47 protein-coding genes and 3 pseudogenes (2 of these 50 cut by a window edge) are annotated in these 57,671 nt (G+C 48.3%); 28 read left to right on the forward strand and 22 right to left on the reverse strand.

All coding sequences use genetic code 11. The annotated features are described in order from the left end of the window. On the reverse strand, nt 1-272 hold the 5' portion of the coding sequence (locus NX722_RS14730) for a hypothetical protein (protein WP_262563598.1). It extends 70 nt beyond the left edge of the window; only the first 272 of its 342 coding nucleotides appear in the window; the start codon lies at nt 270-272; its stop codon lies beyond the left edge, outside the window. Between the two features lie 753 nt (nt 273-1,025). Between NX722_RS14730 and NX722_RS14735 the strand changes: the two genes are divergently transcribed. Further along, nucleotides 1,026-2,351 (forward strand): IS701 family transposase, encoded by a 1,326-nt coding sequence (locus tag NX722_RS14735; protein WP_262563599.1) that lies wholly within the window; start codon nt 1,026-1,028, stop codon nt 2,349-2,351. Between the two features lie 218 nt (nt 2,352-2,569). On the opposite strand, the pseudogene NX722_RS14740 reads toward NX722_RS14735, so the two are convergent. Beyond that, nucleotides 2,570-2,980: pseudogene (locus NX722_RS14740) on the reverse strand (IS110 family transposase); the annotation flags it as partial. A 137-nt stretch (nt 2,981-3,117) separates the two neighbouring features. Here NX722_RS14740 and NX722_RS14745 point away from each other — a divergent pair. From NX722_RS14745 to NX722_RS14765, 5 genes and pseudogenes are all read left to right on the forward strand, one after another. Continuing rightward, nucleotides 3,118-3,729, forward strand: coding sequence for an SLATT domain-containing protein (locus NX722_RS14745; RefSeq protein ID WP_262563600.1), 612 nt, complete (start codon nt 3,118-3,120; stop codon nt 3,727-3,729). A gap of 3 nt (nt 3,730-3,732) precedes the next feature. Then, nucleotides 3,733-5,037: an SMODS domain-containing nucleotidyltransferase gene (locus NX722_RS14750; protein WP_262563601.1), complete on the forward strand. Its 1,305-nt coding sequence runs from the start codon at nt 3,733-3,735 to the stop codon at nt 5,035-5,037. Nucleotides 5,038-5,326: 289 nt separating this feature from the next. Continuing rightward, nucleotides 5,327-6,907 (forward strand): class I SAM-dependent DNA methyltransferase, encoded by a 1,581-nt coding sequence (locus NX722_RS14755; protein WP_262563602.1) that lies wholly within the window; start codon nt 5,327-5,329, stop codon nt 6,905-6,907. Continuing rightward, on the forward strand, nt 6,897-8,315 hold the full coding sequence (locus tag NX722_RS14760; protein ID WP_262563603.1) for a restriction endonuclease subunit S: 1,419 nt from the start codon (nt 6,897-6,899) through the stop codon (nt 8,313-8,315). The genes NX722_RS14755 and NX722_RS14760 overlap by 11 nt, the downstream gene beginning before the upstream one ends. Before the next feature lie 31 nt (nt 8,316-8,346). Continuing rightward, nucleotides 8,347-8,940: pseudogene (locus NX722_RS14765) on the forward strand (type I restriction endonuclease); the annotation flags it as partial. Between the two features lie 40 nt (nt 8,941-8,980). Here NX722_RS14765 and NX722_RS14770 read toward each other — a convergent pair. Further along, a complete protein-coding gene (locus tag NX722_RS14770; RefSeq protein ID WP_262563604.1) occupies nt 8,981-10,216 on the reverse strand; it encodes an ISL3 family transposase in 1,236 nt (411 codons plus the stop codon). A gap of 68 nt (nt 10,217-10,284) precedes the next feature. On the opposite strand from NX722_RS14770, the gene NX722_RS14775 reads away from it, so the two are divergent. The 6 genes and pseudogenes from NX722_RS14775 to NX722_RS14800 all read left to right on the forward strand — a co-directional run bounded on the left by NX722_RS14775 (nt 10,285) and on the right by NX722_RS14800 (nt 17,770). Next, nucleotides 10,285-11,589, forward strand: coding sequence for a DEAD/DEAH box helicase family protein (locus NX722_RS14775; protein ID WP_262563605.1), 1,305 nt, complete (start codon nt 10,285-10,287; stop codon nt 11,587-11,589). A 57-nt stretch (nt 11,590-11,646) separates the two neighbouring features. Then, nucleotides 11,647-12,993: pseudogene (locus NX722_RS14780) on the forward strand (IS1182 family transposase); the annotation flags it as partial. A 269-nt stretch (nt 12,994-13,262) separates the two neighbouring features. Beyond that, nucleotides 13,263-14,780 carry an IS1182 family transposase gene (locus NX722_RS14785; RefSeq protein WP_262563606.1) on the forward strand — a complete coding sequence of 506 codons (1,518 nt, stop codon included), beginning with the start codon at nt 13,263-13,265 and terminating at the stop codon, nt 14,778-14,780. Nucleotides 14,781-14,908: 128 nt separating this feature from the next. After that, on the forward strand, nt 14,909-16,192 hold the full coding sequence (locus tag NX722_RS14790; RefSeq protein ID WP_262563607.1) for a type I restriction enzyme endonuclease domain-containing protein: 1,284 nt from the start codon (nt 14,909-14,911) through the stop codon (nt 16,190-16,192). 116 nt (nt 16,193-16,308) lie between these two features. Then, entirely contained in the window at nt 16,309-17,301 is a 993-nt protein-coding gene (locus tag NX722_RS14795; protein WP_262563592.1) for an IS30 family transposase, read from the forward strand. A gap of 313 nt (nt 17,302-17,614) precedes the next feature. Then, on the forward strand, nt 17,615-17,770 hold the full coding sequence (locus NX722_RS14800; protein ID WP_262563608.1) for a hypothetical protein: 156 nt from the start codon (nt 17,615-17,617) through the stop codon (nt 17,768-17,770). 21 nt (nt 17,771-17,791) lie between these two features. Here NX722_RS14800 and NX722_RS14805 read toward each other — a convergent pair whose 3' ends face one another. Beyond that, a complete protein-coding gene (locus tag NX722_RS14805) occupies nt 17,792-18,352 on the reverse strand; it encodes a tetratricopeptide repeat protein (RefSeq protein WP_262563609.1) in 561 nt (186 codons plus the stop codon). Between the two features lie 35 nt (nt 18,353-18,387). On the opposite strand from NX722_RS14805, the gene NX722_RS14810 reads away from it, so the two are divergent. The 3 genes from NX722_RS14810 to NX722_RS14820 all read left to right on the forward strand — a co-directional run bounded on the left by NX722_RS14810 (nt 18,388) and on the right by NX722_RS14820 (nt 20,717). Continuing rightward, on the forward strand, nt 18,388-19,788 hold the full coding sequence (locus NX722_RS14810) for an IS1380 family transposase (RefSeq protein WP_262563610.1): 1,401 nt from the start codon (nt 18,388-18,390) through the stop codon (nt 19,786-19,788). Nucleotides 19,789-20,217: 429 nt separating this feature from the next. Further along, entirely contained in the window at nt 20,218-20,505 is a 288-nt protein-coding gene (gene tnpA, locus NX722_RS14815; protein WP_262563611.1) for an IS66 family insertion sequence element accessory protein TnpA, read from the forward strand. Further along, nucleotides 20,496-20,717 (forward strand): hypothetical protein, encoded by a 222-nt coding sequence (locus NX722_RS14820; RefSeq protein WP_262563612.1) that lies wholly within the window; start codon nt 20,496-20,498, stop codon nt 20,715-20,717. Before tnpA ends, NX722_RS14820 begins: the two co-directional genes overlap by 10 nt. Before the next feature lie 136 nt (nt 20,718-20,853). Here NX722_RS14820 and NX722_RS14825 read toward each other — a convergent pair whose 3' ends face one another. After that, nucleotides 20,854-21,057 (reverse strand): helix-turn-helix domain-containing protein, encoded by a 204-nt coding sequence (locus NX722_RS14825; protein WP_262563613.1) that lies wholly within the window; start codon nt 21,055-21,057, stop codon nt 20,854-20,856. Nucleotides 21,058-21,234: 177 nt separating this feature from the next. Here NX722_RS14825 and NX722_RS14830 point away from each other — a divergent pair, with 177 nt between their 5' ends. Further along, entirely contained in the window at nt 21,235-21,717 is a 483-nt protein-coding gene (locus tag NX722_RS14830; RefSeq protein ID WP_262563614.1) for a transposase, read from the forward strand. 334 nt (nt 21,718-22,051) lie between these two features. Here NX722_RS14830 and NX722_RS14835 read toward each other — a convergent pair whose 3' ends face one another. The 5 genes from NX722_RS14835 to ltrA form a co-directional block, all read right to left on the reverse strand. Continuing rightward, nucleotides 22,052-22,450 (reverse strand): hypothetical protein, encoded by a 399-nt coding sequence (locus NX722_RS14835; RefSeq protein WP_262563615.1) that lies wholly within the window; start codon nt 22,448-22,450, stop codon nt 22,052-22,054. Next, on the reverse strand, nt 22,450-24,354 hold the full coding sequence (locus tag NX722_RS14840) for a site-specific integrase (RefSeq protein WP_262563616.1): 1,905 nt from the start codon (nt 24,352-24,354) through the stop codon (nt 22,450-22,452). The genes NX722_RS14835 and NX722_RS14840 overlap by 1 nt, the downstream gene beginning before the upstream one ends. Before the next feature lie 2 nt (nt 24,355-24,356). Further along, complete coding sequence (locus tag NX722_RS14845) at nt 24,357-26,102, reverse strand: hypothetical protein (protein ID WP_262563617.1); 1,746 nt, start codon at nt 26,100-26,102, stop codon at nt 24,357-24,359. After that, nucleotides 26,099-27,304, reverse strand: a complete 1,206-nt coding sequence (locus tag NX722_RS14850) for a tyrosine-type recombinase/integrase (protein ID WP_262563618.1) — start codon at nt 27,302-27,304, stop codon at nt 26,099-26,101. Before NX722_RS14850 ends, NX722_RS14845 begins: the two co-directional genes overlap by 4 nt. Nucleotides 27,305-27,516: 212 nt before the next feature. Next, complete coding sequence (ltrA, locus tag NX722_RS14855; RefSeq protein WP_262563619.1) at nt 27,517-28,782, reverse strand: group II intron reverse transcriptase/maturase; 1,266 nt, start codon at nt 28,780-28,782, stop codon at nt 27,517-27,519. Between the two features lie 581 nt (nt 28,783-29,363). Between ltrA and NX722_RS14860 the strand changes: the two genes are divergently transcribed. Further along, on the forward strand, nt 29,364-29,585 hold the full coding sequence (locus NX722_RS14860; protein WP_262563620.1) for a hypothetical protein: 222 nt from the start codon (nt 29,364-29,366) through the stop codon (nt 29,583-29,585). On the opposite strand, the gene ileS is transcribed toward NX722_RS14860, so the two are convergent. Together ileS and ribF are read right to left on the reverse strand one after the other, a co-directional pair. Next, on the reverse strand, nt 29,576-32,422 hold the full coding sequence (ileS, locus tag NX722_RS14865) for an isoleucine--tRNA ligase (RefSeq protein ID WP_262563621.1): 2,847 nt from the start codon (nt 32,420-32,422) through the stop codon (nt 29,576-29,578). The genes NX722_RS14860 and ileS overlap by 10 nt on opposite strands. A gap of 171 nt (nt 32,423-32,593) precedes the next feature. Further along, nucleotides 32,594-33,529, reverse strand: a complete 936-nt coding sequence (ribF, locus tag NX722_RS14870; protein WP_262563622.1) for a bifunctional riboflavin kinase/FAD synthetase — start codon at nt 33,527-33,529, stop codon at nt 32,594-32,596. A 113-nt stretch (nt 33,530-33,642) separates the two neighbouring features. Between ribF and NX722_RS14875 the strand changes: the two genes are divergently transcribed. The 6 genes from NX722_RS14875 to NX722_RS14900 all read left to right on the forward strand — a co-directional run bounded on the left by NX722_RS14875 (nt 33,643) and on the right by NX722_RS14900 (nt 41,182). After that, nucleotides 33,643-34,308 carry a hypothetical protein gene (locus NX722_RS14875; RefSeq protein WP_262563623.1) on the forward strand — a complete coding sequence of 222 codons (666 nt, stop codon included), beginning with the start codon at nt 33,643-33,645 and terminating at the stop codon, nt 34,306-34,308. A 353-nt stretch (nt 34,309-34,661) separates the two neighbouring features. Then, on the forward strand, nt 34,662-35,726 hold the full coding sequence (locus NX722_RS14880) for a hypothetical protein (protein WP_262563624.1): 1,065 nt from the start codon (nt 34,662-34,664) through the stop codon (nt 35,724-35,726). Nucleotides 35,727-35,878: 152 nt separating this feature from the next. Then, nucleotides 35,879-37,240 (forward strand): YjiH family protein, encoded by a 1,362-nt coding sequence (locus NX722_RS14885; protein ID WP_262563625.1) that lies wholly within the window; start codon nt 35,879-35,881, stop codon nt 37,238-37,240. Between the two features lie 268 nt (nt 37,241-37,508). After that, on the forward strand, nt 37,509-38,036 hold the full coding sequence (locus tag NX722_RS14890) for a DUF2878 domain-containing protein (RefSeq protein WP_262563626.1): 528 nt from the start codon (nt 37,509-37,511) through the stop codon (nt 38,034-38,036). After that, nucleotides 38,033-38,530 carry a chalcone isomerase family protein gene (locus NX722_RS14895; protein WP_262563627.1) on the forward strand — a complete coding sequence of 166 codons (498 nt, stop codon included), beginning with the start codon at nt 38,033-38,035 and terminating at the stop codon, nt 38,528-38,530. Before NX722_RS14890 ends, NX722_RS14895 begins: the two co-directional genes overlap by 4 nt. A 177-nt stretch (nt 38,531-38,707) precedes the next feature. Continuing rightward, entirely contained in the window at nt 38,708-41,182 is a 2,475-nt protein-coding gene (locus NX722_RS14900; protein WP_262563628.1) for a chitinase, read from the forward strand. Between the two features lie 103 nt (nt 41,183-41,285). Here NX722_RS14900 and NX722_RS14905 read toward each other — a convergent pair whose 3' ends face one another. The 4 genes from NX722_RS14905 to murJ form a co-directional block, all read right to left on the reverse strand. Then, nucleotides 41,286-42,080 carry an SDR family oxidoreductase gene (locus NX722_RS14905; RefSeq protein ID WP_262563629.1) on the reverse strand — a complete coding sequence of 265 codons (795 nt, stop codon included), beginning with the start codon at nt 42,078-42,080 and terminating at the stop codon, nt 41,286-41,288. 190 nt (nt 42,081-42,270) lie between these two features. After that, nucleotides 42,271-43,821, reverse strand: coding sequence for a transposase (locus NX722_RS14910; protein WP_262563630.1), 1,551 nt, complete (start codon nt 43,819-43,821; stop codon nt 42,271-42,273). A gap of 400 nt (nt 43,822-44,221) precedes the next feature. Next, nucleotides 44,222-44,701, reverse strand: coding sequence for an HAD family acid phosphatase (locus tag NX722_RS14915; protein ID WP_262563631.1), 480 nt, complete (start codon nt 44,699-44,701; stop codon nt 44,222-44,224). Between the two features lie 322 nt (nt 44,702-45,023). Beyond that, on the reverse strand, nt 45,024-46,631 hold the full coding sequence (gene murJ, locus NX722_RS14920; protein ID WP_262563632.1) for a murein biosynthesis integral membrane protein MurJ: 1,608 nt from the start codon (nt 46,629-46,631) through the stop codon (nt 45,024-45,026). A 297-nt stretch (nt 46,632-46,928) separates the two neighbouring features. Between murJ and rpsT the strand changes: the two genes are divergently transcribed. Then, nucleotides 46,929-47,195, forward strand: a complete 267-nt coding sequence (rpsT, locus tag NX722_RS14925) for a 30S ribosomal protein S20 (RefSeq protein ID WP_262563633.1) — start codon at nt 46,929-46,931, stop codon at nt 47,193-47,195. 89 nt (nt 47,196-47,284) lie between these two features. Here rpsT and NX722_RS14930 read toward each other — a convergent pair whose 3' ends face one another. From NX722_RS14930 to rplU, 5 genes are all read right to left on the reverse strand, one after another. Further along, the gene (locus NX722_RS14930; RefSeq protein WP_262563634.1) at nt 47,285-48,520 is read right to left on the reverse strand and encodes a hypothetical protein; all 1,236 of its coding nucleotides are present in this window, start codon (nt 48,518-48,520) and stop codon (nt 47,285-47,287) included. 161 nt (nt 48,521-48,681) lie between these two features. After that, on the reverse strand, nt 48,682-49,809 hold the full coding sequence (proB, locus tag NX722_RS14935; protein WP_262563635.1) for a glutamate 5-kinase: 1,128 nt from the start codon (nt 49,807-49,809) through the stop codon (nt 48,682-48,684). Between the two features lie 55 nt (nt 49,810-49,864). Further along, nucleotides 49,865-51,079: an Obg family GTPase CgtA gene (gene cgtA, locus NX722_RS14940; protein WP_262563636.1), complete on the reverse strand. Its 1,215-nt coding sequence runs from the start codon at nt 51,077-51,079 to the stop codon at nt 49,865-49,867. Nucleotides 51,080-51,273: 194 nt separating this feature from the next. After that, nucleotides 51,274-51,531 carry a 50S ribosomal protein L27 gene (gene rpmA, locus NX722_RS14945; RefSeq protein WP_262563637.1) on the reverse strand — a complete coding sequence of 86 codons (258 nt, stop codon included), beginning with the start codon at nt 51,529-51,531 and terminating at the stop codon, nt 51,274-51,276. Between the two features lie 107 nt (nt 51,532-51,638). Beyond that, nucleotides 51,639-51,950 (reverse strand): 50S ribosomal protein L21, encoded by a 312-nt coding sequence (gene rplU / locus NX722_RS14950; protein ID WP_262563638.1) that lies wholly within the window; start codon nt 51,948-51,950, stop codon nt 51,639-51,641. 308 nt (nt 51,951-52,258) lie between these two features. On the opposite strand from rplU, the gene NX722_RS14955 reads away from it, so the two are divergent. The 4 genes from NX722_RS14955 to NX722_RS14970 all read left to right on the forward strand — a co-directional run bounded on the left by NX722_RS14955 (nt 52,259) and on the right by NX722_RS14970 (nt 55,740). After that, nucleotides 52,259-53,158, forward strand: coding sequence for a polysaccharide deacetylase family protein (locus NX722_RS14955; protein ID WP_262563639.1), 900 nt, complete (start codon nt 52,259-52,261; stop codon nt 53,156-53,158). A 68-nt stretch (nt 53,159-53,226) separates the two neighbouring features. Then, nucleotides 53,227-54,078 carry a GNAT family N-acetyltransferase gene (locus tag NX722_RS14960; protein ID WP_262563640.1) on the forward strand — a complete coding sequence of 284 codons (852 nt, stop codon included), beginning with the start codon at nt 53,227-53,229 and terminating at the stop codon, nt 54,076-54,078. An 81-nt stretch (nt 54,079-54,159) separates the two neighbouring features. After that, nucleotides 54,160-55,155 (forward strand): octaprenyl diphosphate synthase, encoded by a 996-nt coding sequence (gene ispB / locus NX722_RS14965; RefSeq protein ID WP_262563641.1) that lies wholly within the window; start codon nt 54,160-54,162, stop codon nt 55,153-55,155. 93 nt (nt 55,156-55,248) lie between these two features. Beyond that, nucleotides 55,249-55,740: a potassium channel family protein gene (locus tag NX722_RS14970; RefSeq protein ID WP_262563642.1), complete on the forward strand. Its 492-nt coding sequence runs from the start codon at nt 55,249-55,251 to the stop codon at nt 55,738-55,740. On the opposite strand, the gene NX722_RS14975 is transcribed toward NX722_RS14970, so the two are convergent. Continuing rightward, on the reverse strand, nt 55,737-57,671 hold the 3' portion of the coding sequence (locus NX722_RS14975; protein WP_262563643.1) for an inositol phosphate phosphatase SopB. It continues 573 nt past the right edge of the window; only the last 1,935 of its 2,508 coding nucleotides appear in the window; its start codon lies off the right edge, out of view; it ends in the stop codon at nt 55,737-55,739. The genes NX722_RS14970 and NX722_RS14975 overlap by 4 nt on opposite strands.

Below are 57,671 nucleotides of genomic sequence, written 5' to 3' on the forward strand. Positions count from 1 at the left end.
TGTTCGTCACTACGTTTAAAGCCCGCAAGCGTAGCGTCTGCCAAAACATTAATAGAGGATTCTAATTTATCAATAGAGGATTCCAATTTATCCATGCGACGTTCCTGCTGGTCAAACCTATTATCTATCTGTTGGAATCTCAGGCGATTTTCACGCTGGTTTTCCAGAACAACCTGATGCGTTTCACCAGTAATAGTAATAAGACTACGAATGGCACTATCCAGTGAATCGAAGTGTGATTCAAGGCGCTCAACTCTCGCTTCTAACCCCATAACGACTACCTGTTTTTATTGGTTGGGGTATGAATATAGCAGAGAGTGGCACAAAGACACCTGACACTGATCTTGCCGACAGTAAGCGTTTCTGGCTCCAGAGTATTTGTCCAACCGACTGTTGGACAATTGCCTCTGCGGTGAAATCCGGTCAGGCATCTGCGAAGGCTCGCATGACCTTCAGGTTGCTGCGGGAAAAGCCTTTAAGGTCGGCAGCCAGCACAGGAAAGATATTCAGATACGCTACCGCCCGAGACGTAAATAATCTGAACCAGTTATTTTTGCGTATGTCTTACAGCAAGAAGAGACAATATGTGCGGCACTTCTAAATTGTACGATTGTACCACTTCTGCTGTCGGTGGGTCGCCGTAAGTGAAATAAGGAGTCATGACAAGGTCATCGGGGAATTAACCTCAAGAATGCAGTATTAACCTGTTTGAATAATGACAAAGAAGTACATCTAACTTAAATTTAGATAGAAAGCTTAGAAAAACCTTGTATGACGAAGCCTGCAAGCATTCTATCTAATTTTTGGTCAATTTATCTAATTTTTCTAACTTTTTTGGGTGGTAGCGGACAACCACTATCATAAAAAATTAGGCAACAACCCAGCATGAACCATCTAATTTTTCTGTTACCATGACAATGTAACTAATTCTCGAGTTTAGAGAATTATAAGTACTAACGTTTTGTATTTTTTGATGCCGAAATAGGTTAAGCAACCGCTTCATCTACCAGGAAAAAGCGGTTGCCATGCTCACTTCAGATCAGAAAGTAATCCTTCGAGAGCTTTCTTTATATACGACATTTCTTGCAAAAGCGCTATCACCACTTGCGGCACCAACGTTCTGTGAGTTACTTCTGGGTGGCATGCTTTCTGGCGAAGGCTTTGTTACACAGGCTCTCCTGACGATCCACTACGAGAATTTCTGGAACAGCTACCATCATTGGGTCTCTCAAGGTAAGTGGCGTTGGCGAAACCTGGCGCATCGTCTGATATTGCTGGTCAGTTCTAAAGTGCCTGACGGTCAGACCATTCCCCTGATTCTTGACGACCTGACACTCGAACGTTGCTCTGACAAAGCACCGGCATGCCGAATACATCACCAACACAGCAAGAAAAAGAACCGGTGTACTTATCTTCTTGGTCAATGCTGGGTCTTTCTGGCTATTCCTTTCCAGAGACCATCAGACAAGGTGCATACTGCGGTTCCAGTGATGGCATTTCCATCACCTAAATCAGGCAATATCAGTAAACTTAAAATTGCAAAGGCCATGCTGAAATCTGTACGGCAGACTCTTCAGGGGCGAGCTTTTCGGCTACTCACTGACTGCTGGTTTATGAATCACACCATGATGCAGCCCGCGCTTGAGCTTGGGTATGAGGTCATTGGTCATATACCCAAAAACCGGGCACTTTATGCGCTTCCAGTCGATGCACTTCCTCCCTCTCCTTTCAAAAGGAAAGGCCGCAAGCGTAAGTATGGTGTCAAAATGACACCTGAGGAAGTAGAGAAATTACCAGAGACCAAGATGACTCTCTGGCTTTACAGAAAGAACCGGACTGTCTCTTTTCGTTCCTGTATTTGCCGGGCTCGTTTTTTGAAAGGCCGTATTGTCCGAGTCGTCTGGAGTCGTTTTGAAAACGACAAGGGAGAAACAGAAACCAAACTATTTCTGTCCACAAATCCTGACCTGAAAGCCGATGAAGTGCTATTAGCCTACTCGCTCAGGTGGCCTATAGAGCCTATGTTCCAGCAACTTAAACACGAGTTTGGATGCAAGCATTTATGGCAGCAGAAACTCAGAACGCTGTTACGATGGATGCACATTAAAATGGCAGGGTATGCGCTGGTGCAATTGCTGACCATTTGTCAAAATCCTGCGGCCATTGCGTTGGCCAAAACTGCCTGGAGGAACCCCCATACAGTCACGGCCGGAATGCTTAGGCGCGCGCTGTTTTGGATTATTCCGCAGTTTCGAATTCGTGGCTGCTGGAACCGATATGAGCAAAAATTAGAGCTGAAATTGCCGGATAAAAACGAACGTTCGGATAGTTTTTTTGGAAAAACGACATAAATGAACTCAGAACCAATGATTTAAACGGTTCAGGCAGGTTTAAATTGTGTGCCTGACGGGGTTGGCTGCGCCGACGCTAAATATTTTACCGAACGTTCATGTTTTAAGAACTCTAAACCTGAGTAACTAATTTACAGCGTTAAAAATGAGCAATAGCACTAGAAATCCTTTACAAAAAGACTGAGCAATAAAAAGTACAAAGAGTACTAAAACTTCGAATTGATGATACCGGTTCGCATATGCACGTAGCTCTGGCGAATGCGATGAGTCATTAATGATGCCTGTTGGTGTACGGTTTTTACCGGTACAAAGCGCACCTTCGGGCGACCAACGGCTTCGCAGATGGCCTCTGCATCATTACTGTCGTTTTTTTCGCCCTGTCGATACGGGGCCACGCACTTCGGAGCCATGATCCGGGCATCATGACCCAGTTTGATAAATTCACGGGCCCAGTAATGAGCACCGGAGCAAGCCTCCATACCAATCAGGGCTGGAGGTAATTTGGCGACTTCAGGTATCAGTTGCTGTCGTTTTACCGTTTTACGAATGACGGATTTTCCCTTCTGGTTAACACCATGCAGGCTGAACACATTTTTGGCCAGGTCGATACCGAGGGTTAATATATCCATGAGCTTCTCCTGATGGAATATATCGCTGGCTATACCAGTCTGCCATTATCTGCCAAAAGTGGGAGGAGTCCATTTCATTCGTTAGCTGCTATACACAAAATCATGTTAAAATGCCTCATCAGCATGAGAGCTTGATTATGGATCGAAACGAAGCACTTAAACTAATTGCAACACATGGTTACAATGTCGGATATGGTGGAAAAAAACACTTTGCCACCTATGATATTATTGAAAAAATTCCTGGTGCGATTAGCTTTGCCTCAATAGCCTTTGGTATTTTATCATTAAAATATTTTAGTGAAGCTCTTGCAGGACATGTGTCTGTTGCACTAACTATATTTGGTGTTGTCTCTCTATATATCTCTTTTTATGCAAATCAAAAGGAAAAATATCAGGAAGTTGGTAGCCAAATAACAAGAATTTATTCAGATCTACAAAGTGTATATTTAACACTCAAAAGTAATTCTTCTGACATAGATAAAGAGTTAGAAAAAGCTAAGGGTTTAATGAGTGAATTTTATTCAATTTCTATCACTAAACAGATATTGTTAAGCGACTGGTATGCTCATTATAAATTCTTTATACAAACTCAGATTGATTGGGTTGATGAGCAGAAAAATTTTGGACTTTTCAAAGATAAGATACCGCGTTCTTTTCAATTATGCGCTCTCTTAGTGATTGTTTTATTTTTCTATTTATTATTTCCGTCCTTAATTGAGGATGTAAAGACTTTTTTTATTTGTAGGTAATATATGGATGTAGCAAAAACATTTGAAGAATTTGTTGGAAATTTGGCTGTCAGCAATAGAAGTGAAATTTCAGGAAGGTACAAGAGAATAACAAAGACTCTTAATAAAAAATATTACGATAATGAGTCAGAAATTTTACATAGCTTACAAGTTGGCTCTTATGGAAGAGGAACAGCCATAGATGGATTAAGTGATCTTGATATGGTATTTGAATTGCCGTGGGATATTTATTCAAGATTTAACAAATATGACGGAAATGGGCAATCAGCTTTATTACAAGAAGTCAAAGAGGAAATAAAAAAGACCTATCCTAAAACAGATGTAAAAGGTGATGGACAGGTTGTAGTTGTTTCCTTCAGAAACTACGTAGTTGAAGTTTTACCAAGCTTCAAAAATGATGATGGATCGTACAAATATCCAGATAGCAATGATGGAGGATCATGGAAAACTACCAAACCTAGAGATGAAATTAATGAAATAGATAAATTAAACAAAGATTCAAATGGGAATTTGAAAAATCTATGTAAAATGGTTCGCTCGTGGAGAAATAAAGTAGGTGCTCCCATGGGCGGATTATTAATTGATACACTTTGCTATAAGTTTTTAGAAGAAAAGAGTGAATATAAATACAGAAGTTTTGTTTATTATGACTGGTATGTTCGTGATTTCTTTGAATACCTTGGGTCACAAAAGAAAGATCAAGAGTTTTGGTATGCTCCCGGCAGCAAACAAAAGGTTTACAAAAAAGGTAACTTTATAGCTAAAGCGAAAAGAGCACATAAAAAATGCAAAGAGGCTATAGAAAAAGAAAAAAACAAAACAGTAAATGATATCTGGAAAGATGTATTTGGCCGTGCATTTCCAGCATCAGAAAAATCAGTTGAAAAGTCTGAGAGTTCTATATATACATACAAGAATACTGAGGAGTTTATTGAAGATCAGTATAATATTGATGTCAGATATGAATTGGTTATTGATTGCAATGTATCACAACATGGCTTTCGAACAGAAGTTCTTTCAATTATGCTTGAGAAAGGTTTTGGTTTAAGAGTAAATAAAAGCCTTCAATTTTATGTGAAGAAATGTAATGTTCCTGAACCTTACACCATAAAATGGAAAGTGCGAAATGTCGGTAGTGAAGCAGAAAGGAAAGATCAAATTCGCGGTGAAATATCAGTAGACGGCGGAGCAAAGTCAAAAAAAGAAAAAACAAGTTTCCGTGGCGGTCACTTTGTTGAATGTTATGCAGTAAGAAATGGAGTATGTGTAGCAAGAGATCGAATTGATGTTCCAATATCTACAACATAAGCAACACCGCAGCTAAATCGGGTAGCCGGAGGTCTCTAACCTCCAGCCCCCACATCACCACGGCTTGCGGATCCGCACCGGGCGATTCACCAAGGATGGTGAAACCTGATCCTCAAGTCTTTCAGGGAAACGGGTCCGCTGTGTCAGGAGAGGAGTTCATAGCGAACCATAAAACACGACAAATAAAGTATAAATTCAGATATCCGAAGGCAGTGATTAATCAGTATTGACGCACCTGTTACCCCCCACATACCATGACGCCAATTTCAAATTTAGCAGTACCTCAAACATGGCTAAAAAACCTGCAAAAAAAGCCTCCCCTTCATCAAAGAAAGGCTTTGAAGAAACCCTCTGGGACTCCGCCAACAAACTCCGTGGCAGCGTTGAATCCTCCGAATACAAGCACATTGTCTTAAGCCTGATCTTCCTGAAATTCATCAGTGACAAGTTTGAAGATCGCAGGGCTGTGATCGGGAACGAATACGGCGCTGACTTTGTGGATATGGTGGACTTCTACACCATGGAGAACGTCTTCTACCTACCGGAAGAAAGTCGCTGGTCGTTTGTGCTGAAACACGCCAAGCAGAACGATATTGCGGTGAAAATTGATACCGCCCTGCACGATATCGAGAAGAACAACCCGCAGCTGGCAGGGGCATTGCCGGATAACTACTTCTCCCGTCTGGGGCTGGATGGCTCCAAGCTGTCGGCGCTGATTGATACCATCAACAATATTGAAACCATGGCGAATGAATGCCATATGACCGAAGAAGATCTGGTCGGTCGTGTCTATGAATACTTCCTCGGCAAGTTTGCCGCCAGTGAAGGCAAGGGCGGGGGCGAGTTCTATACGCCCAAGTCGGTGGTGACGCTGATTGCGGAAATGATTGAGCCGTACAAAGGCAAGATTTATGACCCCTGCTGCGGTTCCGGCGGTATGTTTGTGCAGTCCATCAAGTTTGTGGACAGCCATAAGGGTAACCGCAAGGATATCTCCATCTACGGGCAGGAATACACCAGCACCACCTATAAGCTGGCGAAAATGAACCTGGCGATTCGGGGCATTGCCGCAAACCTGGGCGATGTGGCGGGCGACACCTTCTTTAAAGACCAGCATCCCGATTTAAAAGCCGACTTTATTATGGCGAACCCGCCGTTTAACCAGAAGCAGTGGCGGCAGGCCAGCGAACTCAGCGACGATTCACGCTGGGACGGTTATGAAACCCCGCCCACCGGCAACGCCAACTACGCCTGGATCATGCACATGATCTCCAAGCTGTCGGACAACGGCACCGCCGGTTTTGTGCTGGCGAACGGTTCCATGAGCTCCAACACCAGTGGCGAAGGGACTATTCGCCAAAAGATTATTGAAAACGATCTGGTGGATTGCATGATCGCCCTGCCGGGGCAGCTGTTCTACACCACCCAGATTCCGGTGTGTCTGTGGTTCCTAACCAAGAATAAAAAAACAGATACCGAGCATGGTTATAAGAGCCGTGAAGAAGAAACCCTGTTTATTGATGCCCGCCAGATGGGTTCCATGGTCAGCCGTACCAACAAAGAACTGACGGCTGAAGATGTGGCGGAAATTGCCCGTACTTATCATGCATGGCGTGGTGAAAAGGATTCTGGCGAGTATGAAGATAAGGCTGGTTTCTGCAAGGCGGCAACGCTGGAAGAGATCAAAGCCAACGACTATGTGCTGACACCGGGGCGCTATGTGGGTGCTGCTGAGATAGAAGACGATGGCATTCCTTTTGAAACCAAAATGAAGGAACTGAGCCAGACCCTTTACCAGCAGATGCAGGATGCGGAGAAGCTGGATGCTGTGATTCGTGGGAATCTGGAGGTGTTGGGTTATGGCGAGTGATATTTTACCCGGTATGCCTGTACTGCCAGAGAACTGGGAGTGGAAGGCTCTAGACAGCTTGTGTGACCGTGTTTCTGTGGGGCACGTTGGCGAAACTAGCTCAGTATTTTGTGGGCCAGAAGGGATTCCGTTTCTAAGATCGCAGAATGTAAGACCTGGGGTTCTTGAAGTTGACGACATACGTTTCGTACCACATGAATTCCATAAAAAGAGTAAGAAAAGTCAGCTTAAACCTGGAGACATTCTTGTTGTTCGAGTCGGGCATAACAGAGGTGACTGTTGCGTAGTGCCTGATAATGTTGGTGATTTAAATTGCGCCAATATTGTTTTTGCAAGGCCATCGGATACAAGGTATTCGAACTTTTTAGGGTATTTTCTGAATTCAGCATTTGGTAGGGCTTCCTTGCTTGCGGTCAGCACAGGGAGCGCACAAGCTGTATTAAATACAAAGTCCGTCGCAAAGGTTTTAGTGCCCGTTCCGCCAGTACATGAGGCAGCGGAAATCGGTAAAAAACTAAGAGCCTTTGACGACAAAACCCAACTCAACCGCCAAACCAACCAAACCCTCGAAAACATGGCGCAAGCCCTGTTTAAAAGCTGGTTTGTGGATTTTGATCCGGTGATCGATAACGCACTGGCGGCGGGCAACACCATTCCCGAACCTCTGCAAAAGCGTGCCGAACAGCGCCAGGCTTTGCGAGCCAGTGATGATGCGCCTGCACCACTGCCGGAAGCCATCCGCCAACTGTTTCCCGCATCCTTTGTGTTTGATGCTCATATGGGGTGGATTCCGGAGGGGTGGGGCAGCACCAATTTAGGTTCACTTGTTACGGTAAAGCGTGGTGGTTCTCCAAGACCAATCAAGGATTTTATTGTTGACGACGGTTTGCCTTGGGTAAAAATCAGTGACGCCACAGCAAGTAGTACCCGCTTTATCTCAGGAACAAAAGAGTTCATCAGAGAAGAAGGCTTGAAGAAAACGGTCTATCTGAAAAAAGGTTCTCTAATTCTTTCTAACAGTGCAACACCGGGACTACCTAAATTCCTTGATTTGGATGCATGTATTCACGATGGTTGGCTCTACTTCCCCAATAAGGAGAAGTTCAGCGACACCTACCTCTATCAGTTGTTTCTGGTAATTCGTGAAGAGCTTGTAATGCAAGGCAATGGCAGTGTTTTCACTAACCTGAAAACTGATATTTTAAAGGCACATAAGCTTGTTGTACCTATTGATGAGGTTTTGACAGCCTTTGAAGAACAGATCGTCACCATCCATAAACGAGTATTAGCTCTGGAAGAACAAACCCTGAGTTTGACCAAACTGCGGGACACCCTGCTCCCCAAACTCATCTCCGGAGAATTCCGCATCCCCGAAGCCCAACAAAAGACTGAAGCCGCTGTCGCATAAGGAGCCCGCTCGTTTAGAGCAAGGAAGAGGAATGAAAAAGTTTGATGAAGCCCAGCTGGAAGCCGCCATTATCCAGCTGTTGGAACAACAGGGTTACCCTTATGTGTCGGGTGTTGCGCTGACAGAACAGACGAGTCGGGCTCCGGAAGCAGTGCTGATTGAAGATGACCTGCGGGCGTTTCTGGCTGGACAGTACAAAGCCGATGGCATTACTGATGCTGAAATTGATGCGGTGATCCGTCAGCTGCAGATGCTGCCTGCCAGTGATCTGTACGACAGCAATAAGCAGTTTTGTGAATGGCTGTCGGATGGCTTTCTATTGAAACGGGAAGACCCCAAGCAGAAAGACCTGTATATCCAGCTTCTCGACTTTTCCTCCTCTGACCAAAACATCTACAAACTGGTTAACCAACTGAAGATTGAAGGCCGGGAAACCCACCGGATTCCCGATGGCATTTTATACGTCAATGGTCTACCCCTGGTGGTGTTCGAATTCAAGAGCGCCATTAAGGAAGATGAAGCCAATATTCACCATGCTTATGTGCAGCTCACCACCCGCTATCGCCGGGATATTCCCCAGCTGTTTGTGTATAACGCCCTGTGCGTGATCAGCGATGGTGTGAATAATAAAATGGGGGTTCTTCCCTGTTTTAAGTGGGTAGTTTTCAACGATGTACGCCAGTGGGGTACAAGTCCAAGCCTCCAAGATGAAAGTAGATCGCTGTCTTATATCTTTCACGGTTTCGAAAGCCACAAGCCCGATTCTTCAAACTCTGAATCTTGCTGTTCACTCCCTCTGCTCGACCGTTATTAGCCTCAAGGACAATAGCGTTGATGATACCCCACAAGTGCTCTTTGACCGTTCTGGCAACTTCTTTTATGGGCTCAAGCCGACATCTCTGCGCCCAGCATAGCCACCTCTTCCAGGCCTTGATTGCCCAAGCTCTGGACTTGTAATTCCATAAGCTCATTGCCATTTGCCGGATGGCCCAGGCGCGAGCTGTTTTAAGTGTCGAGTTTCTCAGTGGTTCGAAGTTATCCCACTGCTCTTCAGACATGTTTTCAGGGTTAGTCAGCCAGTCGTAGCGAGTCCCCTTAAGCAGCTCTACACCTTGGTTTACAAGGGCTTTGTTCTCTTCTATCCGAACCTTGTTGACAGCTTTACCCAGAGACTGAGCAACGTGAAACTTATCAAATGCAATCTTCTGATCTGCGTCTGGAACATTCTCACTGACTGACTTGATGTAAGCCTTGGACATGTCCATCGTCACGCATTCGATCCCCTCTTTATGGTCATAGGGCAGTGTGTCAAAGTACTCGTTGAGACTGTCACTTTTACGGTCATCAGAAACGTGAATAACAACGCCTTGGTCGTGGTCAGTGACCACTGTGACGTATTCATGATGCTTTTGAAATGAGGTTTCATCAACAGCGATTCGTTTTGGTGGCTTAGCATCACGACGAGCCAGTCCTCTCTTCACTGCACGCTGCTGAATACCGTCTATGGCATTCCAACCAAGCTTCATTTGTCGTGCAACTGCCTTCGTAGTTGCCTCCTTTAGCCAGTCAATAACAAGGGCTTCAAACAGAGCTGTATATCGAGAGTCAGATTCAGCCCAGGGCACATTGATGGCTAACACCTTATGCTCAGGGCACTGGGTCCGTGGAACCCTGGCAACTAGAATAGTCTGAAACTGACAGGTATCCAGATGACGCCACTTCTGAGTGATGTGGTCGTAGCCAGAGCAGGGCTTATCGCAAACACTGCATTTGCAGGCCTTTTTACCATTGTGTTCAATGAATACCCGAACCTGTTGATCCTGTAATGACAATTCAACTTCAGAAACGAACCAAGGAGACTCAATACCCAGTATTTGAGAATAGAGTTGCTTATCACGCATCGGTGCATCCTTGCATTGAGTGCTTCAGAATATAATAAATCACCCACTCAAATTGAGGAAGAGCCAAAATGGGCAGCCTGTTTGCAGACTATGAGTTCTTCTATGCCTGGCGCAAGGTGACCGGGGATGAGTCTATAGAAAAGGATGGCATTGATTCGCTGCATACGATGTTGAACGGGCTGTTCGACAAGCAGCGGTTGCGGCAGGTGATGCGGCACTTTATTTATTTCCCGGATAAGGCCTCTTCTCATGGAGGGCGGGAGGTAAAAATTGTCTGCCGTTACCCGCAGTTTTATGCGGTGAACAAACTGTACGACCATATTCTTCTACACAAAAAGCCGGAAGGCGACGGTAAGGGCGGCACCTATTTTGGTGCCACCGGCTGCGGCAAGAGTTTTACCATGCAGTTTCTTGCCCGTCGGCTGATGAAAAGCCTCGCCCTTGAAAGCCCGACCATTGTGCTGATTACCGACCGTACCGATCTGGACGATCAGCTGTCGAAGCAGATGACCAATGCCAAAACCTATATGGGCGACGAAACCATTATCTCGGTGGAAAGCCGGGAGCAGTTGCGGATGCTGTTGAAAGGTCGTAACAGTGGCGGGGTGTTCCTCACCACCATTCACAAGTTTACGGAAGATACCGAGCTGCTGACGGAACGGGATAATGTGATCTGCATTTCCGATGAAGCCCACCGCAGCCAGATAAACCTTGACCAGAAGGTGTCCATTACCGAAGACGGCGTAAAAAAGTCTTATGGCTTTGCTTACCACCTGCATCAGTCGCTGCCGAACGCCACTTATGTAGGCTTCACCGGCACGCCCATTGATGCGACGCTGGACGTGTTTGGTGAGGTGGTAGACAGCTACACCATGAGCGAGTCGGTGAAGGATGAGATTACCGTTCGTATTGTCTATGAAGGCCGTGCCGCTAAGGTGATTCTCGATAACCGCAAGCTGGAGGAGATCGAGAAATATTATCAGGACTGCGCCGAAGCGGGTGCCAGCGAATACCAGATTGAGGAAAGCAAGAAGGCGGTAGCCAGTATGGGCTCGATTCTGGGTGATCCTGACCGGATTCGGGCATTGGCAAGGGATTTTGTCGCCCATTACGAGAACCGGCTTGCCGAAGGTTCCACGGTGAAGGGCAAGGCGATGTTTGTGTCCAGCGAACGCAAGGTCGCCTGGGCTTTTTATAAGGAGCTTCGCACCATTCGTCCTCAATGGTTTGAAGTGCTGGAATGTGAAGAAGGCTCGGAGCTGTCGGAGAAAGAGAAGAAAAAGATTAAGCCCATGGAACGGGTCAAAATGGTGATGACCCGTGGCAAGGACGACGAGAAGGAATTGTATGACCTAGGAGCCTGTCGGACTTAGAGCAAAAATCTGGCATAATTGCCAATAATCACTTTTCAAGCAAGCAACCTCTGACAAATGAAGAGATGGACTTTCAGACCCGTTGACCGCAGTATTCCAGACATGTTTCCCGCCAGTGTCGATGATTATTTGCCGGAACGTCATCTCGCCCGTTTTGTTGTAGAGGTCGTCGAGCAGCTCGATCTTGATCCGTTCATCAAGTCCTACAGCGGTAGAGGTTCCAAAGCCTGGCATCCATCGCTCATGCTCTCGCTGTTATTTTATGGCTATGCGACAGGTGTCTTTTCCAGCCGAAAGCTGGAGAAGGCTACTCACGACTCTATTGCTTTCCGCTATATCTGTGCCAATGAACACCCAGATCATGACAGTATTAATGCTTTCCGGAAGCGGTTTCGCAAGGAAATCAGCAACCTGTTTACCCAGATTCTAATGATCGCTAAAGAAGCCCAGTGGTTAAAAATGGGAACCATCAGTCTGGATGGCACCAAAATGAAAGCGAATGCCAGCAAACACAAAGCCCTCAGCTACGAGTATGCCTGCAAGCTGGAAAAACAGCTCAAGTCTGAGGTGGATGAGCTCCTGAAAATGGCAGAGAAAGCCGATGCAGAAGAGCAGCCTGAAGAGCTTTCTATTCCAGAGGAGCTCAAGCGTAGGGAAGATCGCCTTGCTGTTATTGCCGAAGCAAAAGCAGAAATAGAGCGTCGCGCTGAGGAGCGATACCAATACGAGCTGGAAGAATATGAGGAAAAAGTGGCTCGCAGGGAAGCGATCAGGGAGTCTGGAAAAAAGCCGAGGGGTAGAGAACCCAAAGCCCCAGAGGCAGACCCAAGAGACAAAGACCAGGTCAATCTGACAGATCGTGATTCCCGCATCATGCCAACATCAGGCGGCAGTTATGAACAAGCTTATAATGCGCAGGCTGCAGTTGATGTTGAAAGCGGACTGATCGTAGAAAAACACATTACTCAGGCAACAAACGACAAACAGCAGGTAGAGCCAGCCCTTGAAGAACTGGCAACTCGTGAAGACGAACTTGGCAAGCCCGAAGCGATCCTGGCAGACACAGGCTACTTCAGTGAGAGTAATGTGTCAGCTGTGGATAACTATGGCGCAACTGCGTATATCGCAGAGAAGCGTGATGCCCACAATAAACCTTTGATGGAGCGCTTTAAACCTGATGATCCTATGCCGGAAGGCGACGATGTAACAGCATTAGACCTGATGCGTTGGCGGCTGCAGACAAAAGAAGGTCGGGCTGTTTATGCCTTGCGGAAAAGTACGATTGAACCAACCTTTGGAATACAGAAAGAAGTGATGGGGTATCGCCAATTTCTGGTTCGAGGCTTTGCAGAGGTGTCTGCTGAATGGGATCTGCTCTGCACAGGCTTCAATCTGAAGAAAATGTTTGCCATGGCGATGGCGGACATTGAAAATTGGTTATTTATGATTCAACTTCTGGCTGCATACAGAGCTTTTTGGGCGATGTTTTACTATTTACGGGTAAGAGTGGCGGTTGTGAGAACAGCTTGCACAGTAGCTTAAACAGGCAGCAGGGTTATGATGCCGCCTTCTTTTCTGGACTTGTTACAAGTCCGACAGGCTCCTAGGAGCCTGACCGAGAATAGGATTTATCTGATATAATAGCGTTCAAAACGCAGCCCTGATGAAGCCTGATGTCGCCACCACCAAAATTCAAGGATAGCCCTGTTGAGTTCGACCAGCACCTGCTGTTTCCAACCAACATCTTTGATCTTCTTCCCAAAGATCATGACTGCTACATCTATGAGACCATCTTCCAGAACATTGATACCTCGGAAGTTGAAAAGCAGTACCATCACCTTGGACAGCATGCCTACCCACCCAAGCTGATCGTAGGTATCCTGATCTACGCCTACAGTCATGGTGTATTCAGCTCCCGTGAAATAGAAAAACGGTGTCGGCAGGACTTGGCATTCATGTACATCTCTCAGATGAATTGCCCAAACTTTCGGGTCCTGGGGGACTTCCGCAAAAACAACCTGTCGTTTTTTCATGACTGTTTCAAACAGTCCGTCAAGCTGGCGATGGAGCTGAAACTGGCATCGCTTGGGCATATCAGCCTGGATGGTTCGAAATTCAAAGCCAACAGTTCAAAGCATAAGGCCATGAGCTACGGCCGGCTTAAAGCCAAAGAGGCAGAACTCAGCGCTGAGGTTGATGAACTGATCAAAAAAGCCAGCCAGTGCGATCAGGAAGAAGACGACGCCTACAAAGAAACCAATGGCTACAGTATTCCTGAAGACCTCCAGTTTAAAGAAGAACGGCTGAAGAAAATTAAGGCTGCCAAAAAAGCACTGGAAGAGCGTGAGAAAGCCCTCAATCCGGACGAGCCAATAGACGACAAGAAACAGATTAGCTTTGCAGACCATGATGCCCGGGTGATGAGCAAGAAAGGGTACTGCGAATACAGCTACAATGCCCAAATTAATGTAGATGCGGATCACCAGATCATTGTTGGCCAACACATCAGCCAGCGCGCCAACGACGTACAGGAAGTAGAACCTGCTCTTCAGGCTTTGTCAGAATCTACCGATGGCGCAGCTGTGGATAAATGGAGTATGGACAACGGCTATTTTTCAGGGCCAAATCTGCACACCTTGGATAAACACGGAATAGACGGTTATATCGCTACTGATAAGGAAGAAAAACCGGCTGTCACGAACCTTGAAAATACTGATCGAAAATTTGTCAAAGCGGATTTTACATACAATATTGAAGCTGACGTCTTCATCTGTCCGGCTGGGGAAAAATTGGTTACCAATCCAGCCAGTAAAGCTAAGAGGAAAGGCTACCGGGCAAACAAGGAAGTATGCCGAGAGTGCGCTTACCGCTCCAGATGCAGTGGCTCCAAGAAAAGTGCAGGCAAGGTAATTCGCACAGACAAGTTTGAAACTGCACGACAAGCCATGAATAAAAAAATGGAAACAAGCGAAGCGAAAGCGGTATACGAACGTCGCAAAGTAATAGCGGAACCGCCGTTTGGTCAGATAAAAAACTCTGGATTCAGGAGTTTCAGTCTGCGCGGGAAAGAGAAAGTGGAAGCAGAGTTTTCACTGGTATGCACAGTGCATAATTTCAAAAAAATTGTGAAGAAAGCTTTAACGGGGTCACTCCGTCTTGAGGATTTAAAAAAGGTTGAAAAAGCGGCATAAAGGTAAAGAAAAGCTGTAAATTGGCAAAAATGAGCAAATCAACCTCAAAAAGTGGTTGTTTTTTGCTCATTTTGAATTTTGCGAAACCTTTAGGAGGACTGCCTAAGCTATTCTCGGTCAGGCTCCTAGTGGGCAATAAAGACTATCGCAAAGAGCTGGATCGCCAGTTTAAAAACGAGAAGTCCAACTTCAAAATCGCCATTGTGGTGGATATGTGGCTGACCGGCTTTGACGTGCCGTTCCTCGATACGATTTATATTGATAAGCCGATCCAGAAACATAACCTGATCCAGACCATTTCCCGGGTGAACCGCAAGTTCTCCGGCAAGGACAAGGGACTGGTGGTGGATTACATCGGCATCAAGAGCCAGATGAATCAGGCACTGGCGCAGTTCTCGAAAGCGGATGAGGCGAATTTTGAGGATGTTCAGCAGTCGGTGATCGTGGTGAAAGACCATCTCGACCTGTTGCGGCAGATGTTTCATAAGTTCGATGCGTCGTCTTATTTCTCTGGACACCCCGTAGAGCAGTTAAGCTGTCTGAACAATGCCGCCGAGTTTGTGCTGAAGTTTGGCACGCTAGAAAAACGCTTTATGGCACTGGTGAAGCGTCTGAAAGCAGCTTATGACGTGTGTTGTGGCAGTGAGCTGTTAACTGGGGAGGAGCGGGACCGGATTCATTTTTATCTGGCGGTGCGTTCCATTGTCTTTAAGCTGACCAGGGGCGAAGCACCGGATACGGCACAGATGAACGCCAAAGTTCGGGAGCTGATTGCCCAGGCGATTCAGAGCGATGGTGTGGAGGAAATCTTCCGTCTTGGAGAGGATGGAGCAGCAGAAATTGATATTTTCGATGAGGATTATCTTGCCAAGATCGACAAGATCAAGCTGCCCCACACCAAAATCCAGCTGTTGCAGAAGATGCTTGCCAAGGCCATTGAGGGCTTTAAGGAAACCAACCGGGCAAAGGGCATTGAGTTTACCCAGAAGTTTCAGTCGCTGGTGAATCGCTACAACGAGCGCAGGGAAGAAGATGTGCTGGTAAGCGAGGTGCTGGAAGAGTTCTCGGATGAAATCCTCAACCTGATGGCAGACCTTAAGCGGGAGATGTCGTCTTTTGATGGCATGGGTATCAGCTTTGAAGAGAAAGCCTTCTACGACATTCTGATGTCGCTGGCGGTGAAGTATGACTTCTCTTATCCCGAAGATAAGCTGGTTGAGCTGTCGCAGGAGGTTAAGGGCGTGGTAGACGACAAAGCCCGTTTTCCGGACTGGAATAACCGGGATGATATCAAGGCTTCGCTGAAGGTTGACCTGATCCTGCTGCTGGCGAAATTTGGGTATCCGCCGGTAAGTCGGGATGAGGTGTATAAAGAGATATTTGAGCAGGCGGAGAATTTTAAGAAGACCTGAATTCGTATCATAAGTGCATAACCTCTGTAACCAGAGGATTGTTTCAGAACCTTTGAAGTGAATCAGAACTCAGGGGTATTCTGTAAAGCAACCAAACCATACAGAGGAAGCCAAGGATGGCCTATACACACCTGAGCTCTGAAGAGAGATATTATATCGAAACTGAACTCAAAAATGGGACTTCACAAAACAAAATTGCTAAAAAGCTTGGCCGTTCACAGCCTACCGTGTCGCGAGAAGTAAACCGCAATAAAGGGCAAAGAGGGTACAGGCACCAACAGGCTAATCGCACAGCTCGGCAGCGGCACAAAGATAAGCCAAAAGCTATTAAGCTGACAGACGACATTAAACAACGTATTTCAAACGATATCCGTTCAGATTGGAGTCCTGAACAAGTGGCTGGAAGGCTTGAAAAGGACGGTGTAATCAAGCTGCATCATGAGACGATTTATCAATTTGTAGCGGATGATAAACGGCGCGGAGGCTCGCTCTATAAGCACTTGAGGCACCAGAAAAAAACTTATCGAAAGCGATACGGTTCAGCTCATAACCGAACCGGTATACCAAATCGGGTTGGCATTGAAGAACGCCCCGAAGTGGTCAACAACAGAGAGCGAGTTGGTGACTGGGAAGCTGATACTGTAATAGGTAAAAATCATAAAGGAGCCATCGCTACATTAGATGAACGAAAAACCAAGCTTCGCCTTGCTGTCCCTCTACCAGGCAAGAAGGCAAAAGCGGTTAAACAGGGAATAATTGACGTACTCAAGCCTCTGAAAAGGTTTGTAAAGACAATAACATACGACAATGGAAAGGAGTTTGTTCAGCATGAATCAATTGCCAAAGCTTTAAAATGTGACAGCTACTTTGCTGCCCCCTACCATTCTTGGGAAAGAGGCCAGAATGAGAATGCTAATGGTTTGCTAAGGCAGTATTTCCCCAAGTCGATGGAGCTTAATGGCGTGACAGAAAAAGATGTCATCATTGCAGTGGATAAGCTGAACAACAGGCCAAGAAAGTGCCTGGGCTACAAGACTCCTTATGAGGCATTTAAAGAGTCAACTGGAATAGATGCAAGAAAAGTCATGGGTTATGCACTTATGACTTGAATTCAGGAGAATCGGTTGTGATGAGGAGCCGCCTTTTGGGCGGCTTTTTCTGGTCACGTTTCAAACAGTTTGATACCACATCCGTGAGATGAACTCTCCGATCACCTTACAAAGGCAGCAGTGTCGAACACCTGTTGCCTATGAAGCTGACACAGGGTGATTTAAAAATAGCGGATTGGTGGAAATAGGGGTAGATGGGGTTCCCCAACCGCTTACGATTAAACGATTACCTTGCAATGGGTGAAGGCCGGCAGGGATACCGACGGGATGAAGCCAGCCTTGCGGAAAAGTACTGGAAGACCAAAGGGTTGATTTGGTTATCGTAACCGCCGGGCTGCTTCAGGATCAGGAGGCGATGCTCCGGATCAGTGAGGATCAGGAGCAGCTCGATAAATACCTGGAACAGCAGGCGGAGGTTTGCAGGGAGTTCCCGGGGCAGACGTTTTATGATCTGGGAAGTTACCTGTGAACACTGAACATTATCAAGACCTTATGTATTAAGAAGCTCTTCTAAATATTTCAGATGTTTTTGAGCATCTTCATGCCCTTGGTTCGCAGCTTTACGCGACCAGTAGAACGACTGTTCGATACTTTTTTTCACACCCCTACCATGAAAATACATTAAACCCAACAAGCATTGGGCATCTGCATCCCCCTGATCTGCGGCCTTGCGATACCAGGCAACGGCCTGTTCGTCACTCTGTTTTACGCCAAGGCCATAATCATACATTATACCCAATGAGAACTGAGAATCTGCATACCCCTGCTCTGCGGCCTTGCGATGCCAGGCAACGGCCTGTTCGTCACTTTGTGTTACACCATGGCCTTTGGAATACATAAAACCCAAGGAATATTGGGCAGCTGCATGCCCCTGCTCTGCGGCCTTGCGATGCGAGGCTGCGGCCTGCTCGTAACTTTGATCTGATACACCACCGGAACCTACAGCGGACAAAGACAAAAATAACAAACTGAATAGCGTATTTCTTAACCCGGATATTTCATAAAAAGAGGCAAGTTCCGCCCAATCACTTGATATAATTGGGTCGACCAAAAAAATGCTTCGGAAGAAGCAAACCGGAACTTGCCATGAACAAACTTACACAAGAACAGCTTCGTTTTCACCCCTCCAACGGAAAAACTATCCGGGCAGACTTCAATGGCGGAGAATTATCCTCTGATTTTGGCGCCCTGATGCTACGTGAAACAATGCTTCACAGCGGTATCATATCCAGGCTGACTGACGGCATTGACGATAAACGTCATCAATCCTACATCGACCACACCCTGCAAGAACTCATTGCCCAAAGAGTTCTGCAAATGGCCTGTGGTTATGAAGATGCAAACGACAGCAACCATCTGCGTAAAGACCCAATCTTTAAGCTTGCCAATGGAAGAAACCCACTGGACGATGATAACCATCTGGCTTCCGCTCCAACGTATACAAGGCTTGGTCAGTCCATGACCAAACGGGATATTTATAATATGACCAAAGCACTGGCTGATCACTTCATCAGCAGTTATGAATACCCACCATTAGCCATCATTATCGACCTGGATCATACGCCTGCTATCACCCATGGCGGCCAGCAGATGAACCTGTTCAACGCCAAATATCAAGACTACTGTTACTTGCCCTTAATGATCTTTGAGGGGCTCAGCGGCAAGCTGATCACTTCGATCCTGCGTCCTGGAAAAACACCCACAGGCCGAGAGAATGCAGCTATTCTCCAGCGCCTCATTAAGCTGATCCGTACAAGATGGCCGAAAACCCATTTACTGGTTCGTGGGGATAGCCACTTTGCCCAACCAGAGTTAATGCAGGTTGTTCAGGATGACCCTCACTCCGACTACGTGCTGGGAAAAGGCGCAGGACACAAGACGGCCTTGCGACCTAAAGCCAAAGAGTTGCTGGATGAAGCGCGGAAAGCTCTCGACGTTAAAACCGGGCTGGCAAAACTGAACAACATGCCAGAGCCTGAGCGACTCAAGCTCTACGGAGAAACGGACTATCAGGCAAAAAGCTGGAAAGGGCTGGACACCCGGATAATCTATAAGGCAGAGGTCAACCAGAAAGGCGACAACCCCCGTTTTATTGTGACGTCAATGAAGGAGACTTCACCTGAGGATATTTATGAAAAGCTTTACTGCCCCAGAGGGCAGGATGAGAATTTCATCAAACACCTGAAAAGTGATTTGTCCGGTGACCGGTTGTCAGATCAGGGCTTTCTGGCAAACCATCTGAGAATGTTTTACGCCTGCGCGGCTTACGTTCTTCATCATGAGCTGAGAACTAAAGCTCTGAAAGGTACAGAGCTGGAAAAAGCCCAGCCATCAACGGTGATAGTAAAGCTCTGCAAGATTGCGGTTAAGGTGGTTGAGTATAAAGACCGAATCAAACTGCACTTGCCTCGCAGCTGCCCAATAAAAGGGCTTTTGCAGCATATAACCGAAGTCTTTTACTCAATGCCGCTGTCTCGACCGGGATAGTCAGCTTCATAAACTCAATCAGACTAAAATAGTGACCAACAGAAAGAGTGTTGGGGAATTCTGTTGTCCTGAAAAAGCAGGTGCTGATCAAAAAACATCCGAATTGATGGTGAGTTCGGGTTGTAATACCTTTTTCATGGAGAGTAGAGCAACAGACCTCCGAAAAAATCAGAATGGAATGTTTTTTCCGGAACTTGTTGCTCATTTATGAAATATTCGGGTTAAGCGCATTAGTACACCAAACAACGTAATAAACGACAGAATAATAGGAATTTTACTCTGAAAGACTGATATCTAAATACACGTACTTATGCTTGACACACAGAGAGAGCGAGGAGATTTAATTAGGGTAAGCGTCAGGCCAACTACATCTACTACTCCACTGTAAAATCCTGAACACTAATGCTTCCAAACATTCAGGAAGTTGCCATGACAACCCATCGCCCCACCGATTTCTGGAAACACCTTATCCGAGCCTGGAACAAAAGCGGGCTCTCCCAGTCCGAATATGCCCGCAGGCATGAACTCCCGGTTAAAACATTCGGATACCATAAAAGACGCCTCGATAATCAAAGGATCATTCAGTCCGCTCTCTATTCAAAAGAGCCAAAGCCTTTGATTCCTGTTTCCGTCGCACAAGAGCCGGAACCTCAAAAAACACCGGAAACAGGCATCACCCTTGTCAGCCCCGGAATGGGAGTGGAGATATGTTTCTGATATATCCAGCTACCGAGGTTTTCAGAGATCCGTTGCCTGTATTTGAGTTAAGTGCTGAGCTGCGACTGTGGGCTGTACCGTTTGACATTGATCGGGGGGAGCTTTCTTTGGGGGGTAAGGCTGAAGGTGAGATATTCAATGATATCCTTGCAGGGCTGCACGTTACCCTGCCTGCTGCCTCATCGGAGCGGTTCGCTTCAGAATCCTTCTGATTTTTCGTAGCGAAGTAATGGAACCAAAGCCTCTCTTCCGGGAGGCTATATAAGAATTTCTTATTGTTGATATTCGGAAGAGATACAGCCGCTGGCAATAATCCGATATTGCGGCTGAACCTTGTCGCATATGGCTCTACTCGAAAAAAATCTTTATCTCTACATCCAGTGCCTGCGCCAGGCGATGCATTGTCATCAGAGTAGGATTTCGTTGACCGTGTTCTATTTCACTGATATCCGGATTATGTAGGCCAGCTCTGTGAGCCAGCTCCTCTTGGCTGAGACCTTGCTGCTTTCTCAGCTCTTTTAGCTTGCGTCCGAACTGCTGCTTTGGATCCAAAATTTATTCCTTACAAAAGTAAGGAATAGTCAGAACAGGAGCAAAAATCGTCTATAGTATATATCCTAAATTTTTGTTTTTTGAGATCGCAGCTCCCCTTCTTTTGTAACGATGATTTCTGTACAGCTCAGCAAATAAACCTATTCAGAGTCGTATAGTGTGCCGAGGCTCCATAAGATGGCCGAGAAAAGACGTAGAAAATCGAATTATTCCCCTGAATTTATGGATAAAGCTGTGGACATTGCTTTGGCATCGATTCTCCCTGACAAAGAGGTGGCAAGATTGTTAGGAGTCAATGCCAGCACTCTGGCTACATGGAAGGGTAAGAGGGCAAGGATGATAATTGGGCCTCAGCAGCCACAGGAAGCCATGTCATTCGAGATAGAAGAGGAGCAGGATGCTGCTGATGTCTCAGATAATGAATCTTTTGACGCCAGCCCTTATGAGGCTTCAGATGAGCCGATTCCGCCTCAGCCTGACGCATCCTCTCAGGACGCACCCTCTCAGCATGAAGATGTAAAGCTGATCCTCAACGATGTGGCCAAGCTGATCCCCGAGGAAATTAACCAGCTCAGGAGAGAAAATCTCAGACTAAAAAATGAGAAGGATGTTTTGCAGGAGGCTCTTATCATCCTGGCTGGTTCATACCTGCGAGCTTAGCCAATAAATGTCACAAAGACCAACCCGGCTGCTGAGCACAACTTCCTTCAACCAACCACGCCACTGTTTCCTGTTCAGCTTACCCATCGAAGGTTAAATGGTGTCAGCGAAGTCATCGCAGACATCGTACCCTCCAAAGCTTTAAACATCTCATAGTAGCGCTCACCTTGTTCCTGGCCCATGTTCTCTCACCTTCAAAAAGTGGTCATAGTTTCCTTTTCAACACTGGCATGCTTGGAGTTGGGACTGTCAGTTTGTTCATCTTTTCGCTCGTAAGCGGCTGCTATTTTTTTGTATGCGACCTTCCTTGTTTTGAAATATGATTTCCGGTCAATTACACCTTAATACGATGCACATTAGGTGAATCTTTCCTTGTAGCAGTTTTATAGCGATGCAGCTCCCAAGTCAGTTGTGCAATCTGATCTGCCATTGCTTTCATCTCGGCTTGAAACTGTCCATTTTCCGCTTTCAGCTTGCTGTTTCTCGCTTCCAGTGCATCAAATCTTTCTTTTGCGACTATTCTACGCTGGCCTTTCGTGACAGGGGCTGCGGCAAGATTCGATTGTTGCTGCCTTGCTTTCTCTGCCAGAACGATCTCTCGCAAAACCGGATGATTCTTTAGCGAACCATTTGCGACACCCGCCCGCTTTTCCACCGCTGATGGGTTAATTTTTTTCTTCTCTTTGCGTAGCGCTTCAAGAGCATTTTCCAGTTTGGTCTTTACGCTTGGCATTATAAGGCTCCTAACTCAAACCGCTCGAATGCGATGTTGTGATCTGTCATGACTTTCTCTGCTGAGCGAATGTCCGTTAGTTCACGAGCCAGCGTGTTGCGGTTGTAAAACCCCATGTCCTTCATTTGTCGCAACCTTGCGCCAATTCTCTGATGTCGTTGCTGCCAGCGTTTTGCTTCGGCCTGATTGATATTCAGGTTCTCGCAGTCACGCCCCACGCAACCAGATGGCTCAAACAAGTGCGTCATCTTGCACTTTTCACCCGCAAAACACCGGCCATAACCCGTGGACTTATTGGCACCCTGGGTGCTTTTTGCCAGCGCTTCAAACTGCTCTTCCGTCATTACCTTGGGATCCCCCTCAAACGTCTTCATATATCCGCCCGATTGCTTCTGAGGGTTATCCATCATGTCTTTCAGATAGATTTTGTGGCTTTCCATTTCAGCCTCTTCAACAGCTTTTTTTATGCTCGCAGGGTTTTCTATTCCCATCAGGGTAAGTACCTCAGAGTGGCTGGCATAAATCGCCGTCATGCTGAGGCTGATGTGCTTAAATTGATGCTTCAATGCTGCTAGTGTCACCAAGCCATTTCCAACAACAAAGTGTGCAAAGGTGCGCCTCAGTGAGTGCGTGGAAAAGTGCCAATAAAATGTGCCATCCTCCCGTGCTTTTATTGGGTTATATCGAGCAAGAACTAGCGGGTTGAGCAAGCGATACACTTCATCCATTTCAACGGGGTCATAAGAAATGTCGAGGTGTTTGGAATACTCTCTAAATAGTTTCCTAAGATTCTGTGTATTTAAAGCAACGTCTTCCAACTGGCGGAAGATGTTGTCACCTCTGCCGCCGGTTCCATCAAAAGTGAATCTCGGAGAACGGTGAATGTCTCCTTTAGATAAGCGGTAGTCATCATTGAGGACGGTCAGCACTTCCAGTGCTTTTTTACAGATGGGTGCGCAGGCCCAGACATCTTCCCTGGGAACTTTTTCCAATTTGCGCGTCCATGACCGCAGGGTGCAGAGTGTTATGCCATCGAGATCGATTTCCTTGTAAGAGGTGGCACTTATCTGGGTTAATTCACTGATACGCATCCCAGTAAAGGCAGACAACGAAAAAAAACACGCTCCTTCGATGGCTTTAAACTCATCAACAGACTGCCGCTCCGTCAAACCGTATTGTCTGGCATAAGCTTTAACATCACGAAGGTGGGACAGCCTTTCATAGGCACTAGTCACGTTCTGCACTAAACGCCCCATCAGCTGCTCATAAATCACCGGAATCACGGTGGGGTAATGCCCTTTTCCTGCAGTAGAGTATTGCTTGGCGATCTTCTCTAGCGATTTACCTTCGAGCAGTCCCAGCGTGTACCGTGATGACTCCGGGAAATGTGAATTGACCTGGGTAAGTACACTAAGCGCATGGAGGCGGTTCAGAACGCTTTTTTCACTAAGCCCTTTATTATGGTGCAGGATTTGACTGAAAACCAACTCATTGTTGAGCAGCGAAAAGGAGCCAATAGCCGTACCTTTAAACACCCTTAAAGCGATGTTTACGCATTGCGCCACACTATGGCACGCACTAAATTTGCGAAACGTATCACCTCCCATGTGCAGCAGATCGCCTTTCACCCCCCAGATCAGAAAATAGATCCGCTGTTTTAACTCCAGGAGCAGCTCGGGGTTGTGCTTCTCTGGATGGAAATTAATTTTATAGTTCCATTTTCCCTCATTGGTACGGTTAAAAAATGCATTGTAATCCCAGACATCATTGGCAAAGTAGGATACAGGATTGCCGTCTTTATCGACGCTTACCACCGTGTTGTCGTCCGGCATCACAAACTGGCCGGAGGTTTGCGGCAAGGCGTAGTGTTCAAACCGGTCAACATCCATGCTGACAGAAAACATGACTATCCCCCTCTGAATATATCCATGACTGATACTTCGTCCCACAAGGGATGACATTCACGCGCCAGCAGCTTCGTCGCCGCCTTCAGATGCGCCTTTTTGAACCTCGCCTTGAGCGCATTAATCTTAGCCTTGACTTCGCCGTAATTGGTCAGGAAATGCTCGACATTCTGGTGAGCGATCATTGCCTCATTCAGACGCTTTTCAAAGGACAGTAAGCGCCAGATATCATGTGGATCATCCACTACGCCGAAGTTGGAGCAGCCAAAGCATTTTACGACAAAGCCACACCCTAACTCGGATTTCTCTGCATCACTGAGAATGCCTGTCTGGTCAACCGCTTTCTGGAATTTCCTCTTTTCCGGAGTGTCAGCCCCCTTGCAGAAGCCGCCGTTTTGAATCTCAACCACCTGATGCTTTGCATCGCCAGCCCGGAGTGCTTCCCATTCCTGATGCGAAATAACCTCACCAACGGTCTCTTTGGTCTTTGCCACCGCGACAATCGTGCCACCGTCGGGATTTTCTCCCAAGTGATGCAGAGCCGTTAAACCCACTGCCAGCTGACTTCTGGCTTCACCTTTGGAAACCTTGCCGTACTTGGAGTTATCATAGGTTGAGGGCGCATTGCGCGTATTATCCGCCGCCTTTGCTCTACCCATTTTCTGCTCGGCATACTGTTTAACGGATGACTTCAGCAGCTCGCAATTCAACCGGAAGTCCGGGTTGTTCTCGATTAAGGACCGGAGTCGTGTAGATTGCTTGTGCAAGTACTTTTGAGCATAAAAATGAAGGTTGCCAGTCGTTGGCGCTTTGCCGTTCATTTTTCGGAACAGGTAATGCCTATCCAGCCCCAGAGTGGTGGAATGCGCCCTGGAGAGTGCGAGGTGGGATTCAAAGAAACCTTTGCAGGTCGCTCGCGGTGTAAAAGTACGAAGTTCAACCCGGTTCCCGCGAGTTTTAAATCCCTCAATGCTGATGCGCCCCGCCCCGGACTGTTGACAAACCCAGTCATCCTCCAAAAACATGCTCAAGGTTTCAGTTTGTCCAGTGCCCAGATAGTAGATGGTCAAAAACACTGCGTTACATATCAGCCTGTCGAATGTAAACCTTCTTTGCGCCTCGGTTAATGTGTCATCCTGGTAACGTGTCAACAAGGCTCTGCGGTCTGCCAGCAATGCAAAAGCAATGGTACGTAGCTCTTTGGAGGTGTAATTATCAGAGTGCAGTGCGGCTGATTGGGTATCGAGGTTTCGGGCGGCTTTAGGAATTTCTCCGAAGCCAAACTTTTTGCAGAGTGAATTCAGATTTGAACCTAGCCAGCCAAGATATGAGACCTTTATAGGGTTTCCGCTCACTCCTTTTCCTGTACTTATCATGGACAGGTAGTTCGCATGAATAAACTGAGTGCAGGTTACTGTAGAGAACTGTACTTTGGCTTTTTGCTTGCTGCTTTGTGCATTGAAGGCATGGGTCAGCACTTTCCGAATTGTCCAAAAGTGTCCTACTTTTGTGGGTTCTCGCCACCCAGACTGCTGGAATTTGGAGATTAGCAAACGGATGTGATCATCGGTGACATACACTTTGAATTTTGAAAAGTCGCAGGTGGCATTGTTTCCAGAGCTTTCTTTCCAAACATACTTCCATTTAGTGATAGTACTCAGGCTATTATCCGTGACCATTTCAGTTGTCGGGGTGGAGCGGTAGGTGCGTGTGTTTTCCCTCTGTTGTGTATCCACGAAATCAGTCATGATAGCGCCTCACCTTCCAGCAGGTTCATGGTTATCTCAGGAACCTGATTCTTCTCCGGGCTGCCTTCATAGTGCTTGAGGTACAGCATGGTCGTATCCAGATCCTTATGACCCATTTCTTTTTTCAGGGTTTCCAGGGCTTGCAGCATGGACAGTTCTGGTATTTGGGCTAATGATTCAAGTTTGTAAGCGCCAAAGGTGGCTCGGCAGTCATGCTGCTTATGCTTGAAATGAGGATTACTGGTCTTTTGGATTGCCGTTCTTAATTTCCCCCAGAGCGTATTGAGGCTTTGGGTTGAAAAGCTGTTTCCGTCCTTATTGATAAAAGCAGGGGTTACCATGTCGCCCGTATTCATAAAATACAGCCGTTGCCGCTTCTTGTAACGCTCACTTTGATGGTATCGATTAATCGATTTCATCAACCAGACAGGAATAGATACCTGGCGATTAATGCCGTACTTGGTTTTGCACGTGTGGTCAGACCCAATCCAAACACCTGTCAGCGTCTTCCCGTTAAATCCTTTTGGGATTGCGAAATGCTCAGGCTTGATATCTGCAACCTCTACCGCTCTCAGACCCACGCAAAGCATGACACTGACCATCAGGCGAAACTCCACAGACAATCCATTACTGCACCAGTTATCTCTAACATGCTGAAGATCAATGTCGTTTAGGGGTTGCAGGTTAGTTTCCCTTGTTTGACTTCGAATGGAGCAGTCCGTCAGCGTTTGTCCGTATTTAGTAACGCCCGTAACTTCAAAAGGTAGTTTTGAAATGTAGCCATGCCGGTAACAGAACATGTAAAAACGTCTTGCGATAGACAGGGCTGCCACGGCTGTGGTGCGGCTCATTTTGCCTCTTTCAATCTCGCCATCCAGATAGGCGCGGTAAAGAAAGATTGGATAGCGTTGAAGTTGCTCCTCGTGATCGTCCCATTTGAGATGGTTAGCATCCAGGAACCGGTAGTACCTCAACAGGTGAAAGCATGTCGGCTTGATGTCCTTGGTGCCCTCAACGATACGGCGATTCAGGATATACGCATTCGGCTCAAACACAGGCTTGCCTTCACTGGTAAGCAGCATCAACACACCTTTGAATGACATCGGTTTTTCAACCTGAAAGGAGCTTCCGTCTTCAGCCACTTTCACGTGACCTATGTCGAAAACAGAGCTTGTCTCTACAAGGTGGTAGAAATGCCTCATGCCGATATTGCTATCCTTGATTTTTATTATCTAAGTAATAGTACGGATGTCGATCTAATTATGTCAAGAAGGCAGGCAGTTTGATGTTAATCTAAAAAATACTATTGGAGGGATTAGTTGAGTGCAAATTAGGTAAGGCGGGGCTATTGCCCCGTCCTTCCCACAGAACCGTGCGTACGGACCTCGTACACGGCTCCTGCACTCTCTATCCCTTAACAATAAGGGGCAAGAACGCCCGTTTTAACGCCTTCCAAATTGAACAACTTTATCTCATTGAACCAGTTGTTCGGCATGGCTAAATGCGACAGGGGACTGCACGCATTTCTCCATGAACGCATTTTGATGTACTTAAATGGTGGCTTGTAACCCAGTTGCTTCAGCCGACGATGCAGCTTCGCTGGTTTCTTCCACTGTTTCAGTTGTAAACATCTCAGCCTGCGCCTCATCCATCCTGTCAGCCGTTTTAATTCACGACTACAGTTCGCTATCCTGAAGTAATTAGCAAATCCTCGTATCACAGGGTTCAGTTCTCGGATTACTCCTTCAAGGTTCGTTCCCCGATTCCTTTTCGTGATTCGCTTTACCTTTGCTTTCAGTGCGTTGAGCTTCTTTTCCTGTATGCGCGTATAGCTGCTCAGGATTTCAACTCCCAGAAATTTCACACCCTCGCCGCTATGGGCTATGTGTGTTTTATTCTGGTTGACCGTCAGTTTCAGGTCTTGCTCCAGTACTTTGGTCGCCACTTTCAGAGCGTTTTCTGCCGCTGCTTTGGAGCCACACAGAATCAGGATATCGTCCGCATAGCGGACAATCCTGTGCTTGCGTCGCATCATTTCCTGATCAAACGCATCAAGATAGACGTTTGAGATTAAGGGACTGATCACTCCGCCCTGTGGACTGCCTGTTTCCGTGGCTTCCAGTTGATAGCCAACCATCACCCCGCTTTTCAGGAACATTCTGATCAGGTTCAGGATGCTTCCATCTGCCACTTTGTGCCTGAACGCCTTGAGAATTAACTCGTGGTCGAGTCGGTCAAAGCATTTGGACAAGTCCATGTCCACCACCCAGCGTCTGTCGTACTTTCGTATGAACAGGGTCGCCTTGGTAATGGCTTGATGGCAGCTTCGATTCGGTCTGTACCCATAGCTGGACGGGTGGAAGTCCGGATCAAAGATCGGGGTCAGGATATTTAGAAGTGCTTGTTGGACGATTCGGTCTTTTACTGCGGGGATTCCCAGCAGACGCTTTCCACCGTCTTCTTTGTCGATTTCTACACGCTTTACCGGTAGCGGTTTGTAGCGCTTTTCCCGCAATTCAAGCAGTAACTGTTCAAGATTCCCACGCAGATTCGAGGCGTAGTCGCTCAGGCTCTGCCCATCTATTCCGGCCGCACCTTTCGCTTTCCATACCTTTTTGAATCCGTTGTAAAGCGCTTCCATCGTCAGCAAGCGCCCATACAGGCTATAATATACTCTCATCAGTTACTGTCTCACGACAGACAGATTGCGCCATCCTTCTACTGTGGCCGGATTCTTCATGGACATTCACAGGCGTTCTGGCTCAAGGCAATCTACCTGCTACCTGTCCTTTACTCCCGAGCGCGGCTCTTTCTTTTAGCAGGATTGTTCCCAACCTCACCAGCCAAAGATGTCCTGCCTCGTCAGGCAGCTTGTGCGCTCACAGTATCATTCCTGCGGTCTGACTGTTCTTTAAGAATGCTTCACCCCTTCGCAACATCTGCCGCTTTTGACGACACATGCCCTACAGTCACTCTGGCTGTAGTCATTCCGGTTTTGCCCTCCGAACGGTTACCCGCCTTCACAGGCCGGAATTTCATCACTACTACAGGATCATCTGCCACCTCACACCACTGTTACCCTTGAGTTTCCTCTTGCGATAACAGCCCCTGAGATTCAGAGATTGATGCCAGGCTTCCCCAGTTACTAAACGGTTCCCTGTCAGAAATGCCACCCTCAAGCACAGAGTTGGGACTGACTGAGTATCGGGCTTTGCGCTATTTCGCACGCTTGCCGCTCCCAACCTGCCGAATCAGGTTCGCTTGCGCTGTGTACCTCTGACTTCCTATGGCTTCCTTCAGACCCAACCGTTGGCCAGTTACGCCCTTGCCATTCAGATTGCCTTCCCCTCAGTCGGGGCGGCTCAGGCTTCTTTCAGCCTGACGGGTTTGCCCGCTTCGCTGGGCAAACAAAAAATCCCGGACAGAAGAGACTGTCCGGGATTTTTCAATGCTGCTTCAGGTATCAGGAGGTATCAGGCGTAACGACGCACTTCACCCTGACCATCAACATTTTCAACACAACGACCACACAGGCTCGGGTGCGCTTCAATCTGACCAACATCTTCACGACGGTGCCAGCAACGGTCACACTTCTCGTGGTCTGACTTGGCAACCGCCACTTTCAGGCCTTCCACATCGGTAGCCATCGCATCAGTGGCTTCTGCCAGTGGTTTCAGTTCTGCTTTGGAAGTGATCAGAACAAAACGCAGTTCTTCACCCAGCTGGTTCAGCTTCTGCTGTAGTTCGTCACTGGCAAACAGGACAAGGTCGGCTTCCAGACCACCACCAATCACGCCTTCCTTACGGGCATCTTCCAATGCTTTGTTCACCGCAGTTTTCACAGCAAGGATGGAGTCCCAGTCAACGTCACTGCTATCCATCGCCTGCAGACCTTCATACCAGATATCCAGCAAAACGTGCTTGCTGCGCTGACCCGGAATGGCCTGCCAGATTTCATCCGCCGTAAAGGTACAGATCGGGGCAATCCACAGGGCAAAAGCCCGGGCAATATGATACATCGCGGTCTGACAGCTGCGACGGGCCAGACTGTTTGCCTGAGTGGTGTACTGGCGATCCTTAATGATGTCCAGATAGAAACCACCCAGATCCAGCGCGCAGAAGTGATGGACTTTCTGATAAACGTTCAGGAAGTTAAAGCTGTCGTACGCTTCAATCACTTCTTTTTGCAGGTTCAGGGCGCGGTCAACCGCCCAGCGATCCAGAGACAGCATATCGTCCCATTCAACGATATCCGTTTCAGGGTTAAAGCCGCTCAGGTTAGACAACAGAAAACGTGCAGTATTACGAATACGACGGTAGCTGTCTGCTGTGCGCTTCAGGATCTCATCAGAAACTGTCATTTCTGCCGTGTAATCCGTGGCGGAAACCCACAGGCGCAGAATATCAGCACCCAGTGATTTAAAGACTTTCTGCGGTGCGATCACATTGCCCAGAGACTTGGACATCTTGCGTCCATTGGCGTCTACTGTAAATCCGTGAGTCAGCAACTGTTTGTAAGGCGGTACACCCTTGGTGGCAATACCGGTCTTCAGGGAAGACTGGAACCAGCCACGATGCTGGTCAGAACCTTCAACATAAACGTCAGCAGGCGACTGCAGGCCTTCACGACGATCCAGTACCGAATAGTGGGTAACACCGGAATCGAACCATACGTCCAGTGTATCAGTCACCTTAATGTACTGGTCTGCGTCCTGCGCGGACAGAATTTCAGCTGGTTCCAGATCGAACCAGGCATCCATACCGTCCTGCTCAACCTTTTGAGCGACCTTTTCAATGAGTGCCGGGGTATCCGGATGCAGTTCTTCTGTTTCTTTATGAATAAACAGTGCAATCGGCACACCCCAGGTGCGCTGACGGGATACACACCAGTCCGGGCTCTGGGACAGCATGGACTCCATGCGGTTACGCCCCCAGTCAGGCGTAAACTTCACATCCTTCAGGGACGCCTGAGCCGTTTTCAGCAGACCTTCTTTTTCCATGCTGATAAACCACTGCGGCGTGGCACGGAAAATCAGGGGCGTTTTGGTACGCCAGCAGTGCGGATAGCTGTGCTGGAATTTGGACTGAGCCAGCACACGGCCATTCTCAACCAGAACTTCAACCACCAGTGGGTCAACCTTGTAAACATGCTCACCGGCAAAGCGTTCAACGTTGTTGCGGAACACACCAGTGTCATCCAGATAGTTCAGAGTGGCAATGCCGTATTTTTTGCCCACATTAAAGTCGTCAACACCGTGGTCAGGTGCGGTGTGAACACAGCCGGTACCGGCGTCAGTGGTCACATGATCACCCAGAATCAGCGGCAACTCACGATCATAAAATGGATGAGCTACCTTTTTTCCTTCCAGCTTCGCACCAACAGTGCGGGCGATGATGGTGAAGTCTTCGATGCCGAAACGCTCCATCGCGCTTTCCAGCAGTTCTTCACCCAGAATCAGTCGGGCTGGTGCGCCGTTGACTTCACATTGTACCAGTGCATAGCCCAGCTCTGCCCCCAGAGTTACGGCCTGGGAAGAAGGTAACGTCCAGGGCGTAGTGGTCCAGATAACCACTGCGACCTCACCTTCACCCTGATGCCCTTCATTGTCAGACTCATTAAAATCGTCAGAGCTCTCAAAATCAAAGGCTGATAGCAGATCCGCTTCATCCAGCGCAGCGTAACGTACGTCCACCTGGGTAGACGTTTTATCCTGATATTCCACTTCCGCTTCTGCCAGCGCAGAACCACCGACCACACTCCAGTAAACCGGCTTGTAGCCTTTAACCAGATGACCATTGTCGGCGATTTTACCCAGCGCCCGGATAATGTCGGCTTCAGTCTGGAAGTCCATGGTCAGGTAAGGCGTGTCCCACTCACCCAGAATACCCATGCGTTTGAAGTCTTCCCGCTGACCATCTACCTGCTTGGCAGCGTACTCCCGGCACTTTTTACGGAAGGTTTTAAAGTCCACCTTGTCGCCAGCCTTGCCCAGCATGCCTTCAACCTTGTGTTCAATAGGCAGGCCGTGGCAGTCCCAGCCGGGTACATAAGGCGCATCAAAACCACTCAGGGTCTTGGACTTGATAATGATGTCCTTGAGAATCTTGTTAACGGCGTGACCAATATGGATGTCACCATTGGCATAAGGAGGGCCATCATGCAAAATGAACTTGTCACGACCTTGGCTGACATTCCGAATCTCTTCATACAGATTCATGTCATACCAGCGTTTGAGCATTTCCGGCTCGCGCCTGGCCAGATTTCCGCGCATCGGAAAATCAGTCTCTGGCAAGTTCAATGTGTGCTTGTAGTCGGTCATAGTCTTGTTACCGGAATCTCACCATCACATCGGTCAGCGTTAAGAGGAATTCTTAAAGCTTGAAAAATTACTAGGAAGGCGGCAGATAATAATGCGCCGTCGTCATCCCCGCGCAGCGCGGAGATGACGGTAAACGGGCAAACTCTGCTTTACTGCTTTCCTTACAGCGGTTTAATCAGTCAAAATATCGCGGGCAGAGGTCACATCATCATTGATGGCTGCCTGCAATGCTTCGAGTGATTCAAATTTCTGGGCATCACGGATTTTTTTTACAAATTCAACCCGCAATGTCTGACCATACAGGTCACCTTTGAAGTCCAGCAGGTGAACTTCCAGCAGGGCAGTTGTCGCGTCAACGGTCGGGCGTGTTCCCAGATTAGCAACACCATCATAGCTTTTCAGCGAGCCATGACTCTCCAGCCAGCTCCGCACAGCGAAAACACCCTGTACTGGCAGCCGATTACGACAAACCCGGATATTCGCGGTGGGAAAACCCAACGTACGTCCCAGCTGCTGCCCTTTAATCACTCGACCAAACATAGCAAATGGACGCCCCAAAAGATGCTCTGCACCCTTCAGATCAGCGTCTGCTAATAGTTCTCGTACTTTTGTACTACTAATACGGTTCTGATCGTGGGTTACCGTACGAGTGTCACACACCTCAAAACCATGCCGGTCACCCATGCTCCGAAGATGAAAAAAGTCACCGGCACGATTCAGCCCGTAACGGAAATCATCACCCACAATCAGGTAGCGAACGTCCAGCCCTTCCACCAGAATATCCATGACAAACTCGTCAGGTGTCATATTCTGCAGCTTGCTGCCAAAAGGCAGGCACAGAACCTGATCCACTCCACAATCTTCCAGCAGCGACAGTTTTTCCCGCAGGCTGGTCAGCCTGGCCGGTGCATTATTTCCCTGAAAAAACTCTCTTGGCTGTGGCTCAAAGGTAATGACACAAACCCTGACACCCAACTCAAAGGCCTGCTGCCGCAGGGCTTCAAGAATGGTGCGATGCCCAAGGTGAACACCATCAAAGTTCCCTATCGTCGCGACACAGGCCCGGTACTCTGGTCTTATGTTGTGCAATCCGCGGATCAACTGCATTGGGCGGCTTATTCTCGTTCAGGCTGGCAAATAGTCGATTATATCCCAGCTGGTCAAATGGTCACAGGGGGATATGCTTAACGGAACATAAATTTAAAAGGTTTGGCGACAATATGAAAGTATTCAGCAGGGCATTTGCCGCTATTTTTATCGCAATCCCTTCTTTGATTCTGCTTCTGTCTGCTTTGACAGTGGTGGCAGACGAGAACGGGAACGAAGACATCGCAACGCTTTATCACAGATTGATCACCGAGGAATTTCCTGATCTGGATAAGGCCATACAATCGGTGTTGTCTGATACATCATTAGGGCAGTCTAACCAACAACTGAACCAGGTGACCATAGACGTTTACAAAAACTGGCATGGTCGTTTTCCCAACATCAAAAATACTCCTGTTCCAGAAATAGCAGACATAACGCATAAAGCTATTTCTCCGGTAGGTTTTGAATTTTTACTGAAACGTGAAGTACTACCCAACACCCCCGACGAATGGAATCAGCCCGATAACCACCGTGTAGTCTCACGTTTTCTGTACTTGCTGGGTGTTGCAATGTCGGAGAACAGCCAACTTGCGCCGGTAAAAAAACGACTTAGAGAGTTTTTTTCCTGCGATAAAGACCACTGTTCTGAATTCGCAGAGGCAGAAGTGGGTAACCAGCATGACCCTGACAACTTTCTGTTTTTAAAGTTTTACACGGCATGCCTCTCAAGCCCTTCCAACAATGCACAGCAGTTAACTGAGTTGTGTCAGGCGCTCTCTCAGAAATTTGTGTTCTAATTGACACCCTCCCCCATCTGAGTTTTAGCAACCTAACAACCTTGTTAGTTGAAGGAGGGAGAAACTTACCGGAACCAGGGTCAAACTGGTAATAGTGAGTTTTTTGGGAGGTAAGAATGCTACATGGAATATCAGCTTCAGCAGCGCCTGTATCCGCAGAAATACCTTGCCCTGACAGCGCCGGGAGCAATGTAGCTGATGCCCCTGCAACCAGCCACCTCACACAAAACCCCGGGACTGCTTATCCGGAAATGCTCACCCCACCTCTGTCAGCCAGAGGTGTATCTTCTCTGGAAAGCATCAGGCAAGTGAAGATAAATCAATGTGTCCACGACCTGAATCAGGCGTTTCCCATGAAAAATAAGGATTCAGCCCGACAATTTTCCTGCCATTTCTGGTATAGCAACGACATCGACGGGAACATTGACCGTCCGAACTTCCAAAGCATGCTGCAAACAATGGAAGAGAAGCCACCAGACCTGTCACACACCCCCAGAGTTGCCATGCTGGTGGGAGAAAGCTACCTCCTGCCCATCCTGCCTGAATTGGGAAAACACTGCGATGTGATCATGATGACGGACGATGACTTTGCGCTCCTTCAGGCTCAGTTAAAGCGAATTGAACTGATGGCAAGTTGTGAATCTCATCTGGACGAGGAGAGGTTTATAACCTCAATACACAACTACATTGCCCAATCTTTTGGTGGCAAAAAAAACGGGCTCAGGGACGATTTTTTACGAACCAAAAACCACTTTGGGGATCGCTGGCCATTTTCATCCTCCGGGAGATTTGCTGAGGTAAAAGAAGCACTTTCCAAACTCAGGATCGTACCTGTTGGCATTAATCTCTTTTGCGCTGATTCAATGGAAAAGCTGGCAAGGGTACTTCAAGATAATGACGCCCAGATTCATATTATCAACTTAACCAACATATTCGATTATCTCGGGGAGTTTAAATCAAAGACCTTATACAAAGAAACCGGGAGCGATCTTCAGACTCTGAAGGCCTGTCATTTTTTCAGACAGCTACCCGTACATCCCGAAGCACTTGTCCACACCTCAAGAATAATCAAGCCACCTTTAGGGTCTACCGTGACCAAATCCGGGGAGCACTGGGATTTTCTGGATCAAATGCTGCTTAAGGATATCTGCGCCGAACACCACTTAACAGGGTCGCTTTCAGACAAAGTAGCTACATTGATAAGGCGATCTCAGAAGACAGATTGTTTTGGCAAGGACCTGGAAGTCATGAAAATTCTCCTTGCCGGTGCCAGTGCTTCGGATATGGAAGATTTAATGACTCATCAGGGCAAGTTATACGACAGTATTGAACAATCCGGTTTGTTTGATTTCCGTCAATCAATGGTGAAAGAGTGGATAGAGGGTTCTGTATCACTACCAAACAAAAAGCATAATTAAACAGAAACTAACCATTGAGAAAATACGCCAGTTCCCTTTATTGCAATGAATTTACGGCAGATGATATGATCACTACGAGATACATATTTATGTTGTTTTTGTGCATACCTATGCATATTTATTTTAAAATACACAACTCCACGGACATATAAATGAGTGATCAAGTAGTACCTGCCTCCGAAGGCCGGAACATGCTGATGTTCCTGATCCCTTCCCTCGCTGGCATTTTATTTTTTATGGCACCGGTTTTTATTGATGGTGCCATGAGTTTCCCTCTCGCCCTGATGGCAAAAACCCTGAAAGGTTTGCTGGGCGATGCCATGCTGCCGCTGGTGACAGGCGTCATTACACTGACCGCTGTCGTTTCCCTGTGGGCCTCTCTCTTTAAGCCTGAACTGACTAAACGCTCTCCGCTGTTTAACAGCCTGTTCAATACCTCACCGACATGGCTGCTGATTCGGGTTCTTGCCGCCGTTTTTGCGGTTGCCACCATGAATCAGTGGGGACCTGAAATGCTCTGGGGAGCAGATACTGGCAGTATGGTATTGTACGACCTGCTGCCTTCCCTGTTTGTGACGTTTATCTTTGCCGGGCTGCTGCTGCCGCTGCTGCTTAACTTTGGCCTTCTGGAACTGCTCGGTACCTTGCTGAGTAAAGTTATGCGTCCACTGTTCCGCCTTCCGGGTCGGGCAGCTATTGACTGCCTTTCCTCCTGGCTGGGCGATGGCACGGTTGGTGTCATGCTGACCAACAAGCAGTACGAAGACAAGCAGTACACCCAGCGTGAAGCCGCTGTTGTCGCCACCATGTTCTCAACGGTCGGTATTACTTTTTCACTGCTGGTCCTGACTCAGGTTGGCCTGCAACACCTTTTTGTACCGTTCTACCTGTCGATCTGCGTTTCCGGTGTCCTGGCTGCCATTGTCCTGCAACGCATTCCGCCACTGAGTAACAAAAAAGACCTGTTTATTGACGGCACTTGTCGTAATGTCGACAGCGAGCTGATTCCTGAAGGATACACAGCATTCAGCTATGGACTGGAGCTGGCACTGAAGCGTGCCGCAAGTATCAACAGCCTGAGCGACATTGCCCGTCAGGGTGTAAAAAACGCCCTGGACATGGTGTTTGGTGTACTGCCAGCTGTTATGACTATCGGCACCATCGGCCTGATCCTTGCGGAAGGTACGCCATTCTTCAGCATCTTAGGCAAACCGTTTATCCCTCTGCTGGAACTGCTGCAACTGCCAGAGGCAGTGGCTGCATCCGAAACCATTCTGGTCGGGTTTGCCGATATGTACGTGCCATCCATTCTGGCGGCATCTATTGACAGTGATATGACCCGTTTTGTGATTGCAGCCGTTTCCATTACCCAGCTGATTTTCATGTCTGAAACCGGAGCCGTTATACTTGGTAGCAAGATTCCTCTTAACCTGATGGAACTGGTGGTTATTTTCTTGCTCAGGACTGTCATTACCTTGCCCGTCATCGCCCTGTTTGCACACTTTATTTTCTGATTATCTAACCCGGGACAGGCTCATTGTGTATGTTTTGAGCCTGTCCGCAAGCTGACTGCCCCACCCTTAGCAGAGATTGGCGAAAAGACACCTAACTGATAACCTTTCGACTCAGGGCAACAGGTTTAATAATCCTGCCCCGTGGCAAGTTAAAACGACACAGTTGTAGCGGTATAAACTGCCGTGGGCAAGTAAGAGAGAGATCCGAAAACAGGCAAGGGTCGTAATAACAAACAGCTTTTGCAATGGAATTGCGAGACAAGGCGGTATGAATCAAAACCTTACACTCATTGCCACTGGCATCGTGTTTAACCTGTTCTGGCTTGTCAGTGTTCTTGGGCAGTCACAATACATCTGGTTATCTGTTCTTATGTTGCTGACCAGCTGGTGGTTTGCCCCCGGTGGCTTTCAGTGGGCTCTGCTGCTGGCTCTGCCGGGAATACTGATGGATGCTCTGCTGGTTTATTTCGGGGTGTATGCCTTTGCTGATGCGGCTTTCTATTCACAATCAGGGCTTCCGGTCTGGCTGATGGTGTTGTGGCTGGGCTTCTCTACGTTTTTGTGGTGTATTCGAAAACTCATTCTGGCCAGAACGCCTTTGCTCATTGTTGCCCCGGGTGGTCTGGCAGGTGCGGCCAGTTATCTTGCCGGAGAGCGTTTGGGAGCAGTGATGTTGCCACTGGGGCTACTAAAATCCGCAGTGATTATTGTTATTTGCTGGACGCTGTTTTCTATGCTGGCGCTCTGGTGGCTGAAGCGCATTGACAAAACCATTTACAGGGATGTTAACCCATGAGATTGATCGTACCGATCTGCCTGATGCTGATCAGCCTTCTGTCGCAGGCGAGCACTTTGAACTGGAATGACTGGCAAACCGTTGGACAGGGTAAACTGACCTGGGGTTTCTGGACTATTTATAATTCTGAACTGAGAACACCAACCGGGCAGTATTCCCCCGGTCAGGAACCGCTTGCTCTCGTGATTACTTACCAGCGGAACATTGATCGGGAAGACCTGCTGGAGGCAACCGATGAGCAGTGGCAACATCTGGGTGTTCCAAAGGCTCGCCGGGCTGTATGGCTGGCGCAGCTTGAAACGATATGGCCGGATGTGCGCAAAGGTGATCAGTTGACTTTTGTGTTCTCGCACGATGAAGGTGTCTTCTTTCAGGCAGATAAGCCGCTCGGTGTGCCGATGAAAGCTGACTTTTCCAGAGCGTTTATCGATATCTGGCTGTCCCCCGAAACGGCATACCCCGGACTGCGGCTGCACTTGCTCGGGAAGCATTAAAAAAATACATTGAATTACTCCAGAAAATAAAACAGGCGAAAAATGGAGACTAAAATAAGAACTGCATTTATGAAGAAATGTTAAACACTCTCAATTCAGCAAGACTTTTCAATTCTGACTGACTTATCAAACAGCCTTCTGATTGCTTGTTAAGCCTATTCGTCCCCAGGTGTTCTTATGAAGAATAAATGCTATGTTGCTGTACGCACAGTGCTGACTGCTCTATGCCTGTATCTGTTTTCATATTCACTGGCCAGTGCCAGACAACCCTCTGATTACACAATGACGGAAAAGCAAATACGACAGGGGGCATACAACTATCTGATCAATTATATACACGACATTGTAACTAAACTTGAAGGACTCACGCTCTCAGAGATATTTTCTTCAGACGATTCAAAACAGGGTTATTCCGACTCAATACAAACCAGGCCTGACCGTCGGGAACTGTTTACACTCGTTAAGGAAGGTCTGAATCAATACCTGGCTGAAAAAGCGACACTGATGCAGTCCGGTGAGACAGACCAGACCCAAAAAACGGAAACGCCTCCACCCGACAGGCTATCGATCAGCGATCTGATTCAGCAACACCGGACCACTACCAGTAAATCAAGAATATTGGCCAGACTGCTCTCAGAACTGACTGAAAAACACTCGGAAAAAGAAAAGGAGCGTGTTTACCTGACCAGCAAACACAATGCGAACGCTGACAAACCCCACATACTCTATAAAAAACAGGTCTTGAAAGAACGGGATCATCTGCTTCAGGTAGCTGAAGACAAAAACCCGATGTTTGGTATCGCCCGAAAAGCGACTCAAACACTGGACAACGAACAGGTCGAAGCGATTAAACCCAACAGAAAGGATAACCCCGATAACGTCAGACGAGCCGAAAATATTATCTCTGCCAAAACCTGGGATCACATCTTTACACAAAGGAACCCGGCCTATACCTATGAAAATTTCCTGAAAGGTATTGGCAAGTATCCCGCCCTCTGTCAACACTACCTGGACAAAACTGAGAAGGAGTCAGACCATATCTGCTCCGTGGCCCTGGCCACCATGTTCGCCCACTTTACTCAGGAAACCGGCGGCCATAACAAGTACGACCCAATCCCGGAGTGGCGCCAGGGTCTTTACTACCTCAGGGAAGTGGGCTGGACCGAAAGATCTGCTAACGGCTACGGTATTTGCTCACGAGACACCTGGCAGGGCAAAGCTTACCCATGTGGCAAGTTTCCTGATGGAAAGTATAAAAGCTATTTTGGCCGGGGAGCCAAACAACTCAGTTACAACTACAATTACGGCCCTTTCTCTCTCTCCATTTACAAAGATGTCGGCATCCTGCTCAATTCACCAGAAAAAGTCGCCGACACCTGGCTGAACCTTGCCAGTGCGGTCTTCTTTTATGTTTTTCCCCAACCGCCTAAGCCCAACATGCTCAGCGTGATGGATGGTACATGGAAACCTAATCAAGAAGATATCGCTGCCGGGCGGACTCCGGGCTTTGGTGTAACCACCATGATTATTAATGGTGGTGTAGAGTGTGGCGGCAGTTCCGAAGGGGAACAGTCACAGAACCGTATTGAGTACTTCAAAGCCATCACTCAATATCTCGGCATTCAAATACCACCTGACGAAAAACTGGGCTGTGCCAACATGCAGCAATTTGATCCAAGAAGCTCAGGTGCCATTGAGATTTACTGGGAAGAAGACTGGAGCTGGAATGGGGCAAACCCAGACGGGCTGTCATACAAATGCCAGCTGGTCGGCTACCAGACACCATTCAATGCATTTAATGACGGTGATTATATTAAATGCCTGAAAGACAAGTTCAACGTCATCATTGTAGACGACAATGGCTATTCATCCCCAGAAGCCAATGCGGGTTCAAGCCTGCGTGTCATGGCAAAAGAGACAGGTACACTGGACGTTATACTTGATGGTACTAAATCCAAAGCATTTGGTGACCATAATGAAATAGACCAATGGGAGTGGTCACAGATTGACACTGGCAACAAACTGCAGCTCGACGAAGCAGACACAGCCATTGCAATCGTTTCCATCCCTGCCCGTTCATCCGGTTCTGTTGAAACCTATAAGTTCCAGCTGTCGGTCAAAGATACCAAAGGTGGTGAGGGAGTGGATACAATGGATCTTATTGTCGAACCCTACAACGACAGTGAACCTATCGAGGTGACACTGGTAAGCGTCGACAAAGCCGTTCCCGGAGAGGATATTGAAGTTGTAGCGAAAATGAGTGATGAAGACAGTGGCAAAGCCCTTAAATTCCAATGGGGCTTGTCTGACAACATCAAATGGGATGAACAAAGTGAAGGACGGAAGATCACCTTCGAAGTACCAGACACAACCAGCACTATCGACATTCACATCTGTCTGGAAGTCTCCAGCGAACAAGAAGACTCTAAAGGTAATGCGTCTAAAACCATTACCGTTGAGCCAACGGGTGGCAACTATCCAGCATGGAAAGAAGGCACCAATTATCACGGTGGCTCCCGGGTTACCAATGGCAGCCGTGACTACGAGTGCAAGCCGTTCCCTCAAAGCGAGTGGTGTGGACAAAGTGCGGCTTACTACAAACCCGGCGAAGGCAGCCACTGGGATGATGCCTGGATCAGGATCAATGATTAAATTGGCTCAGGTCGTTTAACGTTCGGTATGAGCTGAGTGGATGGGTGCGCAAACACCCGTCCACTTGATCAGAGACAAGGCTTCCACCGGGCTTCTGATTTAATCAGTCAGATGTCACGTTAGTTTCTGGCAAAGTAGAAGCACCATCGAAAACGATCTCCCGACCGGTAATGTAGCTGGCTTCGTCCGATAGCAGGAAAGCAACCGCATTGGCGGCTTCTTCCGGAGTACCCATGCGTCCCATAGGCACACTTGCACCAATCGCCGACAGAACCGCTTCCGGGTTGTCAGGCATCATTTCAGCGGCAGATTTTTCAACCATAGGCGTGCGAATCATGCCCGGACACACCATATTCACACGAACACCCTCGGTCACAAACTCCATGCACATGGCTTTGGTCATGCCCCAGACTGCAGACTTGGTAGCGGCATAACCCACTTCATGAGCATCCGCTACAAAGGTGCCTGTGACACTGGAGAAGTTGACAATGCTGCCTTTTTTCTTCTCAACCATGCTTCTCAGGGCAGCTTTGCTGGTGTTCCACAGGCCGATAACATTAACGTCGATCATAGCCTGTAGATTTGCATCAGCCTGCTCATCAAACATTGAACTCAATCGGGCAATGCCTGCCGAGTTCACCAGATGATCAACCAGACCATGCTCAGCAACAATGTTGTCAAAAACGCGATAAACATCCGCCTGATCAGTGACGTTTACTTTGTAGCCATAAGCCTTATAACCGCTGTCCACCAGCTCACGGGCAGCGACTTCCACCCCGTCACTGATATCCAGCAGGCATACGGTCGCCCCCTGTTTAGCCAGCAGCCTGGCGGTTGCATTACCCATGCCCATAGCGGCTCCGGTGACAACTGCAACTCTTCCGGTAAAGTCCAACATATACCTTCCACCTCAATACTTGCCTGACAAAAGAATCAGCTCGCTGCGGATACGGAAATCCACACAGCAGCTTCAGTAAGAATGCGTAAAGCGAAGGTAATGTATCACCCTAAATTCATCAGTTGAGAGCTAACCCACCGCTCTCGGCTGATGCAGTGTTAAGCATTAAGCTGGAAGACTCAGTCTGGCTTCAACTTGAATTTATTAACCTTACCGGAGTAATAACTTGGCCTTTTGTTAAAAATTTCGATACTGAACGAGTTAAAATACGACACCAGATATCAATTGGATTCAACTGCGTCGCAATTTCCTTAATTGAATCAAAAAAATCACACAATCCTTCCTGCATTTTTTGTATCTTCTGCATTAAATTATGCTGACTGGTAATCATTATTTTTTTCTGCCGACCACTCTCTGTCAGTTTGCCAATTGCACTCATTAACAATGGCCTGCTGGTGATAGATTCTTTATGCGAATCAGGGTTGCTTAATCTCACAAATAAAGTCCACCAGTTGTAAGCTAATGCCACCATCCTTGATATAAAGCGACATCGCTTTAAGTCATTGGTTGTATAGCCTCCCCAGCCCCATTGGTTTTTGATCTCATCAAAATTGTTTTCACAGTCAGCTCTATCTCTGTAATGATTTATAATCGACACAACACCATCATCAAGACTTGTGGCTAATACTGAATATTCGAAGAGCTTAATGTTTTCAGGATCTTCAACAAAGGCAATCTCTTTTTGCTTTTTCTTATTTTCTTTTTCCAGCAAAAGTGAATCACCAGACAATCGCCTTCGGACAATAACAATTCGCCTTGGTTTTTGCCAACCATCCAGTCTTAATTCAGACTCTTTACCTTCCCAATGCCTGTCGTAGCGCTGCCAGCCTCCGCTACAGTGCGCATGGTGTATAGCTTTCTTGGTATTAGGGGTCTTTTTGATTTTGAACAAATAGCCACACCCTGATTGTTCAAGCTCCGTCATAACTCGGTCGCTTCCCCAATCACAATCACCCCGAACAAATTCAGGCCAGCACTCTCTCGGAAGGCGGTTCAATAAATCCATTAGGCCTGGTAATGAGTGTTTACTATTTCCTTTGTCACCTGGTTGAACTTCAACATCAAGAACCAGCTTTAAATTAGCCATCATGTAAGAGTGATAGGTATGAGAGGGTCGTCCTTTTTTATGGGGATTATATCCCTTCTCTGCACCCTCTTGGTTACCGTAAATGGTTTTAATCGTAACATCTACATCCAAAATCCACGGTATTTTTAATAAAGGTTCATAGCATTCTTGTAAGTGGTATTGCAGCCACTCGACACCTTTTTGCTCATCTATTTTAAGTAATCCTCGCCGGGCAGAGTCATCGCTGACAACTTTCGTCATACCAAGCAATTTAGAATTGACACCATCTCCAGTTAATGTAGCGATATGAGCGTAACGCTTATGCCCTGAAAGTATTGAAAGAAAAAGAGAGCCAATTACATCGACTTTTTTGGGAGCGTTATTGCTTTTGTAGACCAATGGACAATCTTCTACCCAAGGCTCGAACCGATAGCCAGTTTTTAAAAATTGAATAAAAAATGCAAGCTGACCCATTGGGGTGACTGAAGCCCCAGGCTCCCACTCAACATGAACTTTACCTTCAAATGTGTCAACTTCAAGAGTGGTTGGAGCAACCTGTTTGCTGAGCTCTTTGGGCTCACCCTTTGGGTGAATGGGTTCTGGTGGTAGTAACATACTGTAACCCTCTTTGCAGAAGGGTTTACAGTTTAGTCGGTATTTTCAACTGATGATTTTAGGATCACTGTAAAAGAGTTGCATTGTTTGACATAGAACATCAAAAGCGAACACCCGGGGCGGTAGCAATCAAAAATATACCGGATTTTTAGTTTCTGCCTAGTAACCCCACCGTTTATCAGGACTGAGAATCAATAACCACCTCTTCACCAAACTGGCCATTTCTGGGCAGTGGGTAATGAGAAGAGTTAATGGCTCTCATGATCCGGATTGCCCGGGCACCCACCGCCTGCGCTGAAGTGATATCACCATCAGCGTCACCGTAGAATAACTTGATATTATGGGATTTCAGATTCTTCTCTTTATTGAAGTTGTTGGCTTTGTCAGCAAAAACAACCGGCTACATATTGGTGATATGAAATTTCTTCTGAATGATTTCGGTCACCTTTTCCCCCTTGCTATAGGGACGCGCGGTCACAAAATAAATGGTATCTCCCCGCTCCCGGTGCATCTTGATCAGCTCTTTGGCAACCCGCTTCGGCACACTGAACTCATCCCACCCTCCGTTCATCTTTGCCCAAAAACTGGGATTGTTAAGGTAATCATTGCTGCCGGGAGAGAACTCAGCCTTACCTTTGACAAATCCCGGGGTTGAATACAGGACGGTGTCATCAATATCAAACCCCACAGCCATCGGCGGCATACCCTTGAGACTGTCACGAATGCTGTCTACAGAAACCCACTGGACAGCGGCCCGTTGCATCAATTCAGCGGATGTAACACCAGCCTGAACCGCCGGGGGGGGAGTGCTGGCATTAGTGAATGGGCTAAGCAGAGTAGCAGAAAGGACTAACGAGCTTAAAAGTGCTTTTTTCATCATGAACACATCACCAGATGGTTTTTTAAGTATCCCGAATCATATCAATCAAAAAACATGTTTCTATAAGTAATAAACACTTATGCTTCTGTGGCCATGCGGTCGATACCCGGGGTATTTCACCATCACCTGTTGTTTGTGCTTGCCGTCTTTCCAGTGACTTTGGGCCGCATGGGAAACTCATTAATAGAAAAGCAGAAAACGGCTTAGGGAAGTAGCAGAGAAAAATATCCCATCGTCATCCCCGCGCAGGCGGGGATGACGGAGGAGCTGGTATGTTGTTCAGTACTGCTTCCCTTATGGCGGCTGGCAGATCTTTTTGTCGTCAGTGTCGAAACTGGGACGGACGAATACCAGACAGCAGCAAACTGAAACCATAAGCTGCCAGACCTGCGGCAACGGTAAACGACATCTGACTTACACGCTGCCACAGTGACCAGTCCAGCCATTGCTGAACATCACCTTGCATCATCAGCAAAACAGCCGCCATCACCGCATTGGCAAACAACAGACGGCCAGCATAAAGCCACCAACCTGCCTGCGGTTTAAATACCCCTGTTTTCTTCAGCCCCAGAAGCAGCAAACCCGCATTCATAAAGGCCGACATGGCTGTCGCTAACGCCAGGCCCACATGCTGCAACCAGAACACCAACATCAGGTTAAACACCATATTGGCAACCATTGCCTTAATGGCAATCTGTACCGGAGTTTTAGTGTCCTGACGGGCAAAGTAACCCGGCGCCAGCACCTTGATCAGCATAAAAGCCACCAGCCCCAGTGAATAAGCCTGCAAACTCATACCGGCCATAATCACATCCCGGTCCTGCATTTCGCCGTAATGGAACAGGGTCGTAATCAATGGCTCAGCCAGAATAAACAGTGCAACGCCAGCAGGAATACCAATCAGCAGCACCAGGCGGATAGCCCAGTCCAGCGTTCTGGAAAACTGATCTTTCGAGTCATCAGCGTGCTTACGGGACAGGCTGGGCAGAATGACCGTTGCAATAGCGATGCCAAACACCCCCAGGGGCAGTTCTGACAGACGATCGGAATAATACAACCAGGAAACACTGCCAGTTTGCAGAAACGAAGCCAGCACCGTATCCAGCAACAGGTTAATCTGACTGACGGACACACCAAAGAGAGCCGGAATCATCAGTTTCATGATGCGTCGCACCCCTTCATGCTGCCGGTCCCAGCGCGGCAAAGGCAGCAAACGGATCTGCATCAGGAATGGCAGCTGCAACAGCAGCTGGGATACACCCGCGATCACGACGCCCCACGCCAGTGCCATCACTGGCTCGGCAAAATAAGGGGTCAGCAGCAGGGTTGAACCAATCAGGCTGAGATTCAACAAAACCGGCGTAAAGGCAGGCAAAGCAAAACGGCTGTAACTGTTAAGAATACCGCCAGCCAGTGCCGTCAGGGAAATCAGCAGCAGATAAGGAAAGGTGATGCGCAACATACTGCCAGCCAGCGCCAGCTTTTCCGGCTCATCAATAAAGCCCGGCGCAAACAGCCGAATCAGCAGGGGAGCGCCCAGCATGCACAGAACGGTGACCATCAGCAACGTGCCAGCCAGCGTACCACTGACACGACTGACCAGAATACGCACTTCATCAAAGGGTTTTGTGGTGCGATATTCCGACAGAACCGGCACAAATGCCTGGGAAAAAGCGCCTTCGGCAAACAGCCGCCTGAGAAAGTTGGGGATTTTGAACGCGACAAAAAAAGCGTCCGCTGCCATGGACGAGCCAAAATAGCCAGCCACCACCACGTCACGAACCAGCCCCAGTACCCGGGACATCATAGTCATAACACCCACCACCAGGCTGGATTTCAGCAAACTCTGGGAGCGTGGCTGTTTTGCATCAGCACTGGTGTTTATGCCAGCACTGGTATTTTCATCGTTATCAGAGGGTTGTTCAGACATTCAGGGGCTCAATACCAGGTTCAGAAAAGGCATCGATATTAACGATAACTCTCACTTTACACCAGATGATGGGGGGATAGGGACTATACAGTCAAGCGCAGGCAGGACGCCGTATTGACAACAGAAGCCTGACACGGCATGATTCGGCGACTTGACTGTATGGGTATGGCACTGAAGGTTCTCTTGCCCGGGAGAACCCTTACAGTAACTGCGGCAACTACATACTCGAATCACAGGGTGCCCGAAGCCGCCCTGCAATTGAATACAGTACACACATTCGATTTTAGGAGCACCAGAATGGCTAACTCTCCATCTGCTAAAAAGCGCGCCCGTCAGGCTGAAAACCGTCGTGTTCACAACGCATCCCTGCGTTCCATGGTTCGTACTTCCATCAAGAAAGTAGTACGCGCTATCGAAGCCAAAGACGTTGAACTGGCTAAAGCTGAATACGCTGCGGCTGTACCTGTTATCGACCGTATGGCCGACAAAGGTATCATCCACAAGAACAAGGCCGCTCGTCATAAGAGCCGTCTGAACGCTCAGGTTAAAGCCCTGTCTGCTTAATTTCTGAAGTCTCTGCTCAGAAGCGTTCTTTCAAGATGGGGCTTCCTGCCCCATCTTGTATTGCCTCAACTTATTAATCCATCCAGTTGTTAATCCATCCAGTCACCAAATATCAGTTTCTCCGGGCGACCCCAGCGCATAACGAGCGTAACAGCTTCAGAGCTATCCAGATGATACAAAGCACATTTAAAATCATCAAAGGCTCTCCCAGGGTCAGGTTCCGTAGCCAATAAAAACCTCAGAATGGTATCGACCACCTGACACGGGGAAGTTCCCTCCATTTCTAAATCTGCAATATTCTTATCAGACATACCTGCAAATCTGGCCAATGCCTGCCAGTCATGACCTGACCCGGAGCTGCTGATGATAAGCATTACAATCTCTTCATAATCAGGCGAGGCAAAGAACGGAAAAGCCTGAGCTAACTGCTCCGTACTAATCAGTAACGGCTCAATTCCTATGCCTGTGCCAACTGCCCTATCATCGAAACCGGCTTCTCCTCGCAGTGCTACCTCAGCCCTGAGTAAAACGCATTCCGTTAACGAACCTGGTGGAAAGTCGCTACCAATGGATATCGGCTCAATTTGGGTACCTGATCCAGCAGCCATATCACAGGAACCGACCTCCCCTTGCCCTGATACCTCCTCAGCCCCGGGCAAAACAACTTCCTCTAACAAATCTGACAAGCGGCTATTGATGGAAAGGAAACAACAGTGCAATATCTGTGCAGCACCGTGGGGGTACTTATTTTCAAAGTACTGCAAAAGACGCTCTGCCGGATTACCTATGCACCTGAAAGAGTCAATCTGAGCCTCTGACAGGCCGAGTTTTATGGCCGCTTTTTCCCAATAGCATTTTGTATACCCGTTCTCTGCCTGTGCCATTAACTGACCAACAAGCTCTGCCCTTTCTTTTGTCTCTTTGGGGGGAACCCTTAGAGTTATCCTTGGGTTAACGACCTGACATCGACTTACCGGAGTCTTACCTGAAAGTGGCATAACAGTGATCGCAACACGCTGAGGCCGACAATAATCAGAAAACAAATAGCCAGAATAAAGACCATCACATAGCGAAGAGTGATCTCCATATAACGATGGTACCCGCTTCTTGCCAACCCACTCATTACCATGCATTGCCGGGTGATTAACCCTCTGAAAGTTTTGTTTCAACTGCACTCCACCGGGGATAGGTGAGCTATCCCTGTAGAGCAGGGCGGCCATCGTAGCAAAAGAAAAAATCAGGCTGAAGGTTGGCTGATGCCTTGCCGACAGGGTAGAACTGAAAAGCATGGACACCAACACCAGACAAAAGCACTTAGTTTTCATTGGATGTTCCAGTTAAGCCGCTCTGGCCGGTATTATTCTTTGAAAGACTGCTTAGGGGACCGGTATAAGATAGCTCCAAATAAGATAGCTACAAAATCCAGAGCGTGCTTTGATTCCCAAGGCCTTCTTAACAATAAACAGGCAAGCATCCGGCAACGAGCTTAACCGGCCAGCACCATATTATTCCTGTGCAACAGTTCAGGCTCACCGGAGTAACCCAGCAAGCCACCAATCAGATCGCTGGATTTACCAATGATTTTACGGGCATCCTCATCACCATAATTGGTCAGTCCTCTCGCCACTTCACGACCGGACTCATCAACACAGGTCACCATCTCACCCCGAAGAAATGAGCCCCGGACTTCACGCACGCCTACCGGCAAGAGACTCTTGCCCTTTGACAACAGAACATCCACAGCCCCGGCATCCAGAACCAGCTCACCAGAGGTTTGCATATGCCCCTGCAACCATTGCTTGCGGGCTGCCAGGCGCTCATGGTCCGGCAACAGCAGCGTTCCCAACGCTTCTTCATCATAGAGCCGTTCAATGACCGACTCTATCCGCCCACCCACAATCACGGTGGCCGCACCGGAAGCCGCAGCCTGCCGGGCAGCACGCAATTTGGTCTGCATACCACCTCGTCCCAGTCGGCCACTGCCTCTGCCAGCCATGGCATCCAGCTGCCTGTCCTTAGCCCGAACATTATCGACGAGTGTTGCGCCGGGGTCTTTGCGCGGATCGGCTGTAAACAAACCGTCCTGATCCGTCATCAGCACCAGCACGTCCGCCTCAACCAGGTTCGCCACCAGCGCCCCCAGCGTGTCGTTGTCACCAAAACGCACTTCTTCAGTGGCTACGGTATCGTTTTCATTGACTACTGGCACGACGCCCATATCGAGCAGAGTATTCAGCGTACTGCGGGCATTTAAATAGCGCTGACGATTACTGTGATCAGCGTGGGTCAGCAATACCTGCGCCGGCTGAAAGCCGTGTTTCTGAAAGCTTTCCTCCCAGACCTGCACCAGTCTTGCCTGCCCTACCGCTGCCGCAGCCTGAAGTTCATTCAAGGCAGACGGTCGTTCATCCAGCCCCAGTTTTTCCATTCCGGCGGCCACGGCACCGGATGAAACCAGAACAATCTCAACACCCTTACGTCGCAGGCGGCACATCTGGGTCACCCAGTTATCAATACGCGTCACATCAAGACCACGACCTTCGTCGGTCAACAAAGCACTGCCAATTTTTATCACCCAGCGCTTTGCTGAACTCAACCTGCCTCGCTCACTCATCCTTTCTCCTTCAAGCCGATACAAAAACCGCCCTGTTCAGGGCGGTTAAAAACAATCAGGGTGCGTAGAATACCTCTACATCGTCCTCATCATCAAAGTCATCATCATCGTCTTCGTCTTCAAACTGAGCCATTTTCTGAGCCAGACGTTTCTGACGACGCTCTTCAGCAATTTCACGCATACGACTGCGGGCTTCTGCTTCCATTTTGACGCGATGTTCTTCTTCCTGAGCCGCAATACTGTCGTCCTGAGCTTCTTCCTGATTACGCTCTTCGATGTAAGTCATCAGTTCCTGGCACAAAAGGTCGGTTCCCTGACCGGCAATGGCTGAGGTACGGTACACACGACCTTCCCAGCCCAGTTCTTTGATGATCCGGGCGCACACTTCCTCACGTTGATCTTCCGGCAGCAGATCAACCTTGTTCAACACCAGCCAGCGTTCACGCTCTGCCAGTGCCGGGCTGAAGTTTTCCAGCTCCTTAACAATGGCCCTGGCGGTTTCCACCGGATCGGTTTCATCAAAAGGCGCTACATCAACAAGATGTAGAAGCACACGACAGCGGGACAGGTGTTTCAGGAAACGAATCCCCAGTCCTGCACCTTCAGCAGCCCCTTCAATCAGTCCCGGAATATCGGCCACCACAAAACTGCGATGCTTCTCGACACTCACTACTCCCAGATTGGGTACCAGAGTTGTGAACGGATAGTTCGCTACTTTTGGCCTGGCATGGGATACAGAACGGATAAAGGTCGATTTACCGGCGTTAGGCATACCCAGCAGACCCACATCCGCAATCACCTTCAGCTCAAAACGCAGGTTACGCCCTTCACCTTCGGAACCCGGCGTTGTCTGGCGGGGAGCGCGGTTAACACTGGATTTGAAGCGGGTATTGCCCAGACCGTGCCAGCCACCATGAGCCACCATAATCCGCTGACCGGTTTCCATAAGGTCACCGATCACCTCTTCAGTATCGTCATCAACAACGGTTGTACCTACCGGCACAGGTAAAATAATGTCTTCGCCTTTTTTACCGGAACAGTTACGACCACGCCCCGACGCACCGTTTTCTGCCTGATAGCGACGGGTATAGCGATAGTCCACCAGCGTGTTCAGATCATCCCTGGCCTCTACGTAAACGCTGCCGCCGTCACCACCATCGCCACCGTCCGGGCCACCCTTGGCAACATATTTCTCACGACGGAAACTTAAAGCACCGTTACCGCCCTTACCTGCCTGAACCCAGATCGTGGCTTCATCGACAAACTTCATCTACAACCTCCTGCAGCATTCGCCTTCAGTAGCGATGCCTGCACATAAATTCTTTGTCGTAAAAAACTTATCTCCAGACACCGGTAATAAATATATCTCAGATACGAGAAAGCCCCGCATTAAAGCGGGGCTTTCTGTTTACCGGATAACCTTTCCTGATATCAATCAGGGCACCCGGTAAAAAGCAGTAGCGATTAAGCAGCTTCGATACGAACGTACTTACGCTTCTGAGGACCTTTAACCTCAAATACTACCTTGCCGTCAGCCTTGGCGAACAGGGTGTGATCCTTGCCAATACCAACGTTTTCACCAGCGTGGAAACGAGTACCGCGCTGACGAACCAGGATGTTACCTGCGATAACTGCCTGACCGCCAAAGCGCTTGACACCAAGGCGTTTACTTTCTGAATCGCGACCGTTGCGGGTAGAACCGCCAGCTTTTTTGTGAGCCATTATGCTCTCCTTTTAACCCGGTGAAGTGGCCAGCGACCAAACCAGACACCCACCTTCTAAAACATAAAATGGGTTAAAAATAACCCATCAGCGTTATGAAACCGAAATTAACCAGCGATGCTGGAGATCTTCAGCTCAGTGAACCACTGACGGTGGCCCATTTGCTTGCGGTGGTGCTTACGACGCTTGAACTTGATGATCTTGATCTTTGGACCACGACCATGAGCTACGACTTCAGCAGTCACCTTGGCACCTTCGATCACTGGCGCGCCAACTTTCAGCTCTTCACCGTTAGCGATCAGCAGAACGTCAGTAATTTCAACGTTCTCGCCAGCAGCTACGTCCAGCTTTTCTACTTTAAGGGTGGTACCTTCAGCAACGCGATACTGCTTGCCGCCGGTCTTGATAACAGCGTACATAATAATCTCCGAAAATCCTGTCAGCCTCTTTGTCAAAGGCATCCGCTCAAAAACAATCTTTTGGGAGCACTCTTTTGGGAACACTCTCCCGAAAGCAATGTTCTGGCGGAATTTTCATTAGCTACCTAAAAATCACTTCAAAAGAGCGGCACCGCATAAGCTTCAAATAAAACTCATAACAAAATGGCACACCGCACCGGATTCTCAGATAGGGGCGCAAATTTTAAGTAATGCCAGCCCATCTGGCAAGTAGGTTTGTCTATTCTCTTGGTTATTAATTGACTCGACCTCTATAGGTACAGCCACTGATGACCGATCAATCAACCCCTTACCCCCGCAACTGGTTAGGTTACGCAGGACAGCCGCCCACCATCAGGCTGCCCGCAAACCAACGGCTGGCGATCAATCTGATACTGAATCTGGAAGAAGGAGCTGAGCGTAACGTACTGGATGGGGACGACTCTTCGGAACACTACCTTTCCGGCTTTCCCGGCCTGTCTGAGCGAACCGGCACCCGTCACCCGTCCAGTGAAAGCCTGTTTGCCTATGGCACCAGAGCGGGGTTCTGGCGACTGCACCGGCTGTTTGATGAATACAACGTACCCGTCACCGTCTTTGCCTGTGGTCAGGCTCTGGCTCGTAACCCGGCTATCGCTTCAGCTCTGGGTCAGTCGAACCATGAAATCGCGGGACATGGCTGGCGCTGGATTGATTATCAGCACTTTTCCAGAGAGGACGAACGGCGACATCTGCTACGCACTCTGGATACGATTCACCAAAGCACCGGCAAACTCGCCCGGGGCTGGTACACGGGACGTAAAAGCCTGCACACCCGTGAACTGGTGACCGAAGCCGGACTGCAGTGGGACAGCGATGATTATTCCGACGATTACCCCTGGTGGCAGAACGGACATCTGATCATCCCCTACACGTTGCTCAATAACGATTGTCTTTACGGCTCCAGCCCTGGCTGGATAACGCCCGGCCACTTTTACCAGCACCTGAAAAATACGTTTGACTGTCTGTACAGGGAAGGCGGAGCGCAACCCGGCCTGATGACTGTTGGTCTGCATTACCGGCTGTCGGGGCATCCCGGACGCAGCGAAGCCATCAGAAAGTTCCTGAACTACACCAGCAGCTATCCTGATGTGTGGTTTACCACTCGATCCAGCATTGCTGACCTGTGGATACAACAATACCGGCAATAAGCCGTCTTAATAGAAAACTCTATTTAACAAACACTATAAATGATGACTGCTAGCGATGAGGTACTACCATGCGGGGAAACATTCACATCGACACCCTGAGTCGGGAAGAAGTGCAAACCATGTATCAGTGGATCGCCCGGGAAGGGTGGAATCCTGGCATCCACGACGCAGGTACTCTTTACAAAGCATTTGCCAGTGGGTTTATTGGTCTTAAACTGGATGACGAACTGGTGGGCGTTTCCGCCGTATTCAGGCACAATGCCCGCTATGCCAGCTTTGGCAACTTCATTGTCAAACCAGAATACCGTGGACAGGGAATTGGCCTGATGATGACCCGCAGACGGCTACAGATGGCGGGCTACCGCAACCTGTCCCTTGACGGCGTTCTGGAAAAAGAAAGCGTATACCGCTCGGTGGGCTTTCGGACTGCCCATATCAACCAACGCTTTGAATTCAACTGGCAACACGCTCCGGACAAGCTTCACCCGAATGTCATAAACCTCAGGCATATACGTCTGCTGGAGCTTCTTGACTACGAAGAACAGCTGTTTCCCGGGAAACGCAAGCCCTACCTGAAAGCCTGGGTCACCCAGCCCGAAGCCAGTGCTTTCTGCTTTCGCGATCATCAAGACATCAAAGGCTTTGGCGTTCTGCGCCCGTGCATCACCGGCTATAAGATTGGCCCATTGTTTGCTGACACCCTGGTGATTGCCGAACACCTGATGCAGGCTCTGCTCCAGCACAGCCACGGACAGCCTGTTTTCTGCGATATACCAGAAACCAACCGCTACGCACGTCATCTGGTACACAGCTTTGAAGGCCAACCCATCGACTTTCTCTCTGCCCGAATGTACCGGGGCTATGAACCTGACCTGGACTATCAGCGCCTGTATGCACTCACCTCACTGGAAGCCGGATAAGCCGCTATAACCACTGCGGCTATTGACAGCACCGCAAGCACTCCATAGGATGCAGCCATTTAGACCTTCTGCAGCAACCCTATGCCTGATCGTAAACAACCCTCTTTCCAAGCTGTTGTCCGTGACGATTTCGCCCTGGTCGACCAGTGCATTCGTGAACAGCTGCATTCCGATGTCGTACTGGTCAGTAAAATAGGCCAGTACATTATCCAGTCTGGCGGTAAGCGCCTGCGCCCCCTGCTGGTTCTGCTGACCGCCAACGCCTGTGGCTATAACGCCCGTGGCCATAACGCCAAAAACCATATTCCACTGGCCGCTGTCATCGAATTCCTGCATACCGCCACCCTGCTCCACGACGATGTGGTTGATCAGTCCGACCTGCGCCGTGGCCGTGACACCGCCAATGCTTTATGGGGTAATGCACCGAGTATTCTCGTGGGCGACTTTCTCTACTCCCGAGCCTTTCAGATGATGGTCAGTCTCGACAACATGCGCCTGCTCAATGTTCTGGCCAACGCCACCAATGTGATTGCAGAAGGTGAAGTGATGCAGTTGATGAACATCAACGATTCCAGCGTCACGGAAGCCCAGTACATGGAAGTGATTCGCTGCAAGACGGCAATGTTGTTTGAAGCGTCTACCCAAACCGCTGCTATCCTGTCCGGTCAGGACAGGAAAACCGAACAGGCCCTGTGCGATTACGGTAATCACCTTGGCATGGCTTTCCAGCTGGTTGACGACCTGCTGGACTATACCGGTGACGCAGAAGCCATGGGTAAAAACCTGGGTGATGACCTGGCAGAAGGCAAACCCACCCTGCCTCTGATTTTCACCCTGTCAGAAGGCAAGCCGGAACAGAAAGAGCTGGTGCGTCAAGCCATTGAAGAAGGGAACGGCCTTGACAATATGGATGCCATTATCTCCGCCGTTCGAGACTGTGGCGCCCTGGACTACACTGCACAGCGAGCACAGGAGCAGGCTCAAAAAGCCATTGCCAGCCTGTCCGCACTGCCGGAATCGCCTTACCGCTCAGCGATGGAAGAACTGGCAAATTTTGCGGTTGCCCGCACTTATTAGCCCGCACTTATTAGATAGTTAAATCCATTGGACCAGGGCTTCTCAGAACGAAGCCCTCAAGATTCAAAACACTGGCTTTAGACAAGAAATAGTATGCTGCTGAATGCTTCTCTGTATGGTTCGCTAATGGTAACGCTGACGGTTCTGCTCCACGCAGCCGGAACCACACTATGGCTCAAAGGGCTGCAAAAGCTAAGCAAGTCACACCCTCATCTGCTGGCCACCACCAAATCCCACTTTCTGGTTCTTACCACTACAGCACTAATCGTTGTATTCCTTCATCTGGCAGAAATCACCTTGTGGGCAGCCGCTTACCACGCCATCCCGGAAGTGGAAGTTATTCTCTCCTGGCCTGACGCCATCTACTTTTCCATGGTGACCTTCACAACACTGGGCTATGGCGACATCGTCCTGACCGGAGATACACGACTACTGACAGGCATTCAGTCCATCAATGGTATTATCCTTTCCGGCTGGAGTACTGCAATGTTGTTTATGGTAATTGAGACAATCTGGAAGCAGGATTTTAATCTGACCGATAACCAGAAGAACCAGAAGAACCAGAAGAGCCAGAAGCAACCTTAAACATGGATCATACCAAACACCCTTTCACCCAGCCTTCTCTTGCCGGTTGTCGTTTTATAGCCGGGACGGTTGATATTCATCTGTTGCCAGAGGACATTTCCGGTTTCCAGTGCAAACATCTGGGATAAAACCCGTTCTTCCTGACTGACAGGCTGCCTGGGATCAGGCACATAACCCAACGCTTCTACCTGAGCAGCCAGCCGTTTGACAGCTGCATCAGCCTCCCCCGTACGGTCTTTACCACTCTTACAGTTAAAGTGCGTGATCAGTCCCAGCTTATAAGACAGAAGCAGTAGACGAGCGACCATTTTATAAGCGTCTTCCCCTTCCCGCTTATAATCTTCGGTGACATACAGGTCACGAATCTGTTCAATCAGCTGCCTGACAATTATCTTTTCTTTAGAAGACGCCGGACCATTCAAAAAGTCCTGAGCCCAGCCGCCAATCTCATCGCCAGGCTCAACACCGCCCATCAACTTTTCTAACCCTTCCAGATTGTCGTCTCTGACAGCTCCCCATGGCCCCATGGCCCTCCACTTTGTTTCCAGTGCAAGGTTGTTGACACCGAAATTGGTCGTCGCAAAATCAAATTCAACCTCCACTTCGTGAACATGACCGTAGCTGTCTGTAATAGCCAGTTTCTCACCATCGTCCAGCCGGGCTTTTAATCGTTTTAACGCTTCCACCTGTTCCCGTTGCATTTTCAGTTCATCATCATGCACACGAAACCAGTGACGCCCTTTATCCGGTGTCAGAAGCTGCAGTGTTGACAGCCTGATGGGAACAGGCTGTTGATTAAAGAGTTCAGGGCTATCGTCCAGCACCTGTTTCAGACTGGAAACAGCCAGGTCGTAACATCTTGCATCATTGGCCTTTTCCCGTGTTTTTTTCTTTGAGATCCCAAATGCCATCAGAGTGCCGGAACGCAACCCTCTGAACAGCCTTTTCTGTTTCCCTCCCTGCTCAAGTAGCAACTGCGTTTCGCCCAGATTAACGGCATTATTCGCCTCATCCCTTTTCGAAGAAGGTTTGCCCTTGCCACGCAGATGAACCGGGAATATATCAACATTGTGCGAATGTCCCATATCCAGCCTAAACTCTGCGGCGGGAATAATCCGGCTTTGCAGCTTAAGGGGTTTGTTGTTGATGCGAGGCTCAAGGCGGGTTTCAACCGTTTTCCAGGGAACACTGGCCATTCTTCTGGTTCTGGCCTCATTCAGCTTTTTATCCACTTTCCTGATACCAATGTCTTTCAGTCGCCGGGCAATCAAACGGGCATAGCGACTGGCGTCCTGAACAGGCCGTCGCCCTAATCTTTCAACCCCCAGCGCATCGGAGTGTTCACCATTGGGTAACAGGTCCTCATCTTTATTACTCCCAACCTTTTCAGCCAGATCATCAAATTCATTGATCAACTGATTAATTCGGTTTAAAAACCGGGCTTTCGAGCCTTTTCCATCATTGCTGCCCTGCCCAATTTTTTCCCCGAGTCGCTTTTCTTCAGCCAGCAACACATCCAGAGCCATAACGAGCTCATCCTGTTTACACTGCTGCCAGTGAGCCTGATTCAGAGGATTGTTCGCCTCCAGCACCTCCAGTTGGTGAATATGATCAAGTGTGGCAAAAAACTGGCTGCGTAAATCGCTGATCATCGCTTCATGTAAAACCTTCGGAAGATTTTCGCTATATTTATCAACGGCTGAAAGCCCACGCATCAGGTTTTTGGCGTGACCCCTTGCCTCCTGTTTCTGCATATCAAGCGTTTTTTCATGCATCATTTCCAGGGGGGAGTTATAGAGCAGCTTTGCGGTACGATTGGTAAAGACATCCGCATTGCGCATAAGCCCCAGCTCCTTCCGGTTGATCTCCTGACCGGGAGGCTCGGTGAAAAAAAATAATTCTTCAGCAAAATCCCTTAGATCACCGGGTTT

The organism is Endozoicomonas gorgoniicola, assembly GCF_025562715.2.
GTDB lineage: Bacteria > Pseudomonadota > Gammaproteobacteria > Pseudomonadales > Endozoicomonadaceae > Endozoicomonas_A > Endozoicomonas_A gorgoniicola.

What these genes read in the sequence shown, in the direction of transcription:
- NX722_RS14735 (WP_262563599.1), top strand. Translation starts at nt 1,026, where the DNA reads ATGCTCACTTCAGATCAGAAAGTAATCCTTCGAGAGCTTTCTTTATAT.
- NX722_RS14745 (WP_262563600.1), top strand. Translation starts at nt 3,118, where the DNA reads ATGGATCGAAACGAAGCACTTAAACTAATTGCAACACATGGTTACAAT.
- NX722_RS14750 (WP_262563601.1), top strand. Translation starts at nt 3,733, where the DNA reads ATGGATGTAGCAAAAACATTTGAAGAATTTGTTGGAAATTTGGCTGTC.
- NX722_RS14755 (WP_262563602.1), top strand. Translation starts at nt 5,327, where the DNA reads ATGGCTAAAAAACCTGCAAAAAAAGCCTCCCCTTCATCAAAGAAAGGC.
- NX722_RS14760 (WP_262563603.1), top strand. Translation starts at nt 6,897, where the DNA reads ATGGCGAGTGATATTTTACCCGGTATGCCTGTACTGCCAGAGAACTGG.
- NX722_RS14770 (WP_262563604.1), bottom strand. Translation starts at nt 10,216, where the DNA reads ATGCGTGATAAGCAACTCTATTCTCAAATACTGGGTATTGAGTCTCCT.
- NX722_RS14775 (WP_262563605.1), top strand. Translation starts at nt 10,285, where the DNA reads ATGGGCAGCCTGTTTGCAGACTATGAGTTCTTCTATGCCTGGCGCAAG.
- NX722_RS14785 (WP_262563606.1), top strand. Translation starts at nt 13,263, where the DNA reads ATGTCGCCACCACCAAAATTCAAGGATAGCCCTGTTGAGTTCGACCAG.
- NX722_RS14795 (WP_262563592.1), top strand. Translation starts at nt 16,309, where the DNA reads ATGGCCTATACACACCTGAGCTCTGAAGAGAGATATTATATCGAAACT.
- NX722_RS14810 (WP_262563610.1), top strand. Translation starts at nt 18,388, where the DNA reads ATGAACAAACTTACACAAGAACAGCTTCGTTTTCACCCCTCCAACGGA.
- tnpA (WP_262563611.1), top strand. Translation starts at nt 20,218, where the DNA reads ATGACAACCCATCGCCCCACCGATTTCTGGAAACACCTTATCCGAGCC.
- NX722_RS14820 (WP_262563612.1), top strand. Translation starts at nt 20,496, where the DNA reads ATGTTTCTGATATATCCAGCTACCGAGGTTTTCAGAGATCCGTTGCCT.
- NX722_RS14830 (WP_262563614.1), top strand. Translation starts at nt 21,235, where the DNA reads ATGGCCGAGAAAAGACGTAGAAAATCGAATTATTCCCCTGAATTTATG.
- NX722_RS14835 (WP_262563615.1), bottom strand. Translation starts at nt 22,450, where the DNA reads ATGCCAAGCGTAAAGACCAAACTGGAAAATGCTCTTGAAGCGCTACGC.
- NX722_RS14840 (WP_262563616.1), bottom strand. Translation starts at nt 24,354, where the DNA reads ATGTTTTCTGTCAGCATGGATGTTGACCGGTTTGAACACTACGCCTTG.
- NX722_RS14845 (WP_262563617.1), bottom strand. Translation starts at nt 26,102, where the DNA reads ATGACTGATTTCGTGGATACACAACAGAGGGAAAACACACGCACCTAC.
- NX722_RS14850 (WP_262563618.1), bottom strand. Translation starts at nt 27,304, where the DNA reads ATGAGGCATTTCTACCACCTTGTAGAGACAAGCTCTGTTTTCGACATA.
- ltrA (WP_262563619.1), bottom strand. Translation starts at nt 28,782, where the DNA reads ATGAGAGTATATTATAGCCTGTATGGGCGCTTGCTGACGATGGAAGCG.
- ileS (WP_262563621.1), bottom strand. Translation starts at nt 32,422, where the DNA reads ATGACCGACTACAAGCACACATTGAACTTGCCAGAGACTGATTTTCCG.
- ribF (WP_262563622.1), bottom strand. Translation starts at nt 33,529, where the DNA reads ATGCAGTTGATCCGCGGATTGCACAACATAAGACCAGAGTACCGGGCC.
- NX722_RS14875 (WP_262563623.1), top strand. Translation starts at nt 33,643, where the DNA reads ATGAAAGTATTCAGCAGGGCATTTGCCGCTATTTTTATCGCAATCCCT.
- NX722_RS14880 (WP_262563624.1), top strand. Translation starts at nt 34,662, where the DNA reads ATGAAAAATAAGGATTCAGCCCGACAATTTTCCTGCCATTTCTGGTAT.
- NX722_RS14885 (WP_262563625.1), top strand. Translation starts at nt 35,879, where the DNA reads ATGAGTGATCAAGTAGTACCTGCCTCCGAAGGCCGGAACATGCTGATG.
- NX722_RS14890 (WP_262563626.1), top strand. Translation starts at nt 37,509, where the DNA reads ATGAATCAAAACCTTACACTCATTGCCACTGGCATCGTGTTTAACCTG.
- NX722_RS14895 (WP_262563627.1), top strand. Translation starts at nt 38,033, where the DNA reads ATGAGATTGATCGTACCGATCTGCCTGATGCTGATCAGCCTTCTGTCG.
- NX722_RS14900 (WP_262563628.1), top strand. Translation starts at nt 38,708, where the DNA reads ATGAAGAATAAATGCTATGTTGCTGTACGCACAGTGCTGACTGCTCTA.
- NX722_RS14905 (WP_262563629.1), bottom strand. Translation starts at nt 42,080, where the DNA reads ATGTTGGACTTTACCGGAAGAGTTGCAGTTGTCACCGGAGCCGCTATG.
- NX722_RS14910 (WP_262563630.1), bottom strand. Translation starts at nt 43,821, where the DNA reads ATGTTACTACCACCAGAACCCATTCACCCAAAGGGTGAGCCCAAAGAG.
- NX722_RS14915 (WP_262563631.1), bottom strand. Translation starts at nt 44,701, where the DNA reads ATGATGAAAAAAGCACTTTTAAGCTCGTTAGTCCTTTCTGCTACTCTG.
- murJ (WP_262563632.1), bottom strand. Translation starts at nt 46,631, where the DNA reads ATGTCTGAACAACCCTCTGATAACGATGAAAATACCAGTGCTGGCATA.
- rpsT (WP_262563633.1), top strand. Translation starts at nt 46,929, where the DNA reads ATGGCTAACTCTCCATCTGCTAAAAAGCGCGCCCGTCAGGCTGAAAAC.
- NX722_RS14930 (WP_262563634.1), bottom strand. Translation starts at nt 48,520, where the DNA reads ATGAAAACTAAGTGCTTTTGTCTGGTGTTGGTGTCCATGCTTTTCAGT.
- proB (WP_262563635.1), bottom strand. Translation starts at nt 49,809, where the DNA reads ATGAGTGAGCGAGGCAGGTTGAGTTCAGCAAAGCGCTGGGTGATAAAA.
- cgtA (WP_262563636.1), bottom strand. Translation starts at nt 51,079, where the DNA reads ATGAAGTTTGTCGATGAAGCCACGATCTGGGTTCAGGCAGGTAAGGGC.
- rpmA (WP_262563637.1), bottom strand. Translation starts at nt 51,531, where the DNA reads ATGGCTCACAAAAAAGCTGGCGGTTCTACCCGCAACGGTCGCGATTCA.
- rplU (WP_262563638.1), bottom strand. Translation starts at nt 51,950, where the DNA reads ATGTACGCTGTTATCAAGACCGGCGGCAAGCAGTATCGCGTTGCTGAA.
- NX722_RS14955 (WP_262563639.1), top strand. Translation starts at nt 52,259, where the DNA reads ATGACCGATCAATCAACCCCTTACCCCCGCAACTGGTTAGGTTACGCA.
- NX722_RS14960 (WP_262563640.1), top strand. Translation starts at nt 53,227, where the DNA reads ATGCGGGGAAACATTCACATCGACACCCTGAGTCGGGAAGAAGTGCAA.
- ispB (WP_262563641.1), top strand. Translation starts at nt 54,160, where the DNA reads ATGCCTGATCGTAAACAACCCTCTTTCCAAGCTGTTGTCCGTGACGAT.
- NX722_RS14970 (WP_262563642.1), top strand. Translation starts at nt 55,249, where the DNA reads ATGCTGCTGAATGCTTCTCTGTATGGTTCGCTAATGGTAACGCTGACG.